At 47.7% G+C, this 53,026-nt stretch carries 71 protein-coding genes and 3 pseudogenes (2 of these 74 only partly in view); 41 read left to right on the top strand and 33 right to left on the bottom strand.

Annotated elements, in window-relative coordinates; all coding sequences use genetic code 11:
* Positions 1 to 834 carry the 3' portion of a hypothetical protein gene (locus KNQ07_RS03520; RefSeq protein ID WP_214764836.1) on the top strand. Its footprint begins 153 nt before the window's first position, so the window shows 834 of its 987 coding nt (coding positions 154-987); the start codon falls outside the window, past its left edge; its stop codon occupies positions 832 to 834.
* 24 nt (positions 835 to 858) lie between these two features.
* Positions 859 to 1,848 (top strand): hypothetical protein, encoded by a 990-nt coding sequence (locus KNQ07_RS03515; RefSeq protein WP_214764835.1) that lies wholly within the window; start codon positions 859 to 861, stop codon positions 1,846 to 1,848.
* A 140-nt stretch (positions 1,849 to 1,988) separates the two neighbouring features.
* On the opposite strand, the gene KNQ07_RS03510 is transcribed toward KNQ07_RS03515, so the two are convergent.
* The gene (locus tag KNQ07_RS03510) at positions 1,989 to 2,756 is read right to left on the bottom strand and encodes an SDR family NAD(P)-dependent oxidoreductase (protein WP_214764834.1); all 768 of its coding nucleotides are present in this window, start codon (positions 2,754 to 2,756) and stop codon (positions 1,989 to 1,991) included.
* Positions 2,757 to 2,877: 121 nt separating this feature from the next.
* Here KNQ07_RS03510 and KNQ07_RS03505 point away from each other — a divergent pair, with 121 nt between their 5' ends.
* Positions 2,878 to 3,510, top strand: coding sequence for a hypothetical protein (locus KNQ07_RS03505; protein WP_214764833.1), 633 nt, complete (start codon positions 2,878 to 2,880; stop codon positions 3,508 to 3,510).
* On the opposite strand, the gene KNQ07_RS03500 is transcribed toward KNQ07_RS03505, so the two are convergent.
* Positions 3,492 to 4,358 carry a LysR family transcriptional regulator gene (locus tag KNQ07_RS03500; protein WP_214764832.1) on the bottom strand — a complete coding sequence of 289 codons (867 nt, stop codon included), beginning with the start codon at positions 4,356 to 4,358 and terminating at the stop codon, positions 3,492 to 3,494. The genes KNQ07_RS03505 and KNQ07_RS03500 overlap by 19 nt on opposite strands.
* A gap of 143 nt (positions 4,359 to 4,501) precedes the next feature.
* Between KNQ07_RS03500 and KNQ07_RS03495 the strand changes: the two genes are divergently transcribed.
* The 4 genes from KNQ07_RS03495 to KNQ07_RS03480 all read left to right on the top strand — a co-directional run bounded on the left by KNQ07_RS03495 (position 4,502) and on the right by KNQ07_RS03480 (position 7,279).
* Positions 4,502 to 4,840, top strand: coding sequence for an ArsR/SmtB family transcription factor (locus KNQ07_RS03495; RefSeq protein ID WP_214764831.1), 339 nt, complete (start codon positions 4,502 to 4,504; stop codon positions 4,838 to 4,840).
* 6 nt (positions 4,841 to 4,846) lie between these two features.
* Complete coding sequence (locus tag KNQ07_RS03490) at positions 4,847 to 5,362, top strand: SRPBCC family protein (RefSeq protein ID WP_214764830.1); 516 nt, start codon at positions 4,847 to 4,849, stop codon at positions 5,360 to 5,362.
* Positions 5,363 to 5,532: 170 nt separating this feature from the next.
* Positions 5,533 to 6,825 (top strand): globin-coupled sensor protein, encoded by a 1,293-nt coding sequence (locus KNQ07_RS03485; protein WP_214764829.1) that lies wholly within the window; start codon positions 5,533 to 5,535, stop codon positions 6,823 to 6,825.
* A 13-nt stretch (positions 6,826 to 6,838) separates the two neighbouring features.
* A complete protein-coding gene (locus tag KNQ07_RS03480; RefSeq protein ID WP_214764828.1) occupies positions 6,839 to 7,279 on the top strand; it encodes a DUF4362 domain-containing protein in 441 nt (146 codons plus the stop codon).
* A 25-nt stretch (positions 7,280 to 7,304) separates the two neighbouring features.
* Here the strand turns inward: KNQ07_RS03480 and KNQ07_RS03475 are convergent, their stop codons facing one another.
* The 4 genes from KNQ07_RS03475 to KNQ07_RS03460 form a co-directional block, all read right to left on the bottom strand.
* Positions 7,305 to 7,958 (bottom strand): homing endonuclease associated repeat-containing protein, encoded by a 654-nt coding sequence (locus KNQ07_RS03475; RefSeq protein WP_214764827.1) that lies wholly within the window; start codon positions 7,956 to 7,958, stop codon positions 7,305 to 7,307.
* Positions 7,959 to 8,069: 111 nt separating this feature from the next.
* Positions 8,070 to 8,441 carry a hypothetical protein gene (locus KNQ07_RS03470; protein WP_214764826.1) on the bottom strand — a complete coding sequence of 124 codons (372 nt, stop codon included), beginning with the start codon at positions 8,439 to 8,441 and terminating at the stop codon, positions 8,070 to 8,072.
* A gap of 40 nt (positions 8,442 to 8,481) precedes the next feature.
* Entirely contained in the window at positions 8,482 to 9,135 is a 654-nt protein-coding gene (locus KNQ07_RS03465) for an NAD-dependent epimerase/dehydratase family protein (protein WP_214764825.1), read from the bottom strand.
* A gap of 21 nt (positions 9,136 to 9,156) precedes the next feature.
* Entirely contained in the window at positions 9,157 to 9,450 is a 294-nt protein-coding gene (locus KNQ07_RS03460) for a hypothetical protein (protein ID WP_214764824.1), read from the bottom strand.
* A gap of 149 nt (positions 9,451 to 9,599) precedes the next feature.
* Here KNQ07_RS03460 and KNQ07_RS03455 point away from each other — a divergent pair, with 149 nt between their 5' ends.
* Positions 9,600 to 10,247: a hypothetical protein gene (locus tag KNQ07_RS03455; RefSeq protein ID WP_214764823.1), complete on the top strand. Its 648-nt coding sequence runs from the start codon at positions 9,600 to 9,602 to the stop codon at positions 10,245 to 10,247.
* A gap of 43 nt (positions 10,248 to 10,290) precedes the next feature.
* Here KNQ07_RS03455 and KNQ07_RS03450 read toward each other — a convergent pair whose 3' ends face one another.
* Entirely contained in the window at positions 10,291 to 10,779 is a 489-nt protein-coding gene (locus tag KNQ07_RS03450; RefSeq protein ID WP_214764822.1) for a hypothetical protein, read from the bottom strand.
* Entirely contained in the window at positions 10,776 to 12,002 is a 1,227-nt protein-coding gene (locus KNQ07_RS03445; RefSeq protein ID WP_214764821.1) for an MFS transporter, read from the bottom strand. Before KNQ07_RS03445 ends, KNQ07_RS03450 begins: the two co-directional genes overlap by 4 nt.
* A gap of 115 nt (positions 12,003 to 12,117) precedes the next feature.
* Between KNQ07_RS03445 and KNQ07_RS03440 the strand changes: the two genes are divergently transcribed.
* Positions 12,118 to 12,753, top strand: coding sequence for a GNAT family N-acetyltransferase (locus tag KNQ07_RS03440; RefSeq protein ID WP_214764820.1), 636 nt, complete (start codon positions 12,118 to 12,120; stop codon positions 12,751 to 12,753).
* Between the two features lie 296 nt (positions 12,754 to 13,049).
* Here KNQ07_RS03440 and KNQ07_RS03435 read toward each other — a convergent pair whose 3' ends face one another.
* The 6 genes from KNQ07_RS03435 to KNQ07_RS03410 all read right to left on the bottom strand — a co-directional run bounded on the left by KNQ07_RS03435 (position 13,050) and on the right by KNQ07_RS03410 (position 15,868).
* Positions 13,050 to 13,211: a hypothetical protein gene (locus KNQ07_RS03435; RefSeq protein WP_214764819.1), complete on the bottom strand. Its 162-nt coding sequence runs from the start codon at positions 13,209 to 13,211 to the stop codon at positions 13,050 to 13,052.
* A 17-nt stretch (positions 13,212 to 13,228) separates the two neighbouring features.
* Positions 13,229 to 13,924, bottom strand: coding sequence for a DUF3169 family protein (locus tag KNQ07_RS03430; protein ID WP_214764818.1), 696 nt, complete (start codon positions 13,922 to 13,924; stop codon positions 13,229 to 13,231).
* Complete coding sequence (locus tag KNQ07_RS03425; protein ID WP_131504147.1) at positions 13,921 to 14,127, bottom strand: helix-turn-helix transcriptional regulator; 207 nt, start codon at positions 14,125 to 14,127, stop codon at positions 13,921 to 13,923. The genes KNQ07_RS03430 and KNQ07_RS03425 overlap by 4 nt, the downstream gene beginning before the upstream one ends.
* A gap of 215 nt (positions 14,128 to 14,342) precedes the next feature.
* Positions 14,343 to 14,726 (bottom strand): hypothetical protein, encoded by a 384-nt coding sequence (locus KNQ07_RS03420; protein ID WP_214764817.1) that lies wholly within the window; start codon positions 14,724 to 14,726, stop codon positions 14,343 to 14,345.
* A gap of 80 nt (positions 14,727 to 14,806) precedes the next feature.
* Positions 14,807 to 15,373 (bottom strand): hypothetical protein, encoded by a 567-nt coding sequence (locus KNQ07_RS03415; protein WP_214764816.1) that lies wholly within the window; start codon positions 15,371 to 15,373, stop codon positions 14,807 to 14,809.
* Positions 15,374 to 15,397: 24 nt separating this feature from the next.
* The gene (locus KNQ07_RS03410; RefSeq protein ID WP_214764815.1) at positions 15,398 to 15,868 is read right to left on the bottom strand and encodes a GNAT family N-acetyltransferase; all 471 of its coding nucleotides are present in this window, start codon (positions 15,866 to 15,868) and stop codon (positions 15,398 to 15,400) included.
* Positions 15,869 to 16,029: 161 nt separating this feature from the next.
* On the opposite strand from KNQ07_RS03410, the gene KNQ07_RS03405 reads away from it, so the two are divergent.
* The 6 genes from KNQ07_RS03405 (at position 16,030) to KNQ07_RS03380 (ending at position 19,688) form a co-directional block, all read left to right on the top strand.
* Entirely contained in the window at positions 16,030 to 16,467 is a 438-nt protein-coding gene (locus tag KNQ07_RS03405; RefSeq protein WP_012370370.1) for an NUDIX domain-containing protein, read from the top strand.
* A gap of 14 nt (positions 16,468 to 16,481) precedes the next feature.
* Positions 16,482 to 16,946: a GNAT family N-acetyltransferase gene (locus tag KNQ07_RS03400; protein WP_214764814.1), complete on the top strand. Its 465-nt coding sequence runs from the start codon at positions 16,482 to 16,484 to the stop codon at positions 16,944 to 16,946.
* 248 nt (positions 16,947 to 17,194) lie between these two features.
* Complete coding sequence (locus tag KNQ07_RS03395) at positions 17,195 to 17,569, top strand: YciI family protein (RefSeq protein ID WP_012370373.1); 375 nt, start codon at positions 17,195 to 17,197, stop codon at positions 17,567 to 17,569.
* A 109-nt stretch (positions 17,570 to 17,678) separates the two neighbouring features.
* Positions 17,679 to 18,383, top strand: coding sequence for an ABC transporter ATP-binding protein (locus KNQ07_RS03390; RefSeq protein WP_214764813.1), 705 nt, complete (start codon positions 17,679 to 17,681; stop codon positions 18,381 to 18,383).
* Entirely contained in the window at positions 18,380 to 19,153 is a 774-nt protein-coding gene (locus KNQ07_RS03385; protein ID WP_012370375.1) for an ABC transporter permease, read from the top strand. The genes KNQ07_RS03390 and KNQ07_RS03385 overlap by 4 nt, the downstream gene beginning before the upstream one ends.
* Before the next feature lie 214 nt (positions 19,154 to 19,367).
* Positions 19,368 to 19,688: a hypothetical protein gene (locus tag KNQ07_RS03380; RefSeq protein WP_012370376.1), complete on the top strand. Its 321-nt coding sequence runs from the start codon at positions 19,368 to 19,370 to the stop codon at positions 19,686 to 19,688.
* 10 nt (positions 19,689 to 19,698) lie between these two features.
* Here KNQ07_RS03380 and KNQ07_RS03375 read toward each other — a convergent pair whose 3' ends face one another.
* Positions 19,699 to 20,046 (bottom strand): hypothetical protein, encoded by a 348-nt coding sequence (locus tag KNQ07_RS03375; RefSeq protein WP_012370377.1) that lies wholly within the window; start codon positions 20,044 to 20,046, stop codon positions 19,699 to 19,701.
* Between the two features lie 119 nt (positions 20,047 to 20,165).
* On the opposite strand from KNQ07_RS03375, the gene KNQ07_RS03370 reads away from it, so the two are divergent.
* The 3 genes from KNQ07_RS03370 to KNQ07_RS03360 all read left to right on the top strand — a co-directional run bounded on the left by KNQ07_RS03370 (position 20,166) and on the right by KNQ07_RS03360 (position 22,034).
* Positions 20,166 to 20,468 (top strand): putative quinol monooxygenase, encoded by a 303-nt coding sequence (locus KNQ07_RS03370; RefSeq protein ID WP_214764812.1) that lies wholly within the window; start codon positions 20,166 to 20,168, stop codon positions 20,466 to 20,468.
* A 61-nt stretch (positions 20,469 to 20,529) separates the two neighbouring features.
* Entirely contained in the window at positions 20,530 to 20,967 is a 438-nt protein-coding gene (locus KNQ07_RS03365; RefSeq protein ID WP_214764811.1) for a hypothetical protein, read from the top strand.
* 104 nt (positions 20,968 to 21,071) lie between these two features.
* Positions 21,072 to 22,034 (top strand): DMT family transporter, encoded by a 963-nt coding sequence (locus tag KNQ07_RS03360; RefSeq protein ID WP_012370380.1) that lies wholly within the window; start codon positions 21,072 to 21,074, stop codon positions 22,032 to 22,034.
* A 39-nt stretch (positions 22,035 to 22,073) separates the two neighbouring features.
* On the opposite strand, the gene KNQ07_RS03355 is transcribed toward KNQ07_RS03360, so the two are convergent.
* On the bottom strand, positions 22,074 to 25,784 hold the full coding sequence (locus tag KNQ07_RS03355) for an FtsX-like permease family protein (RefSeq protein WP_214764810.1): 3,711 nt from the start codon (positions 25,782 to 25,784) through the stop codon (positions 22,074 to 22,076).
* A gap of 342 nt (positions 25,785 to 26,126) precedes the next feature.
* Between KNQ07_RS03355 and KNQ07_RS03350 the strand changes: the two genes are divergently transcribed.
* The 4 genes from KNQ07_RS03350 to KNQ07_RS03335 are packed head-to-tail and all read left to right on the top strand — an operon-like array spanning position 26,127 to position 27,732.
* Complete coding sequence (locus tag KNQ07_RS03350; protein ID WP_214764809.1) at positions 26,127 to 26,282, top strand: hypothetical protein; 156 nt, start codon at positions 26,127 to 26,129, stop codon at positions 26,280 to 26,282.
* A 16-nt stretch (positions 26,283 to 26,298) separates the two neighbouring features.
* Positions 26,299 to 26,775 (top strand): hypothetical protein, encoded by a 477-nt coding sequence (locus KNQ07_RS03345; RefSeq protein ID WP_214764808.1) that lies wholly within the window; start codon positions 26,299 to 26,301, stop codon positions 26,773 to 26,775.
* A gap of 15 nt (positions 26,776 to 26,790) precedes the next feature.
* On the top strand, positions 26,791 to 27,333 hold the full coding sequence (locus tag KNQ07_RS03340; protein ID WP_214764807.1) for a nucleotidyltransferase family protein: 543 nt from the start codon (positions 26,791 to 26,793) through the stop codon (positions 27,331 to 27,333).
* A gap of 33 nt (positions 27,334 to 27,366) precedes the next feature.
* The gene (locus KNQ07_RS03335; protein WP_214764806.1) at positions 27,367 to 27,732 is read left to right on the top strand and encodes a hypothetical protein; all 366 of its coding nucleotides are present in this window, start codon (positions 27,367 to 27,369) and stop codon (positions 27,730 to 27,732) included.
* Between the two features lie 68 nt (positions 27,733 to 27,800).
* On the opposite strand, the gene KNQ07_RS03330 is transcribed toward KNQ07_RS03335, so the two are convergent.
* The 3 genes from KNQ07_RS03330 to KNQ07_RS03320 all read right to left on the bottom strand — a co-directional run bounded on the left by KNQ07_RS03330 (position 27,801) and on the right by KNQ07_RS03320 (position 30,859).
* The gene (locus tag KNQ07_RS03330) at positions 27,801 to 28,571 is read right to left on the bottom strand and encodes a hypothetical protein (RefSeq protein WP_261966320.1); all 771 of its coding nucleotides are present in this window, start codon (positions 28,569 to 28,571) and stop codon (positions 27,801 to 27,803) included.
* 45 nt (positions 28,572 to 28,616) lie between these two features.
* Positions 28,617 to 29,018 (bottom strand): VOC family protein, encoded by a 402-nt coding sequence (locus tag KNQ07_RS03325; protein WP_214764805.1) that lies wholly within the window; start codon positions 29,016 to 29,018, stop codon positions 28,617 to 28,619.
* 92 nt (positions 29,019 to 29,110) lie between these two features.
* Complete coding sequence (locus KNQ07_RS03320; protein ID WP_214764804.1) at positions 29,111 to 30,859, bottom strand: methyl-accepting chemotaxis protein; 1,749 nt, start codon at positions 30,857 to 30,859, stop codon at positions 29,111 to 29,113.
* A gap of 198 nt (positions 30,860 to 31,057) precedes the next feature.
* Between KNQ07_RS03320 and KNQ07_RS03315 the strand changes: the two genes are divergently transcribed.
* Positions 31,058 to 31,291 carry a hypothetical protein gene (locus tag KNQ07_RS03315; RefSeq protein WP_251139449.1) on the top strand — a complete coding sequence of 78 codons (234 nt, stop codon included), beginning with the start codon at positions 31,058 to 31,060 and terminating at the stop codon, positions 31,289 to 31,291.
* 46 nt (positions 31,292 to 31,337) lie between these two features.
* On the opposite strand, the gene tnpB is transcribed toward KNQ07_RS03315, so the two are convergent.
* Positions 31,338 to 32,510, bottom strand: a complete 1,173-nt coding sequence (tnpB, locus tag KNQ07_RS03310) for an IS200/IS605 family element RNA-guided endonuclease TnpB (RefSeq protein ID WP_214764803.1) — start codon at positions 32,508 to 32,510, stop codon at positions 31,338 to 31,340.
* A 142-nt stretch (positions 32,511 to 32,652) separates the two neighbouring features.
* Between tnpB and KNQ07_RS03305 the strand changes: the two genes are divergently transcribed.
* Both KNQ07_RS03305 and KNQ07_RS03300 read left to right on the top strand, forming a co-directional pair.
* Entirely contained in the window at positions 32,653 to 33,588 is a 936-nt protein-coding gene (locus KNQ07_RS03305; RefSeq protein WP_251139447.1) for a hypothetical protein, read from the top strand.
* A gap of 20 nt (positions 33,589 to 33,608) precedes the next feature.
* Positions 33,609 to 34,112: a DUF1572 family protein gene (locus KNQ07_RS03300; protein WP_012370390.1), complete on the top strand. Its 504-nt coding sequence runs from the start codon at positions 33,609 to 33,611 to the stop codon at positions 34,110 to 34,112.
* A gap of 44 nt (positions 34,113 to 34,156) precedes the next feature.
* On the opposite strand, the gene KNQ07_RS03295 is transcribed toward KNQ07_RS03300, so the two are convergent.
* Positions 34,157 to 34,771 carry a hypothetical protein gene (locus KNQ07_RS03295; protein WP_012370391.1) on the bottom strand — a complete coding sequence of 205 codons (615 nt, stop codon included), beginning with the start codon at positions 34,769 to 34,771 and terminating at the stop codon, positions 34,157 to 34,159.
* Between the two features lie 93 nt (positions 34,772 to 34,864).
* Between KNQ07_RS03295 and KNQ07_RS03290 the strand changes: the two genes are divergently transcribed.
* Positions 34,865 to 36,175 carry a right-handed parallel beta-helix repeat-containing protein gene (locus KNQ07_RS03290; RefSeq protein ID WP_214764802.1) on the top strand — a complete coding sequence of 437 codons (1,311 nt, stop codon included), beginning with the start codon at positions 34,865 to 34,867 and terminating at the stop codon, positions 36,173 to 36,175.
* A 68-nt stretch (positions 36,176 to 36,243) separates the two neighbouring features.
* Here KNQ07_RS03290 and KNQ07_RS03285 read toward each other — a convergent pair whose 3' ends face one another.
* On the bottom strand, positions 36,244 to 36,459 hold the full coding sequence (locus KNQ07_RS03285) for a hypothetical protein (protein WP_214764801.1): 216 nt from the start codon (positions 36,457 to 36,459) through the stop codon (positions 36,244 to 36,246).
* Between the two features lie 136 nt (positions 36,460 to 36,595).
* Between KNQ07_RS03285 and KNQ07_RS03280 the strand changes: the two genes are divergently transcribed.
* From KNQ07_RS03280 to KNQ07_RS03245, 9 genes and pseudogenes are all read left to right on the top strand, one after another.
* Positions 36,596 to 36,784 (top strand): PspC domain-containing protein, encoded by a 189-nt coding sequence (locus KNQ07_RS03280; RefSeq protein WP_214764800.1) that lies wholly within the window; start codon positions 36,596 to 36,598, stop codon positions 36,782 to 36,784.
* A gap of 28 nt (positions 36,785 to 36,812) precedes the next feature.
* Positions 36,813 to 36,992, top strand: coding sequence for a hypothetical protein (locus KNQ07_RS03275; protein ID WP_214764799.1), 180 nt, complete (start codon positions 36,813 to 36,815; stop codon positions 36,990 to 36,992).
* Positions 36,974 to 37,645: pseudogene (locus KNQ07_RS03270) on the top strand (MBL fold metallo-hydrolase); the annotation flags it as partial. The gene KNQ07_RS03275 and the pseudogene KNQ07_RS03270, both read left to right, overlap by 19 nt.
* Positions 37,642 to 37,782, top strand: a pseudogene (locus tag KNQ07_RS03265) (VOC family protein); the annotation flags it as partial. The pseudogenes KNQ07_RS03270 and KNQ07_RS03265, both read left to right, overlap by 4 nt.
* 279 nt (positions 37,783 to 38,061) lie before the next feature.
* Positions 38,062 to 38,310 carry a hypothetical protein gene (locus KNQ07_RS03260; protein ID WP_214764797.1) on the top strand — a complete coding sequence of 83 codons (249 nt, stop codon included), beginning with the start codon at positions 38,062 to 38,064 and terminating at the stop codon, positions 38,308 to 38,310.
* A gap of 143 nt (positions 38,311 to 38,453) precedes the next feature.
* Positions 38,454 to 39,173, top strand: coding sequence for a DUF4145 domain-containing protein (locus tag KNQ07_RS03255; protein ID WP_214764796.1), 720 nt, complete (start codon positions 38,454 to 38,456; stop codon positions 39,171 to 39,173).
* A 252-nt stretch (positions 39,174 to 39,425) separates the two neighbouring features.
* On the top strand, positions 39,426 to 40,133 hold the full coding sequence (locus KNQ07_RS03250) for a hypothetical protein (RefSeq protein ID WP_214764795.1): 708 nt from the start codon (positions 39,426 to 39,428) through the stop codon (positions 40,131 to 40,133).
* Between the two features lie 36 nt (positions 40,134 to 40,169).
* Positions 40,170 to 40,298: pseudogene (locus tag KNQ07_RS16080) on the top strand (VOC family protein); the annotation flags it as partial.
* Positions 40,299 to 40,597: 299 nt separating this feature from the next.
* A complete protein-coding gene (locus KNQ07_RS03245; RefSeq protein WP_214764794.1) occupies positions 40,598 to 41,509 on the top strand; it encodes a methyl-accepting chemotaxis protein in 912 nt (303 codons plus the stop codon).
* A gap of 197 nt (positions 41,510 to 41,706) precedes the next feature.
* Here KNQ07_RS03245 and KNQ07_RS03240 read toward each other — a convergent pair whose 3' ends face one another.
* From KNQ07_RS03240 to KNQ07_RS03230, 3 genes are all read right to left on the bottom strand, one after another.
* Complete coding sequence (locus KNQ07_RS03240; protein ID WP_214765131.1) at positions 41,707 to 42,159, bottom strand: GNAT family N-acetyltransferase; 453 nt, start codon at positions 42,157 to 42,159, stop codon at positions 41,707 to 41,709.
* Between the two features lie 288 nt (positions 42,160 to 42,447).
* Positions 42,448 to 43,491: an MFS transporter gene (locus KNQ07_RS03235; RefSeq protein ID WP_214764793.1), complete on the bottom strand. Its 1,044-nt coding sequence runs from the start codon at positions 43,489 to 43,491 to the stop codon at positions 42,448 to 42,450.
* Positions 43,478 to 44,092, bottom strand: a complete 615-nt coding sequence (locus KNQ07_RS03230) for an ArsR/SmtB family transcription factor (RefSeq protein ID WP_214764792.1) — start codon at positions 44,090 to 44,092, stop codon at positions 43,478 to 43,480. Before KNQ07_RS03230 ends, KNQ07_RS03235 begins: the two co-directional genes overlap by 14 nt.
* Positions 44,093 to 44,253: 161 nt before the next feature.
* On the opposite strand from KNQ07_RS03230, the gene KNQ07_RS03225 reads away from it, so the two are divergent.
* A complete protein-coding gene (locus tag KNQ07_RS03225; RefSeq protein WP_214764791.1) occupies positions 44,254 to 44,673 on the top strand; it encodes an SRPBCC domain-containing protein in 420 nt (139 codons plus the stop codon).
* A 53-nt stretch (positions 44,674 to 44,726) separates the two neighbouring features.
* On the opposite strand, the gene KNQ07_RS03220 is transcribed toward KNQ07_RS03225, so the two are convergent.
* Positions 44,727 to 45,812, bottom strand: coding sequence for a hypothetical protein (locus KNQ07_RS03220; protein ID WP_214764790.1), 1,086 nt, complete (start codon positions 45,810 to 45,812; stop codon positions 44,727 to 44,729).
* 204 nt (positions 45,813 to 46,016) lie between these two features.
* Between KNQ07_RS03220 and KNQ07_RS03215 the strand changes: the two genes are divergently transcribed.
* Positions 46,017 to 46,562 (top strand): PadR family transcriptional regulator, encoded by a 546-nt coding sequence (locus tag KNQ07_RS03215; protein ID WP_214764789.1) that lies wholly within the window; start codon positions 46,017 to 46,019, stop codon positions 46,560 to 46,562.
* Complete coding sequence (locus tag KNQ07_RS03210; protein WP_214764788.1) at positions 46,559 to 47,023, top strand: DUF4188 domain-containing protein; 465 nt, start codon at positions 46,559 to 46,561, stop codon at positions 47,021 to 47,023. Before KNQ07_RS03215 ends, KNQ07_RS03210 begins: the two co-directional genes overlap by 4 nt.
* A gap of 47 nt (positions 47,024 to 47,070) precedes the next feature.
* Here the strand turns inward: KNQ07_RS03210 and KNQ07_RS03205 are convergent, their stop codons facing one another.
* Entirely contained in the window at positions 47,071 to 47,229 is a 159-nt protein-coding gene (locus tag KNQ07_RS03205) for a DUF1272 domain-containing protein (RefSeq protein WP_012370403.1), read from the bottom strand.
* Between the two features lie 149 nt (positions 47,230 to 47,378).
* Between KNQ07_RS03205 and KNQ07_RS03200 the strand changes: the two genes are divergently transcribed.
* Complete coding sequence (locus tag KNQ07_RS03200; RefSeq protein ID WP_214764787.1) at positions 47,379 to 47,822, top strand: Lrp/AsnC family transcriptional regulator; 444 nt, start codon at positions 47,379 to 47,381, stop codon at positions 47,820 to 47,822.
* Positions 47,819 to 48,583 (top strand): phosphotransferase, encoded by a 765-nt coding sequence (locus KNQ07_RS03195; protein WP_214764786.1) that lies wholly within the window; start codon positions 47,819 to 47,821, stop codon positions 48,581 to 48,583. Before KNQ07_RS03200 ends, KNQ07_RS03195 begins: the two co-directional genes overlap by 4 nt.
* A gap of 70 nt (positions 48,584 to 48,653) precedes the next feature.
* Here KNQ07_RS03195 and KNQ07_RS03190 read toward each other — a convergent pair whose 3' ends face one another.
* Complete coding sequence (locus tag KNQ07_RS03190; protein WP_114595793.1) at positions 48,654 to 48,854, bottom strand: hypothetical protein; 201 nt, start codon at positions 48,852 to 48,854, stop codon at positions 48,654 to 48,656.
* A gap of 14 nt (positions 48,855 to 48,868) precedes the next feature.
* Positions 48,869 to 49,339: a site-2 protease family protein gene (locus tag KNQ07_RS03185; protein WP_214764785.1), complete on the bottom strand. Its 471-nt coding sequence runs from the start codon at positions 49,337 to 49,339 to the stop codon at positions 48,869 to 48,871.
* A 97-nt stretch (positions 49,340 to 49,436) separates the two neighbouring features.
* Here KNQ07_RS03185 and KNQ07_RS03180 point away from each other — a divergent pair, with 97 nt between their 5' ends.
* On the top strand, positions 49,437 to 50,141 hold the full coding sequence (locus KNQ07_RS03180; protein WP_251135918.1) for an alpha/beta hydrolase: 705 nt from the start codon (positions 49,437 to 49,439) through the stop codon (positions 50,139 to 50,141).
* A gap of 142 nt (positions 50,142 to 50,283) precedes the next feature.
* Here KNQ07_RS03180 and KNQ07_RS03175 read toward each other — a convergent pair whose 3' ends face one another.
* The 4 genes from KNQ07_RS03175 to KNQ07_RS03160 form a co-directional block, all read right to left on the bottom strand.
* Positions 50,284 to 50,631, bottom strand: a complete 348-nt coding sequence (locus KNQ07_RS03175) for a DUF2200 domain-containing protein (protein ID WP_214764783.1) — start codon at positions 50,629 to 50,631, stop codon at positions 50,284 to 50,286.
* Positions 50,632 to 50,750: 119 nt separating this feature from the next.
* Positions 50,751 to 51,908 carry a hypothetical protein gene (locus KNQ07_RS03170; RefSeq protein ID WP_214764782.1) on the bottom strand — a complete coding sequence of 386 codons (1,158 nt, stop codon included), beginning with the start codon at positions 51,906 to 51,908 and terminating at the stop codon, positions 50,751 to 50,753.
* Between the two features lie 43 nt (positions 51,909 to 51,951).
* Positions 51,952 to 52,191, bottom strand: a complete 240-nt coding sequence (locus KNQ07_RS03165; RefSeq protein ID WP_214764781.1) for a hypothetical protein — start codon at positions 52,189 to 52,191, stop codon at positions 51,952 to 51,954.
* A gap of 160 nt (positions 52,192 to 52,351) precedes the next feature.
* Positions 52,352 to 53,026 carry the 3' portion of an NADP-dependent oxidoreductase gene (locus tag KNQ07_RS03160; RefSeq protein WP_214764780.1) on the bottom strand. It continues 324 nt past the right edge of the window, so the window shows 675 of its 999 coding nt (coding positions 325-999); its start codon lies beyond the right edge, outside the window — the gene reads right to left on this strand; the stop codon is at positions 52,352 to 52,354.

Genomic DNA, 53,026 nt, shown 5'->3' with positions numbered 1-53,026 from the left:
AAGAAAGTGGAAACGGTACGTTACACGTTAGGCAGTGTCGATCGTCTGCATGACGGTTTGTTATACAGTTCTTACGGTGACCAGGTGATCAATCTGAAAAACAGCAAGACGACACTCCAAAAAGTCGCCGACTCGCCACTGCGGATTACAAAGTATAAAAATGCTTACTATGTCTTAACTATATCTGCACTCAATGAATTTTCGCTGACGAAATACACACTCGACTTCAAAAAAATCGGTCAGACAAAAAGATTTGTCGGTCACGGACGGGACATGATCGTAACCGGGGATAAAGTGTATGTCCTCGCCAATAACATGAAAACGGAAACGAATTCGGTTGAAATACATACGTTTGATACTAAACACTTTACGTCGCTCCACCTTGAGAAAATCAAGCCGATGATTTTTGCTTTTCATTTCCGGCATACCGGTAACGAGTTGAAAATTTACGGCAATCAAACGGAAGCAGGGGAAGAGCTGTCGATTGCGTCGTATAACTTAAAAAAACAACAGGGCAAAATCGTTTTGACGTCCAAGCAATCCGTCATGTGGGTCAACGAGACAAAAGCCTTGTCACCGACAAAAGATTTAGTCTTCAATATGTATTCGATGCTCGAAGTCGATCAAAAAACGAAACAGGTCCGGGTTCTGTACAGCAGTAAACAGGCACTGATTGACTATGCGTACGACAGTAAAACCAAAACGTATCACGTGCTCGAAGGAAATTATGAAACAAGTAACTACCGGGTCAAGACGCTGAACAGCCACTTTAAGCCGGTTGCCGATTATAAGTTTCAGCCGACCGGCCGTTTAATGCCGTTTCAGGTGTTGTGACAAATTCAGGAAGGAGTGTAACTTATGCAAAAAGCTTACAAGCTGCTGATGGCAGCAACAGTTGTCAGTATGACTGTTGGATTTAATCACGCTGTAGCGGCGCAAAAAGATACGTATCAAGTCGTTTCAACAAGTTACGAACAGCCGCTCACGACATTCGAGACTTATATCGGCAATAAAAAGATTGAAACGGTGCGCTATACGCTGAAAGGCGCTGATCGTCTGCATGACGGACTGTTGTACAGCTCGTATCATAACCGTGTCATCAACTTGAAAAATAGTAAGACGACCATCAAGCAGATTGAGCCGGCACCGATGCGAATCAAGAAGTATAAAAATGCCTATTATATGATGAGTTTATCGGCAATCAATCAATTTTCGCTGACGAAATATACATTGGATTTCAAGAAAATCGGGGCAACGAAACGTTATACCGGCTTCGGAAAAGATTTGATCGTGACCGGTGATAAATTGTATGTACTGGCAGATCATATGAAAGGAATCGATTACTCAATCAAACTCCATACCTTTGATCCAACATCATTGAAGCCTCTCCAGCATGAGACCATCAAAGAATTAATTTATGCCGATTACATTCGCCTGGCCGGTTCACAACTCAAAATTTACGGCAACCGTTCGGAAAAAAATGAAAAATTGACGGTCTTGTCGTATGACGTTAAAAAACAGCGTAGTACGAAAATGATGACAACGGATCGATATGTAAAAGGCGGGGTCGAGAAAACACAAACCCTTACAAAAGAAACCGAACTGATCTTTAATCAAGACCGGATGTATGAAATCAATCATAAGACGAAACAAGTCCGTGTCTTATATGATAGTAAAGCTGATTTGATCGATTATGTGTATGATGCGAAAACGAAAACGTATCACGTCCTCGAAGAAATCACTGAAACGGCCGAATTCCGGGTCAAGACGCTGAACAGCCACTTTAAACCGATTGCTACATATCACTTAAAACCATCCGACAGCGTCAGTCCGTTCCGTGTGTTGTGAAGAAACAAGTCGCGCGACTTGTTTCTTGTTTTATGTATACATACTTAATCGTTTTGATGAAAAAGAAAGTTGTTCTCATCAAGCACAAACAGGGACTCTCGATAAAAATCGGAAGTCCCTGTTACTTTGTCCTGATTAAATCAAAACCCTTTAATCGTCATCCCGCCGTCAACGAATAACGTTTGACCGGTGACGTATGCTCCGGCATCCGACGAAAGAAAAACAGCCGGTCCAACGAGTTCCGTCAGTTCACCGACCCGGCCGAGCGGTGTGACGTCGACGATCTCCTGTAAGTAGGTTGGATCGGCGAGCAACGGTTCCGTCAGCGGCGTCTTGAAATACCACGGTCCGATTGCATTGACGCGGATGTTTTTCGGTCCCCATTCCAGCGCGAGAACTTTGGTCATCTGAATCAAAGCGGCTTTTGTCGTCGCATAAACGACACCGGTCCGCAGCGCAACGTGTCCCGCAACCGAAGCAATGTTCAAGATACTGCCGCCCGTGTCCTGCATCCGGCGACCGATTTCCTGTGAGAACAGGAAGGCAGACTTTAAGTTCGTCTGCTGGATTGTTTCCCACTCGTCCTCGGTGACATCCAGTGCTTTCGAGCGGATGTTCATTCCGGCGTTGTTGACAAGGACATCAATCCGGTCGACATATGTATAGGCACGGTCGACTGTCGCCTGGACCTGCGTCCGGTCGGTGACGTCGCACGTCAAAACAAAGGCCCGTCGTCCAAGCTGTTCGACCTGTTTTGCGGTTTCCTGTAAATCGGATTCCGTCCGGGCGACCAGTAAGACATCTGCGCCAGCTTCCGCCATTCCGATTGCCAGGGCACGGCCGATGCCACGACCTGCACCGGTCACAAGAACGGTTTTCTGATCCAGTTGAAACGAAGGTAAGTACATACGATCACATCCTATTCTGACAGTGTAATTTTACTGTACGCTCAAATTGACTGAAAAGAAAGAAAAATGCTGATGGACTGAAAACGATATGTTATTATTTGGTAAAAAAAGGAGGGGCGATATGAAACGGAAGCTCGGACTGATGATTCTCTCCGTTTTAGTACTGGCAGCATCTTTGGTTGCTTTTGAACGTTATGCCTACACGACTTACATTTACAAACCGGCGGATTATACCTTCCATTATAAAATCAAACCGCGTAAAGGACTGAAGGCGGCGGCGATAAAAATCAAACGTTTTCCGAGCGGTCCGATGATCAAAGGTGCCTCCTTGTTCTTGCCGGATATGCTGCTGCCGGTCGGAGCACTGGTCACAGCCTTCTTATCAGTGTTTGTGTTCCGCCGGTTACTCGGATACCGCCGGCGTAAACAGTTGCTTGAGCCGACGGAAGAGGGGGATCCGCAAATCTTGCGTCCGAAGATAGCACCGCTTGACTGGCATCCGGAGCAACAACGACAACAAACGGACTCCGTTTCCGAAGTCCGTCAATTGATTGCTTCTTTTGACCGGCAGCTGCCGGACGGATCAAAACGCCGGCCGGAAGAAACGGTCCAGGACTGGCTCGACCGGATCAAGTTGACGATTGATCCGATGCTCTATCATGTGGTCCGTTACGGGGAAATCGACGATCAGACGATCGACCGTTCCGAAATCGACGCTCTGCGGAACCGACTGAATCAACGGCTACGCGGATGACCAATCAAACGGAGTAACGTCTGATGGTGTTCCGCATCCCGTGTTACGAGAGATAGTTCCCGTGTCACGTCAAAACCGGTGATCGGCAATGTCCGGACTTCCGGCGGGAGACCATCCTGAAAGATTGCCGGTAAAATCGCGATCCCGAGTTTTGCCCGGATGAAGCCAAGGACGCTTGAACCAAATTCCATTTCCGAGGCGACGGTATAGGTCGCCCCGCGTTCCGCAAACGCGGCTTTCAGGATATTCGTCGAGTCACAGTCGATCGGCAAGGACAGGAACGACGAGGCTTCGATTTGATCGAACCGGACATCGACACAGCCTTCGAACCGTTCGTCGGCTTCATGGAAGTAGAGTAAAAACGGTTCCGTATACAGGTTTGTTGACGGATACGGATGCTCGATTTGCCGATCGTCGAGCAATACGGCATCGTACTGATGCTGCTCCAAACCGGCCATCAGTTCGATGTACGTATGGGCCGTCTTGATCTTCAGTTCCGGTCCGCCCACTGTTGGATGGTTGGCGAAGTGTTGCGGCAGGTAAGACATGGCGACACTCGGCCATGAACCGAGTGTAAACGACGTCTGTCCCTGCAACTGATCAATTTTTCGTTGCATGTCATCGAGCTGTTCGAGAATTTTTTGTCCGTCTTTGAAGACGATTTCTCCTGCCGGCGTCAACGAGACGCCGCTCGTCGTCCGTGTGAACAGCGGAGCGCCGACCGCTTGTTCGAGATTTTTGATTTGTTTGCTAAGCGCCGGTTGCGTCATATGCAAAAGTTCGCTCGCTTTCGTCAGGCTAGATGTTTCCGCCGTAACGTGAAAGGCTTCGAGCCATTCGGTTTTCATCAGACTTCACTCTCTCTTTACATGCGTGTGCTTTGACGATACTGTACGTCAGCTCGAAAAGACAACTTTTCCGCTCAATTTTATATATTCTTTGTTTGGAATATTCCTTTAAGGGTATATATAAATAAGAAGAGGTGGAAATCATGTCAGAGAGGCTTGCACGTACGTTATTTGCTTTATCCGATACCAATCGCCTGAACATCGTCGAACTGTTAAAGACAGGTCCGTTGCCGGTCGGTGAGATTGCCGCACAGTTAGGTCTTAACCAACCGCAGACATCAAAACACCTAAAGGTTTTGCTCGAAGCAGATCTCGTCCGCATCGAACCGGCCGCGAACCGCCGGATTTATCATTTGCGAACAGAGCCGTTCCAAGGTCTCACTGCGTGGAGCCAATCGTTTGAACAGCAGATGGTCAGCCGGATGACACGACTTGAAGGATATTTGGAACAGATACAGGACACAGTCAACCCAAAGGAGTGAATGAAGATGCAGGAAAAATTAAAAACGAAAGTCGAAGGTTCCGTTCTTCAAATGGAATGGACGTTCAACGCTCCACGTGAGCTGGTATTTGCCGCATTTACGGAAAAAGAGCATCTCGAAGCCTGGTGGGGACCGGAAGGCTGGCAAACGGAAATCACGACCTTTGATTTCGTCGAAGGCGGCATTTGGCATTACTGTATGCGCTGCAAGGATCCCGCACAAGGGGAATTCTACGGAATGGAGTCGTGGGGAAAAGCGATCTTCCGACAAATCGATGCTCCGCAAAGTTACGCCCACGCCGATTATTTTTCGGATGCTTCCGGAACAATTTCCGAAGAATTGCCGGGCAGTGAAAACGTGACGACGTTCGAAGCCGTCGGTGACCGGACCCGGGTAGTGTTCCGGTCGGACTTTAAGACCGAGGAAGCGGTAAAACAAGTCCTTGAGATGGGGATGAAAGAAGGGTTTACGTCACAACTGCATCGTCTCGATCAATGGCTTCTTCAACGAACCGTATCCTAAAAGATCTGACAATCCGTCACGGACAGGTTGTTTTTTCGAATATTCGGTCATATCTGTCACTCTTTTGGAAAAAAGGTCTTCCATATTGGGAATTCAAAGGAAAATACTTCATCTTTGGCAGTATGGAGCCGTTATACAAGATGAGATGATTGAAAAAGGGGATCGATAGTGTGAAATGGTGGGCAAAACAACAAGAGATGACGTTTTCAGAACGGATGCAACAAGAACAGGTACATGTTCGCTTAGAAGCGGGTTCAGCATTTGCGCAACAACTCCAGCTGATTGATTTGACGGTCGAGGATTTACAAATCGTTCGTTTGATCCGTCACGATGTCGCGGAGTGGATGCCGCAGATGGTCGATGCGTTTTATGCGGAGTTGGTCCGGGTGCCGGAGCTGAAACAACTGATTGAACGGCATTCGACACTTGAACGGTTAAAAGGAACGCTTGCCAAGCATATCCTCCAGATGTTTGACGGACAGGTTACACCGGACTACATCAATGTCCGAAAACGGATCGCCGACCGTCATGTCCGGATTGGTCTGCAAAACAAGTGGTACATCGCCGCGTTCCAAAAGGTATTAAACGTCTTAAGCCGGCAAATCGAGGACAGTACGTTACCGGAGTCGGAACAGGTCCGGATCGTCCGCTCCGCCGGAAAACTGTTTAATCTCGAACAACAGATTGTTTTGACGATGTATGAGGAAATGGTCGAAGCCGAGCGGCAGACGGTGACGGATGCGAAACAGCGTGTCGGACAGACCGTTCAAAAGTCGACAGAGGAACTGGCCGCGATGAGTCAACAATCGTCCGCCAGTTTTCAGGAAATGGAGCGACATGCCCAACAGGTTTCGTTGACGACGGGAACGATTGCGATGCAATTAAGCCAAGCCGCGAAAGAAGCAGAGGATGGCGTCGATTTGGTCGAGGCGGAAACGAAACGGTTCGAGCACGTCGTCTCCGAGATGACGCAGACGACGGAACAGATGACGCAACTTGCTTTTTTATCGCAAGAAATCGAACGAATTGCCGGAATGGTGACGGCGATTTCCGATCAGACGAACCTGTTGAGTCTCAACGCCTCGATCGAGGCCGCACGGGCCGGCGAGATGGGACGTGGCTTTACCGTCGTCGCCCAGGAAATCCGGAAACTGGCGGAAGAAAGTAAACGTTCCGCGTCAGAAGCATCAAGCATCGCGCAGGAAATCACCTCGAAAATGGGACAAGTCTCACGGCGGATGAACGGAACAGAACAATCGGTCGTGCAAACGACGGAGGAGCTGGGGCGCGTCGTCACCGCCTTTACGACGATTTCCCGCCAAACGGTCGATGTCTCGAAACAGATCATTACGCTGTCGCAGGATACGGAACAGGTTGCCGGAACGATTGAAGGGATGCGCCATATCGCGGAATCGATTGCCGAGACGGCTGACGATTTACAAACCGTTGCGACGACACTCTGAAGGAGGGATGGGGATGAGAAAACGAATCTATCTGTTGTTTGGAGTTGGAATTCTGATGCTTGCCGGTTGTGCAAGTAACGATTACCCGTCAGAGGAAGCCATCAAAAACGGCGATATCGTCACGACACCGGAACGGGCGAACGTTGACCAGTTTGAAACGTTTTTACAGCGGGTGGAGGCGAATAAAAAAGACACAATTCGGATCACGAACTATACGACGGAAGGAGATGCAATTCTGGAAGACATCACCTACGACGGAAAACAGTTCGTCTATTCACTGGATTCATCGCGCGACGAATACGGTTCCCAGGCCGACGACCGGGAAAAAGAAGTCTGTCGAAACATGCAGAAGAAAGCTGAAAACGAAGGATATGTCTTTACATTGACCGATTGTCAGGAAGGTCAGGATCATATTGTTTTTACTGCACGTCCAGGTGAATTATCTGACAGATGACAAAAGGTTGATCCTCAGACGGGGATCAACCTTTTGTGTCCAGTGTCTCCTCGAGCAGTCGCAGGGCTTCCCGCCAGCTGGAAAAGCGTTCAATCAATAACGTTAAGGAAGGAGCTTGATGTGTCCGGGAGTACCGGACATATTCCTGGCTCGTGATAGTCGGACCAATCGCGTCATAGGCTTCGCGTAAGGCATTTAAGCAGTCTTCATTTGAGTAGAGGCCGCTTGACGATAATTGAAAATGAGCCAACGCCTGTTTCCAGGTTCCGTGATGGCGGATAATGGTATTCGCACTCATCATTTGCGGATAATTGGCCCGCAGTTCGGAATAGGACCGGATGGTCACCCGGGAGCCGCATGTTTTGACATAAAAGGCGATGCTGTCATCAACACTCCAGCGGTCACTGTTTGCCGAATCGGTTTTCGAGCGGTCGAGCACCGCCCGTTTTTCAGTCGATAGTTCGGAAGTCCGGATGATTCCCGCCTGTTCGAGCAAACGAGTCCAGGAGCCGAATCGCCGTTCGATTTCCGTCAGAGACGGATACGGTAAATAGCGGGCTAACTTTTGATAGTGGGCAGCTTTCATCGGAGCTGTGTGCAATTGGTGCAATCCTTGGATCAAGCGGATGATTTTTTCATTGGTCGTAATAGAAGTGGATGTAGGCGTGGTTTCTTTCATAGGAAGTCTCCCTTAGCGGATGGCTGTTCATAATGCCGCTAGTGTACCATCTAGCCTTAAGAGATTTAACTAACAAAATCGTAAGGTTCGGACTGATGTCCTGAAACGGGTTCAACCCTCTGCAATGGCTTCGTACCGAAACGCGACAGTCCCTTGAAACACGTACAATTCGCCCGTTGAATTTTTTGACTGGTACAACTTCGTTCCTTTCGGCCAGTCGGTTGCTGTCCGGTCGGCAAGTGCTTCTTTTCCAGATAACTGTTTTTGGACGGTCGTAATGGAAACCAGATATTTTTTCACGATGGTCATATTTTTGCCGCTCCGTTTATAGACACGATCATGGATCCGGATTAAATCCGCTGATTGATCCTGGCGGGCTTCCTTCGCAATGATGTCGGTCGTTGAGATCGTTTCGGTTTCCCGCGCACAGCCGGCAGTCAGACAAATGCTGCTCAGCAGGATGAAAATCAACTGTTTTTTCATTTCAGTCCTCCGTTTCGTTAGTCAGGCAGAAGAAGCTCTTTTATTTGGCGTTCGGTTGCAGTGAGAACAACTGGAGCAACCGCTCTATTGTCTCGTCAAACGATCGAACCGGTTCGTAACCGAGTGTCTTGATTTTGTCTGTTGCATAGGTCGGACGTTCCGCGACACGATCAGGGATTTGGTACGGTTTGCCGGAGGCTTCAACCAGCCGCATTCGGAAGTCCGTTTCCGGAATGTTGGTATCGACGGCGTGAAACACATCACCTGGTTTTCCACGTGTCAGGACGAGGAAAACCATCTCGGCAATGTTATCGGCATGGACCCAGTTGACGAGATCGTCCGGGTGGACCCAGGTCACACAATCCGCTTCCTGCATCCGTCTGACTTGCCGGTCGCCCCAGTGGGAATCCTGTTCGGCGCAAATGGCACCGGGGCGGAGAATCCGGACGTCCAAGCCGCGGGCGGCGCAATGGACAACCCAGTCAATTTGTTCCATTGCTTGTCGAAGCGACGTTTGATCGGTCAAGTCCCCGATCGCCGGTGTAATCCCGAGTGATTCGAATTCAGTGAAGCGCTCCGTCTGTCGTATCAATCCCCGGACTTCCAGTGCCTCCGGCAATAATCGTTTTGCGACACGTAGGCCAAGCGTCCCGGTGATACCAGTGACGAGAATCCGTTTTCCGGACAGTTCCATCTGATCAACCTTCTTTCTAGATTATTTCACCCGCTCAATCGTTGCGACGAGCGGTTTTTTGCTGTTCCGATATGCAAAGCGGATACGATCACCTTTTTGCAGGCAGGATAATTGGTTGGTTTGACCGTTAACTTTCGTTTGGTCGTCAACCGTGACTTCGATCAATGCATAGGAAGCTTCCGGATTTTGCTCGTCCGGACCGAGCGAAAGCTGATTGCCGTTCCGTTCTTCAATCACGTATGACTGATCAGAACAACCGGTTAAAATGGCTACGATGACTAGACTCAACAGCATCAACTGAATGATTCGGCACATGTTTCCACCACACTTTCATTGGTAGGATCCAGAGAACAAGGGATTATATTCATTGTAGGGATAGGAAACGAAATGCGAAAGTGAAATATGGATGGATTTAGTCAATTTGATAAAAAGGATGGTAATATTAAGAAAAAAGGAGGGGCTTCATGAATACTTTTGCTAAAAAAGTACTAATCCTTTTCGGCGTCATAATCGTGATGTCCGGTCTGGTGATTTTCCTGTATGTCCAGTCGATGGAACCGGACCAACCGGAAGCGGATCGTGTCGTACGCGAGACAAAATCGTATATCACAAAACACTTCAAACAGGCAGAGCTGGAAGGCGTCTTTTACGACGCTGCGGGGAAATACTCTGAGTTTGATTATGCCGTACAATTGAAGGAGCCAAAAACCAATACGGAATTTTTCGTCTACATCGATCAGCAGTCGAAGCAGGTCACGGATACATACTTGTCGGAACAGTGGTCAGAGGAACTGACGGAACAGATTCGTCCGCTTGTCGAAAAGATCTTCGGTTCAGGGACGGCGTACATGGCTGTTTATTATCCGGACGATGTCCAACAGTTGAAGTTGGATCCGGCATCGTCAAGCGAGTATCAGAAATCGAAAATTCCGCCGTTCATTACGATTACACTGCAACGGGACCGGTTACCGACGGAAGAGAAAAATCTGATGCGTCTGGCAACGGCTATAAAAAAACAGAAATTACTTCGGCACGGAAATCTGACCACGGAATACATCAATGAAAAAGGTGTTCTGCGGGAAGATGAAATCGGATTTAATACATACTTTTAACAAAAGAGCGGACGACCTGGAATGTCAGGTGATCCGCTCTTGTTCAGTTTCCAGTTACCAGGCTTTGAAGGTAAACGATTCCCATGAACAGAATCCAGACGCCGATCGGAATTTCTAGACTCATCAAAGCTTGCGTCAGCCGGTACGAAGTTCGTTTGTTTTGTAAGTAACGATCCGTCACGAAAAACAGGAGAGCGGCAGCCAGGCTGAGAATACCCGCGTAAGGATTCAGGAGCAGGAAAACCCCGGCTCCGAATGCCAGGTGCAGCACACCCGACACAACGAATTCCGCTTTTGGATGGTTGGTGATCCGTCGGCTGATGATTTCACTAATCAGTGACGTCATCCCGCCGTAAATCAGGATGAACGGAAAACTATACATCAGGTAAGCCGGAATACTGATGACAACACTTGATATATACTGCCCCATCGAATTATCAGGCAAGCTGGTCGGACCCGGAACAAACAGACCGAATAACATGGCGAAGATAGCGCCGGAGATGGAAGCCGCAATGATTTTCCGATAAATCATACGATCGGTCTCCCTTCTTGCTCCTGTACATGCTTCGCTTCCCGGACCGGAAACAACAAGCCGATTCCAATGATTAAAGCACAGCCGATAAAGATGGCTGGTAATCCGAGGGTCGCGACAAACGACATCGTTCCGAGAATGATTAAATCGAACGCGGAATCAACAAGATTAAGCAGCGAGAGTGTCGTCGCCCGGCTACCGGACGGGATGTGTTCGTTGATGATACCGGAGTAAAGCGGTTGTCGGATCGACCGCAGCATCCGCAGGACAAAAAACAGTACTAAGGCGATCCATAAGCTGTTAAACAGGAAACTCGCCAGTGAGACGGCAAGCAGTGTGATAATACCCGACAGTTGCATCAGTGTCGTCCGTTTGAAGCGGAGCAACAGCCAGGCGAGGTGCCGGGTGATCAGCATGCTGAGTAGAGCGGCGCTTGCGTACAAAACACCGAGCCATGCAACTGGAAGTCCGGCTCCCGTCACATACGGTTGCTCAAACTTTCCGAAAATGACGACAGATGGAATCAACACAATCGTGAAGTTGAGAAAAACTTTAATCAGATCCGGTGATCGGCGGATGATCTGCCAACCATTTTTGACATGGGTATACGGGTTGTCCCGGAACTGATCAAACGATTTAGGATTGATCAGACTGAAAATCAACAAGAATTCGATGATTTTAAAGAGAATTCCAATGAGGATCAGAAATTGGAACTGGCTTTCCGCTAAATCGCGGACGAGGTAGGCGCCGATCAGGCTGGTAAAAATCGTGACGGAGAACATAACGGACGAGATTTTCGCCATGACCTGACTCATCGCCTTTTCCTGTCCGCTTTCCTTTAATGATTCAAAAATCAAGGCATCGTCTGAACCGGAAAAGAAGGACGTTGATAATCCCCACAGCAGTCCCTGAATCGAAAACCACCAAATGTCATCCGCAATCAGCAACAGACTGGTTGAGAAAATACTGATCAAGCTGCCGGTTAAAAACGACGCTTTTGGTCCGAAGCGGTCGGCAAAGGCACCGGTCGGGATTTCCGATACTAATGTGGCGGCACAATACATGAAGAGAATGATTAAAATGTCAGATGCCGACAAGCCGCGCTGAAAATAAAATAGGGTGATGACCGGATCAAGGAGGTTGATCGTGCCGAACAAGGTGATGAAATAAAAGACACGGACATTATGGGTAGCCAGATTATGATGATTTCGTTTGATGAACATGGTATGTCCTAACTTGAACTGTAATGGAGACGCTTTGATAAAACGTATCGTATATGATTATAATGATAATATATGGAATTCGAAAGGGATAATTAGGAATTTTAGGAGGGGTGGTATGAAAATACAGCTGGAAGCCTGTACGGCACTGGACGCAGAAGAGTTATATGCATTTGAACTCGAGAACCGTCTGTATTTCGAACAGTCGATTCCTTCGCGAGGCGAAGACTATTACCTGCCTGAGATTTTTAAGCAACGGCATGCGTCACTCTTACAGGAACAGCGAGATGGCACTTCGTTCTTTTACCTGATCAAAGGTGAAGGCGGAGAAATTATGGGTCGGATCAATCTCGTCGATCGGGATGTAACTACGAAACTGGCAGAACTTGGGTACCGAATCGGACAAAATCATACGGGTAAGGGGATTGCCAAAGAGGCCGTCCGGTTGCTAATCAAACAATGTACGAAACTTGATATTGAGGAAATTCAAGCGGAGACGACGGACGGAAATATCGCTTCGCAAAAAGTCCTGACAGGTAACGGATTCCGACAGGAGAACACAGCAGTAGAAGTCGAACTGAACGGTCAACGGATGATGCTCATTCAGTTCAAACAGACGATCTCGATGGACGTCAAAAATGACTCCGGTAGTTTTAACCGCGAGTCATTTTTTAGGATTATTATACGATTTTTTAGGATTATTATACGATTTTTTGAGAATCCTATGCGAAATCCAAAAATACAGAATCGCTGATGCGCCGCAAAGCATCAGGAAAGGCAGCAAGAACAACAGTTCACTGAACCGAACGGCTCCGTTATGATTTAGTAAAACAATAACCAGGGCGATTGTACTGCCTGACACACCATACAACAAAGGGACTGTCTTCCGGCGCTTAGGGAAGAATGAAACAAATCGTTTCTTCAGCCAATCAACGAGGATTCCTGAAATGAAGATGACGGGAAACGAATAGAACGTTTGAACTACCTCCACCTACGCTTTGGCCGAAGACGATTCATCTCCCACTTGCACTAGGGCTTCGCCCTGAACGTTTAGAAGGGGGAGTATTCTCGGCTGATTTTGATAAAGATGCCGCTCGCTGATGAATACATCGTATGGCTTGCCCGTTCCGACATTGGTGTAGAGGACCAGCAGGTTAAAACACCGGAAATCAAAACGGAGGTGAACATACCGGCAATAATGCTTCGAAGCATGCTGATTTCTCCTGTTCTTAACGATTACGAATCGTCAGATAATATTTTGCGTTACTGACCATCAAGATGGAGGTAATGACGAAAATGCTGAATAGCTGAGAGCTCGATGTCGACAGTGAGTAGAAGAGCAGCAAGATGATTCCAACAATCAGCATCATATTAACAAGAGAATGTGTTTTGTACAGTCCTTCGAGCATGACGTGTTTTTCCCCGTCATCCGATGCCGCGAGGAGTTTCATGGCATAATCCGTTTCACTGATGTCCGGAAGCTTCCGTTCCGGATACATGTGCTGGACCAGCGCCTGAAACCGGATCGAACCAATCAGTCCGACACCCATTACGACGAAGCCAGTCACGACCAATGAAAGCTGTTGATCGAGTACTAAATTCACACTGATCACTGCAAGACTAAGCGGAAGTACTAAATTTAAACTCAGTGTGCCGTCGCTGAACCAACGATACATCTGTTGATCGGCCAAATCTTCCGCGTCTCCTGTCAACGGTTGGTTGAGAAGGCGATGAATTTTCCGGTATCGAATGAACGATAATAGAAGTAATCCGATTAGAACAACAAGTAAAAATCCATTGACCCACAAGCTGTACTCCGAAAAGGCAATCCCTTCAAGCGGACTACTTAATACCCAGTACATCAAGAAAAATCCAATGGTACCGCCGACAAGCATCCGTAAAACCAGGTTCAGACTTTTACTCACAGTAACTCCTCCTCGTTAAATTGAAAGATGTCCTCGATCGTTGTTTCAAAGACCCGGGCGATTTTAGCTGCAATCAGGAGCGACGGCATGAATTCTCCTCGCTCAATCAAACTGACAGTCTGTCGGGAAATGTTAGCACGTTTTGCCAGTTCAGTCTGATTCCATCCATGACGTGCGCGCAGTTCCTTCACTTTTGACTTCATATCCTTCACCTCACTTAAATTGTAAACGATGTTAGTCGTAATGACAATGATATTAGTCAAAATGATTATGAAAAATGTCATTATTTCGATGTTTATTTGCAATTAATCACAGGGTTAAAATAGGTTTTATTTATATGAAAAAATCCTTGAAGCAACAAATGAATCATCTGTTGCTTCAAGGATTTAGCGAAAACGCTTCGGTTCTGATTAAAGAGTTAGATACGCGTAGTAGAAAGTGCATTGCTTTTTCCGACTGCCGTCACCGTACTGAAGATGCTGATGACTGTTCCAATCACCGCAGTCAGCACAATCACAAGTGAGCCATCGGGTGTCATGAATCCCATGGGAATCAGTCCGATGAAGGACAAAGAAATGATTGATTGATAGGCCGCATTCATCACTTTCATGATAGTGTTCTCAAAAAACGACAGAAAAAGAGGTGGTAGGAATAATAAAACAACGATTGCGATTGAAAGGCTGAGAGCTTTGGGCTGGTCAAATGAAATGACGCTCTGACCGACGGCATACCGCGCGGCAAGCAGCAGGGTGGCAACAGCCAGTGTCATGGAAAGAAGAACAAACGATACTCTTTTAATCATGGACAACCCTCCTTAGATGTTCAGAGTACCACAAATGGTCTTTATATGTAAAATAATGGTTTTTAGATGTTACCTATTCTTCAACTGATTTCACCGTTCCGTCCGCAATGGAATTCAATCGTCGGAATATGTCCCGTGACGATTCCGTCCTTCGTATAGTACCCGCCGAGACTGATTTCATACGTTTGGTTGGCATCGATACGCGTCGCGGTATAGCCTTTTTGAACCCATGTCCCTTTTGTCCGGGATTCGGACGTGACGGAAACCGTCTCCGAGCAGGGATGGCGTCCGGCACTTTGACTGTAGACGGTTGTAATATCCGGCCGGACGTTGATGTCACTTGCTGACTCCTCTTTGACCGCCTGTTTCTCGTTTGATGTCAAAGCGATTTTGAAGGTACTCCGCTTCTTGGCGATTTTTCTGAATTCCTCGACCGGACGCCAGTCTTCATCCTGAAAGGAATAGATCGGGGCCAACTCCAGCTCACCGTCCGGATTGCTTTGATTGACGGATTCAATCACGATCTCATATTGCTGATACCATTCATTTTTTTGCTCCGTCGTCGGTCCGTTTGTCTCGGCGATCGCGTCCGGGGATAACGGAATCAGTAACGTAAGAGCCGTTAACGCCGTACATATAGTTTTCATCATCGACATCCTCATTCTCCTTTTTCAGACCATGATTTTCTGATAGTGAATCAGCGTTGCTCTGTCGTTCAATGGCTTACGGATACCGGTTTCAACGTAACCCATCTTTTCGTATAACTGACACGTTTTCGTTTCTTCGAATAGACTCGACAGTTCCCACGTCTTGGCCTGCGGATAACGGGCTTCCGCGAGCAGCATGGCTTGTTTGGCAAATCCTTTGCCTTGCGCATCCGGTGCCAGAAACAACGGACTGATCCGGAAATAAACGTCTTCGTTCCAGCGAATACAGATCGCGCCGACGAGCTGTCCGTCCGCGATGATCTTTAAAAAACAGCCTGTCGGATGATGAATGCGCGCGTAGACCCGGTCAATCGTTTCATTTGCCGGATTCGTCTCGTAATCTTGATACTTTTTAAGCAATGGACTGAACGCCGCGACTTGCAGCTCGAATAAAGCAAGCGCGTCTTCAGCTGTTGCTTTTTCCAAATGAATCATCCTGATCCTCCTTTTTTGACGTATTGGAATTATTTTGCCATAAGGTCATTCATATGGAATTATTTTTCCTATTTTATAGAGGGCTCTCCCTGTCTGAAAAAGACTATGGTATAGTAGATAAGTTAAAAAATACCATCTACCGATTTGAGGGGGGAATGAGCATGACACGTCAAAAAAATATCGTCTATAACGTCTTATTGAACGAGGAACGGGATCAAGTGTTAATGGTCAAAAACATCGGACCGTCTTATTCGTATTACACGTTGCCCGGGGGAACAGTCGAAGCGGGGGAGACGTTACCGGAAGCAGCCGTCCGGGAAGCGAAGGAAGAAACCGGATATGACGTTGCGGTCGGGGAACTGTTACACGTCAGCGAAGCGTTTTTTCCGCAAGTCGATGAACATTGTCTGTTCTTCTTTTTCCAGTCGGAGATTCGCGGGGGCGAAATTGGCACGATTTTTCCGGATGAAATCGAAGAGATATCGTGGGTGACGATTGCCGACGCCGTTCAGTTCATGAATCTGTCGAAAGAATACGAACAGATTCTGACGACGCAACAGACGGTCCCGTACGTCTTCAATGGACAAATCACACACTGAGCGGAGGGGTACACATGCAGATTGTCGAGACAACGGACCTGGATACATTAGCTAGGCTGAATCGCTACGTCCATGAGCCGCATGTCGTGCAACAGCCCGACTTCTTTAAACCGTTTGACTTTACGACAGTCCGGGCGTTTTTTGCGAAAATCGTCGGAACCGGAACCCATCAGTTTTTGCTGGCGGAACTCGACGGGGAAGCGATCGGATACGTCTGGATTGAATATCTCCGGCGCCCGGAAAGTGCCTTTCAGTTTGCCCATTCGAAAGCCCGCGTCCACCATCTCTGTATTGTCGATGACAAACAGCAGCAAGGGTTCGGCCGTCAGTTGTTGGTTGAAGTCGAGCGCCGGGCACTCGAACAAGACATACATAAAATTGATCTCGACTACTGGATGAGCAACGACGGGGTCGATGTCTTCTACGAGCGGCTTGGCTTTGAAAAGATGCGCCAAGTCGTCGCCAAATCGTTACATTAAGAAAGAGGGAAGTGCGAATGGATTACACGGATTTGAATTTCATTTTTGGTTTGCTGCGCATAGCAGTCCTCGTCATGGCGATTCCGTCAATGCTATACGCTCTGTATCTGTTACGCAAAATCGCCAATAAATAAGCGGCACCTTGTTTCCTCGACGGAGACAAGGTGTTTTGTATTACATCGATTGAAAACAGGGTACTTAAATAATGAACGACGTCTCAGGAAAGCCTTGGAACTAGGAGGGATCAGATGTTATTTCTATTCATCGGTTATTACGATGCAGAAAAGATGAATCAGTCCTCGCAACAAGAGCTCGATGCCGTCATGGAACGGTGTAATCCACCGCTCGAAACGTTTTTTACGAAGCTCAACGTTCTGTATGAATGGCATCCGGGAGCCGAAACGAAACGGGCCCGGCTTCTCGACGGTCAGATTCAGCATCAGGACGGACCGGATCCGGACAAAACGGAACAGATCGGCAGTCTGATCGTGTTTGAAGCGGATGATTTGGAACGGGCGGTCGACTTGGCGTTACTTCATCCGACGACCCAGTTACCGGAAGCACAGAAGTACGGCTGGCGGATGGAAGTGCGGCCGCTGATTGACCCAAAAGAAGCCAAATAAACGGTTTTTTGAACATACAGCGCGTCGAGGCGTTGTATGTTTTTGTGATTTTCGGGTATACCTGTTTCATAGCGGATTAATTGAAACCAGAAAGTCAGGTGAAGCAGACGTGTCGATCATTACCTTTGAAGACGTGCAGTACAAACACATACTCCGTGGCATCTCAGGTGCTTTTACGGAAGGAAAAATCACGACGCTCGTCGGACCAAGCGGTGCCGGTAAATCGACGTGCTTAAAACAAATCAACGGATTGATTTCCCCGGACAGCGGTCGGATTCGTTACCGTGGCGAGGACTTGGAACAGATGAACCTCGTCGAACTGCGGAAACAGATCGGAATGGCGTTTCAAAGTGCGCCGATGCTGCCGGGGTCCGTCATGGATAATCTCAGTTTGCCGAAAACAATTTTTCACGAGACATTGGCACCGGATGAAGCGAAGCGGCTGCTCGAACAAGTCGACCTCCATGTCGACTTGAAGCAACCGGTCAAAGAGTTGTCGGGCGGTGAACGAAGCCGGCTCGCGATTGCCCGGACGCTTGTCAATCGACCGGATGTCTTGTTGCTTGACGAAATCACGGCCAGTCTTGATTTTCGGATGGTTAAGGAAATCGAACAGCTGATTCAGCGTCTGCAACGCGAGCTTCAGGTGACCGTCATCTGGATCACGCATGATCTTGATCAGGCACGGCGTGTCAGTGAAGAGGTCTGGTTCTTAAAGGACGGCCAATTGCTTGAGCACGGGGACGTTTCGCTGCTTGAACCGGACGGAACACGCCCGGACATCGAAGCCTTCTTGAAGGGGGAATCGTTATGAGTTACGTCCAACTGGCGACGTCGCTGATTTTCATTGCGATTCCGCTGATTCTTGCCTTTACGCTGAAGCTCGGTCTCGAAAAAGATATCCTGATTGCGACCGTCCGTTCCATCATTCAATTGCTGATCATCGGCTATATTCTGACGTTTGTTTTCGAGAGCGACAGTCCGATCTATATCCTGTTGATGATTCTGCTGATGATCGGAGCGGCGACGCTCAACGTCATCCGCAAGGGCGACGGGATTCCCGGGATCCAGTGGATTGTTCTTGCGACGCTGATTTCGGTCGAAGTGCTGACGATGGGGCTGATGCTCGGTCTAAACATCATTCCGTTTGAAGCCCAGCAAGTCATTCCAATCAGCGGGATGGTGATCGGGAACTGTATGATTCTGTCGCTGTTATTCTTGAACAAGTTTAAGGACGAGGTCGAACGCAGTGACGAAGTGATCGAATTGATTTTATCCCTCGGCGGTGATACGAAAACGGCGATTGATACCAGTCTAAAAAGTGCCATCCGGACGAGTATGATTCCGACGATCGAAGCGCAGAAGACGATGGGTTTGGTTCAACTGCCGGGCATGATGAGCGGTCTGATCATCGGCGGGGCCAATCCGATGGAAGCCGTCCTGTACCAATTGCTGATCTTATTCCTGTTGCTGACGACGGCAGCGACGTCGGCTGTCCTCGTTGGTTACATGTCGTACCGGAAATTGTTTAATCAGAAATCACAGTTCATCGGTCTGACGTACCGGAAGGACAAACAGAACTGATTTGAATTTTGAAACAGCCCCTGAGACGCTTAGCGGGTTGAAGAATTAAAGCAGTAACAAACAAGCCGTGCAACCACTCTCTTTTCGGGAATCGGTTGCACGGCTTGTTTTTGAAGGATTCCTTTCCATCGCGGTCTTTCTTTAAAAAGCAGGAAATCTTTAATGAACAGCGAATTCTGTCTACAGAGAACAAAACGGAAACGGGGCGTTCGAAATGCGAAAGACGGTACTGGCACTACTCTTATTAGGAATGATCGGCGGCATCGGTTGGTTTTTTCTTGAGCAGGAACAGGATGAGACGTTTGAACAAATCGTACGGGCCCGGGTGACGACACATGTCGCCGCGCAATATGGCAAAGAGACGATCATTGCGGTCAGGTCTGCCTATGACAAGACAGCTTCTTCGAAAGAAGCCCGGCATCAGGTCGCCGTTCAATTGAACACCGATCCGCGCGGTGAATACCAGGTCTTTCGACTGGTGAAACAACAGGTCGTTTTCGTCGGCCGGACCCGCTCGTTACCGGAACGGGAATAAGCTGAACGCGTCAGTTTTTCTGTGTTCGTAACCGGACGTAGGAGACAAGCGTCGGGACAGCGAGCGCCAAAGCGACAACCGTTGCGAGCAGGAGCGGCACGGAATCAAGCATTATGTACGAGACGAAGGCTGCTACAATCAAGCCGGTTCGAAGGACATTCAATCGAAATGGTGCAGTAGGAAGATCCTGATCAGGTACAATGTATGCCATCCGGTACTGGAAGTAGAAGTGGACCAACAGTCCGAGTTGAATGATCAGCAGAAAAGTCGAATCGGATTGTTCGAAAAAGATGGCGTAAATCGTCATCATCATGACGAGCAGATACAAACCAGTCGTGACAAGCAGACGTTTTTTCAATAGAGGATCCTCCTTTTTCTTATGTAAGCTGTTACTTTCTATACGTTCGTATTACCCAAGTGTTCCCAGGAATTTTCATTCAAATAAGTAATCATCCAATCATGAAGGGGGAAATCAAGATGTTTTACGGATTATGGACAAAGTTCACGACCCAACCCGGTGAGGGACACCGATTGGTGGAGGTACTGTTAGAAGCAGCAACGTCCTTACAAGATGTCTCAGATTGTGAGCAGTATATCGTCAGTACGACCGAAGAAGCTGATACCGTAATGGTCCGGGAAATTTGGACGGATCAAGCGGCGCATGCTGCGTCTTTACAGTTGCCAGCGACCCGGCAGTTGATTGAACAGGTGAGACCGATTTTGTTGCAAGTTGAGCGGTTGCTGGAAGATCAGCCGCACGGAGGCAAAGGACTGGCATAATTTTTACAAAAAGAGGGAATCATTATAGCCAGAACACGTATGATCGTCATGAGGTGAGAAGATGAACAAACAAGAACGGATCCAAACCATTCAAACCATCCGCAAGAGAACGAAGCCGGCCCGGATTCTATCGGCCGTCGTTACCGGCGGCGCCTTTTTAGCGGCTCATTTTTTTGACCAATCCATTTGGTCGATGCTGGTACTGATCTGTGCACTCGCGGTTTCCGGCGTGATGTTAGGTCGCGAAAGTTTCGAAATCAGCCGGCTGTCAGATTCGACACGTGCCAAGTGGTTGGTTCAACTCCGGTCCATCATGGGTTTTGGTATTATTTCACTCATGTTGCTCCTGATCGTCACTACTGAACTTAGAGATGATACGGACATGGCACTGCTATACGTGGCAGGATTCATGCTGATTGGAATCGTCATCGAAATCGTCCTCGAGTACCGAATCCATCGAGCCGATCCGGAACAGCCGATGAGCAAAGAATACCGCTGACTACATCCATTTGTTGAAAAAGCATCTGTAGCATTCGGGTGCTTTTTCTTGTGTTCAACTGACGGTATAAGCAGGCAAATCGCTTTCCTGTCCGGCTCTGGCATATGATAGGAACGACTCGTACAAAAGGAGGGCTTCTTATTCTTGCCATTATCATCGGATTAATCATCGGGATCCTCGTTCCCGTTCAAACGAGTGTCAACACACGCTTACGCGGCATCGTCGGCTCGCCGTTCCTTGCCTCTCTGCTCTCTTTCAGCATCGGGACGGTTTTTTTGATCGTCCTGACGCTGTTCGTGGAACAGAATTTCCGTCTGAATCCGGGTGTCTGGTCGGAACCCGCCTGGATTTGGATCGGCGGTGTGCTCGGTGTCATCTTTTTAACCGGAAACATTCTACTGTTCCCGCGAATCGGCGGTGTTCAGACCGTCATCATGCCGATTTTTGGACAGGTCTTGATGGGTCTGTTGATTGATAATTTCGGTTGGTTTTCGACCGCCGTCACTCCGGTTTCCCCAAGTCGTCTGCTCGGCGCCGGATTTGTCCTGCTCGGTGTCGTCGGTACCGTTGCGCTCGGTGACTGGCTCGCAAAACGCCGGCATCCGGAACAAGCGAAGCCTGTCGATCCGACGATTTACGGGTGGCGGATCATGGGTGTCGTCATGGGAATGATGAGTGCCGCCCAAGCCGCGATCAACGGGCATCTCGGAGTGGTGCTTGATTCCGCCATTAAAGCAGCGTTGATTTCCTTTGTCGTCGGAACGGTGACCCTGTTGCTTGTCAATCTGATTGTCCGGACGAAGTGGCAGTTCGATCGGTCGCTCCCGACACCATGGTGGATTTGGATCGGCGGCTTGATCGGTGCTTTGTTCATCGCCGGCAATGCCGTCATCGTGCCGCTTGTCGGAGCGGGTGCTGCTGTCGTCATCGTCACCATCGGTCTGTTGACCGGCAGTCTGCTAATTGACCGGTTCGGTTTGTTTGGCGCAGCGAAAACGCCGGTCACCGGTGTTCAACTGGTCAGCCTCGGGCTGATGATTGTCGGTATCGTGCTGATCCGGCTCTAACTAAAAATGCTCCCTTCCGTCAGTGGAAGGGAGCATTTTTTAATCCAGTTCAATTTTGACGGTCGTCGGTTTCGGAAACGCTTCACTTGACGCATACATGACGAAAACAGACTGATCGTCCGGCACTTCATAAACAAAATCGATTTGCGAACGAAACGGAGGATAATACTGGAATCCATTTTTCCATGCTTTTTCGTTTCGGTTGACGTAATCGATTTGTTCATACTCGGTTCCGTCCGGTGCTTGCAGCGTGAACGTATTCGGCCGGTAATTCACGGAACTTCCGTCATAATCGTAATACGTATCCTGAAAAATCAACGGCAACGTGACCAATTGGTAACCGCTCCGCGGTTTTAATTTCAACTCTTTCGGCGGATTCGGCAACATAGCGTCCACATGAAACACTGCTTTTTTCTGAAGCGGATCACCCGGATAGGTCTTGACGACACCTTTATTCATCATCTGTTTTACCGCTTGTTCTTCTTGATCCGTCAAAGCCTTTGCTACCGGAGGCAACTCGATTTTGACGGTGACCGTTCTCGGGAACGCATCATCCGATGCATACAGGACCAATACTTTTTCGTCTTCCGGTACTTGATAGACGAGATCAACACGTGATTTTTCGCCTGAAACATACTGATAACTGAACTTCCAGGCTTTTTCATTATGATTGACATAATCAACCGGCAAGTATTCTTTCCCGTCAGGAGCGGTCATCGCATAGGTACTTGGCCGATAATTGGCTACCAAACCTTTTGAGCGGGGATCCTGATTATCCTGCATGGTCACCGGAAGCGTCACAAAACGGTAACCCGGTTTTTCTTGTAAATCGAGCTCTTTTGGTGTTTCGATCAGCGGAGCGACATAAAAGAACTGATTGTTGATCTGTTCACCGCCCGGAGTCGTCTGCACCATACCTTTTTTCATCAGCTTCTTGATTTTTTTATCGGTTTCCGTCTGCGAAACCGCCGTCTTTTTCTTCGAATCGGTCTGGTTTAAATCGGCCATTTTCGCACCGGTCGTTTGAACGGCAGGCGGTTTATCCTGCGCCTGTTTTGGTGCTTGCGTGATATCTTCGTTTGCTGCAAACAGGAACAGGCTGGAGACGCCGGCGACTAAGACGACACCGATCGTGCCGAGCGCCAGTTTAAAGCGGCGTTCCGTCGCCTGTGTATTGACGGCGACACTGCCGATTGCCGCATTCGGCGTAATCCGGACGGCCCGCTGTGCCGGCAACAGGGCACCGAGGACCCCGGTCACGACCGGGATGAACAGCATCACACTGAGGAAAAACAGCTCATTAACCGGGAATTGGTTGTAGACGTATCCGATCATCGCGAGCGCAAGCAAGAGACCGATCAGACCGGCGAACAACCCGGTCAGCATGCCTTCTGTCAGGACGAGCAGCCGGATCCAACCGTCGCGCCAACCGGTTGCTTTTAAGACGGCCAGTTGCGGTTTTCGCTCATTGACGTTTTGCCACATGATTTCCGTTGTTGTCAGAATCGCAATCAAGAGGGCGACCGCCATCGCGACGTAATGCATCGTTCCGACTTCAAGCGCGACATATTCACCGAGCCAGGTCGCATATAAGACGCCTTTCAGTCGGAACGTCACGAACAGGAAGAAGATAAACAGACTGGTCGGCAGGGCAATTGCGACGATTGACAGCAATGTCCGTTGCCAGTAGGTGAACAGTTGATTGAGACTCATCCCGAAAATCGATTGCGACCGGACAAACCGGCGGCCTTTTGAGACTTCACCGGACCGCATGCTTTCAAACGGCCGGATGCGGCGGATCAGAGCCATCGGGACGAGCGTGCCGCCCCAATAAATCAACAGACCGGCGAGTCCGATCAAAAGGATCCGGCCGAGGGCGATCGGGTGATCCGTCGTCAGCCAGAACGAACCGAGAATCGTCCAGGAAATCAGGGCGACGAACGTTCCGAGCAGTGTCGCCTCTAAAAACAGCAGCTTCGACAGCTGACGCGGACGCCAGCCGAGTGACAGTAGAATCGCAAACTCTTTTTTACGGGCATAGAGCAAGATGACGTTTGAACTGAAGACATAAACGAGCGCGACCGCAATCACACTTGCGATGACGCCGCTCATCCCGACTTTTGCTTCCTGGAAAATCGCCATCGAGGAACCGAGTTTGATCCACGGTTGCTGGACCCATCCTAAAGCCGATTCATTTTTTAAGCCGGGCAGGTAGGTCAGGGCGAGCTGCGGCGAGGACCCGAGTGTAACATCAGTAATCAGTCCTGTCTTGTCTTCAATCTCTTGCGCGACCGCCTGTAATTTTTTTTCGCTCGTCGCATTCATGGCTTCGACCCCTTTGACGTTGACCCGGATGGCCGAGATGGCTTTGTCGCCACGGAGTTTGAACGCCGCATCGAGCGTCGTCAGCATCGACGGCGGTTTCGTCAGGAAGTCATACGGGTCATTCGTTGGCTTGACGTCACGGACGGGATTGACGGGCCGTTCGTCTTTGTCCATAACCCACTGGGCTTTCGCCGGGAAGTACGTTTCCATCGGCAGTTCCGTCAATGGATCCTTTGGAATGTTCAGCTTTTGTGGATCAAAGACACCGATGAAATTTAAAGTCATCTTCGGTACGGATTTAAAATTGATGGACGTATCTCCAAATGTCCGTGCTTTTCGGTACATCGTTCGTTTGGCCAATTGAATATCTTCCGGCACTTCCTGTGGTGTGATCTGATAGGCAAACGGCCATCGTGTAGCGAACGGACTCGCGAGCGCCTGGTATTCAACGGAGGAAGGCTTTAAGTACATCCAATCGAAGCTTCCGGTTGGTTTGGACGGAACCGTTCCTTTTAAGATGTCGTTGACCAGTTCTTCAGAGGTTTCGTTTGTCGTAATCTTGTAGACTTTCGCAGGTTGAAGCGGAAGCGTCTTCAGATACGATTTCCCGCCTTTTTTCATAATGTCCTGGACGGTCTCGGTCATCGAATCATTGACTAAGGACACATCGACTTTTTCGTAACGATACTTCCGGTAGGCATCGACGTATTCATGACTGTTTAAAATCAATGGGATCTTCCAGACATCGTTTCCGTTGTCTGTTGCGATATCGTCTTTTGTAAAGTAACGGCTATGTGTCGCTTTTTTCGTCGCTTGATCAAGACCGACAAGTTTTGCCTCTGCTTCCGGATCGATTCCGGCGAGCATCGTCGCACTGCCGAACTCCATCAGTGGTTGTTTTCCCAACTCTTGCGGCGAAAGATCCCGGTTTAAGCCATCACTTTCGGAAGGAGACCACCCGGCACCTAAAAAGTAGGAGTTTGTTTCCTTTTCCTGTTGTAAACCGGTATCCTGAACGTCTTGGATCGTAACTTTATAGATACCGGGCTCTTTGAAATCATACGTACCCAGTTGGGCATCTGCATAGTAATTCCCGATCATGGCAATCGGTGCCGCAACTTCAACATCCGTGATCTGTTTGATCGTTTCGTATTGTTTTCGCGTGATGCCGCCATCGAGCCCGCTCATGTAGTTCGGCTCAAGCAGTTTCAGGTCTTCCGTCACACTGCGGCTGCCGGGCGGCCGGACGACGATGTCGTAAGATGAGCCCCAACGTTTTTGCAACTCTTCGACGACGGTGCCGTTGTTTGCCTGCGTCGTCCCGATCAGGTAACTGAGGCCGGTGCTGACGATCAGGACGCCGACAAGGAGCAGGATAAACCGCTCCTTGTTACGCCACCAGGAATTCCAGATGAATTTAAGCATCGGCCGTTCCTCCGATCATCCTTTGGCTATAAAAAAACGAAACAACAGGTTCAATAAATGATGGTTCATTCATTCGGATGACGATTGGATTTTTACGTACATCGCTCATCACAGTTCCTCCCTCAAAAGTTGTATGACATATTTTTCATTTTAAAATGATTATTTTACCATTATATACAATTAAAGAACCTTTTTGGTTCAGAATGGAGATAATTATCTAAAAATTCCATCAATTTATTTTTGCGATTCGTCCAGAAGGACCGCTTAATCTGGTTAAAGGACATCCGGTAAATGGAAGCGAATAGGATATAAAGTAGAAGATTTCTAAAAGGAGGAATGGCGATGATCATGATTGGTATATTTGCCGTGATTGCTGTAGGAATGACGATTTTAGCGGCACGACGCGGTTACCGGGAACGGTTAATGGATGATCGTGCATATACGTCAAACGATCACGAACTGGATATCCATCATCGAAATGACCCGCCGTCCTGGTAAGGGGGAGGAAATATCCATGAAAAATAAACAGGAGCGGACCCGGTTCATTCAGGAGGCAAAACGGCGTCTGATGAAACAACGCATGTTGAGTGCACTGTTGTACGGAACAAGTATCGTCCTGATTGTCGCCAATCGGGGAGCTTACTGGCCGTTCGCCGTTCTCATCGTTGCGCTGGTCTTGATTGCCCGCCTGCACTCAAAAGAAGTCAACCGGGATATGGCGCTGACACCGAACCCGGCAATGAAGCGGATCATCCAAGTCCAGTACGTGATTGATTATTGTTTCATCGTCTTGGTCGGTCTTTTTTTGCCGGTCGTATTAAACCTGAGTCCGCCGTTCTTCACGAGCATCGGGGTTTATCTGTTGCTTGCCATTATGCTCTTGATGGCGGATACGATCCTTGAACGCCGTGGAAAACTACTCGACCCCGAACATCCGACAAAAAAAGAGTTGCGGACCTATCCGAAGACATGGAAAAAGATCAAGACATAATCGGGGGGAAGACAGATGCAAGACACAACCGGAATCTACAAGCAGTTACTTGAAAACGAAGCATTACAAGAACAGTTGGCTCTCGTCGACCACCTCGGAGTGCCGGATGCCTGGATTTGCGCCGGTTACATCCGGTCGTTGATTTGGGGACTGACTTTGACTGAGGAGCAGGACATCGATGTCGTCTATTACGACGCGGCCGATACATCGGAAGCGACGGAAAAACAGTATGAGGAACAGTTGAAATCATGGCAACCGTTGCCATGGTCGGTCAAAAACCAGGCGCGGATGCATCTGAAAAACGAGTTGCCGCCGTATCAATCGACGTGTGATGCGATCGCGCATTTTCCGGAAACGGTGACAGCGATTGCGGCAAAGTTAACGGACGGACAGTTGCAGTTGTATTTGGCATACGGCGCATCCGATTTACAGAGCCGGACGATCCGTCCGACACCGCTGTTCTCAAAAGGGTTACCACGTCATACGATTTTTCAAAAACGGGTCACCGATAAAGGATGGGACAAGCGGTCTGATTTACGGATCGTCGACCGGTTCTAAAAAATCAGGATCAACTGTCAAAGGAGGGTTCAGATGGATTTTCGGAAGATGCTTATTGCCGGCCTCGGTGCCCTACTGATTTTTTATCTGTTCCGGGAACCGCCGGCGCCTGACTATAAAAAGAAATTTAATACCTCCATCGAGACCGTGATTAAACTGGAAAACGAAGAACTCGTTCGGCAGAATCACGATCCGATTGTCCGAAAAGAAACGGGAATTGAAGTCAGTGATGACGGGGACTGGATTGAATTGTACTATGATACTCCTCTGCAGGGAGATCAAAGAAGTGTCTACAAAAAGCAGGGTGACCGGTACGTCCGGGTGACGGACATAGAGACGGTTTCCGATCAACTCGACAAATCGGATACGACGTATATCGAAAACTTAGGAATCAAGTGAAGGAACAGCTAAAGGAATCAGAAAAACGCTGATGCCAGAATTGACCGGCATCAGCGTTTGTTTATGTTTCATAATTCTTTATTGAATAAGATCTTATATTCTTGGCATAACTCCATTACTTTGTCAGAGTAAGGAGATTTTTCAATGAGAAAATATTCAAGAGATTCATATGTCCCTGTAACTTGTTCAATTGCCATATTGTTAATCAATTTTTTTACACTAGAAATAAAAGATAACTTATCGTTATCACTTACAGTTCCAATACAATCATTTTTAGATTCAGATTGATTTGTGCTTGCAAAGGAAATAATATCAGATGCTTTTTCATGTATATTAACTTTACGTTCGTTATGATGATTCATATATTTATAAATCATTTCGAAGTGATTCAAATCAAAATCATTAACATTCCCTAATATATCTAGCATTACAGCTGATTCAGGACTTTCAAGTAATTTTGTATTATTAATAACACGCCCACTATAAATTGCGAGCATTGCTTTTGCACGTGGCGAATTTGAACGGTCTGCAATATCAAGACATCTGCTTATGTAAAATTTAACGATTTCGTCATTTTGAAGTCGTTCCTTTAATTGCTCTATATTTTCTTCTGAGAAATTTCCTGAAATATATAATTGAGATATTAATGTGTCCAAATAATTTATTCGATACTCTTTTGAAAAATTCTGAAGACCTTGAATAATCCCTTTGATAGAACTAAAGGTTTCTAACGTCTCCAACATAAGATCGCTAATAATATTTTTCGAAAGTACTGTCTTAAAAAATACGTCAGATTCATTTTGCATTCTTTGAGAGATGTTAAATTCGTTTTTATCCACGTGCTCGACTCCTTAATTTTTTATGGAGATAACATAAATGTCTGTTTACTCTTTAATCGTCCATGTATCCCGCAGTTCAATGATCGTTCCTTCCGGTGCCTTCAGTTTACTGAGGTGACCGTCGACGACGAAATAGATGTTGCCGCCGTGTTTCGGTAAAAACGGAATCCCGAGCTGTTCGAGCCGGGCGACTTCTGCCTGTAAATCATCGACGTACAACGCGAAATGAACGGGACCTGCCGTATGTTTCGTATAGGACGTCAAGGTCTCGTCGACTTTGTTCGTCTGCAGTTCGATGTAGAAGTCACCGAGCTTCAGCCAGCTGTTAAACGCACGGCTGTGGAAATCAGGGGATTCCTGGACCAGTTCGAAGCCGAGGTGTTCGTAAAAGGTTTTCGACGCGGTGTAATTGGTCGTTTGGATACAGAGGTGATGGATTTGTTTCAATGGAAAAACTCCTTTCAAGTCGTGTTCAGCGCATTCGATTTAAATGTTAGCACAAACAAACGTCCGCTTCCCATCGAGGAAACGGACGTTTTTCAAGATTCCAGTTCAAACTTCTCTGTCTGATCTGTCAAGTAAGCCGATGTTTCATTCAACGTCTCGACCAGAACATGCAGTCCGGTAATCGTCGCAATCATCTGTTCGGAGGCGGCGGCGACTTCTTCGTTACCTGCCGTATGTTCTTCGGCGACAGCGGCGATTTCAGTCAAGGCACTGCGGATCCGTTCTTCCGTCCGGGCAACAGCCAGCATTTGTTGTCGCATCCCGGCAGCGGACGAGGCCACTAATCCGACTTGTGCCGCGATGTGCGAAAACGAGTTGTCCGTCGCCTGAATTTCCTGTTGACCGGATACCGTCTCCTGTAACGTCTCAGCAAACCGGACTTCCATTTGGGACGAATTGCCGGTGATGTTCTGAACGATTGCCGCAATTTGATCAACGCTGCTTGCGACATGTGTCGACAGTTTCTTCACTTCGGTTGCGACGACCGCAAATCCTTTGCCTTGTTCACCGGCACGCGCCGCTTCGATGGCGGCGTTCAAGGCAAGTAAATTCGTTTGCGCCGCGATGTCCCGGATGATCGTAACGAGCGCTTGGATATCACTTGACTGTTGTTTTAATTGCCGGACCTGTTCCGTAGCTTCCGCGACATGCGCATGAATCGTATTCATCCGGACAACGGACTGCTTCATCTGGGTTTGTCCGTCTTGCGTCGTGCTGCGCATCGTCTCGACCGTCTGTTCGATTTCTTGACTGTCAGCTGCGGTTTTTTGGACCAGCCTTGAGAAACCGGTCATCTCATCCGTCAAGGTGAGTGTCGTATGGGTCTGACTTTCCGTTCCGGTCGCGATTTCCGACATCGTCTCGGCAATCTGCGTCGAACCGTCCAAGACCTCCGTTGTTCCGGCATCAATCGCCTGACTCGTTTCCGTGACGAGTACCGTCGTCCGTTTGATGTCGACGATCATCGTTCGAAGTGTTTCATTCATCTGTTGAATCGAGCGGGCGAGTGCATAAATTTCATCTTTTGCCGGAATTTTTAAATGATGCATCGTTTGCTGTGCCTGATCGAGTTTTCCGTCGGCAATCATCTTAGCGACGGATTGCAGGGTCTCGAGCGGTTTTAATTTCCGTCCGAGTATGTAGTAGAGGAGCCCCAGTGTCATAGCCAGTAAACCGACCAATAGACCGATGAAGAGCGGCAACGATTGTTTGAGCATCGCAGACGTCAAGTTCTCGACATCTTTCGCGGCAATGTCGGTTCCTAAAATGCCGATGATGTCACCGGTCGGACTTTTTAAGGGGACGTAGACGCTGATATATTTTCCGTACTTTGGATCATCAATGACATCAGTTGCGTGGGTTTTTCCCTGTAAAACTTCTTTCATGTCAGAGGCGACGGCTCCTGTTGCCGGATCATTGATTTTCGCGGCGTCAGCAATCGGAAGACCGTCAATCAACAGTTTGACCTTACCTTGATCGATTTTTGCCGTATAGACATACAACAAGCCGTTTTGTTTGCGTAATTGATCAAGCGATTCGCGTAATTGGTCATACGTCGCGTCATTCGTCGGATTCGTTAAAAATGTTTGGTAGGCGTCGGAATCAACCGTTTTGGCAATCCGGAGCGCATCCTGTTCCGCTGTCTTTTTAAGCGTCGATAACGCCGTTTGTTTCGTCGTCAGGTAAAGCGAGACACTGCTGAAAACAAAGAACAGGATGAGAATCAAGCTGATGATGAGCAGTAAACGTGTTCTGATGGAATGAGTCCGAGTCGTGTTCATATAAACCTCCTGATGAGTAATTCGTGTTGCTTACTAATCTATCGGACAGTTTTTCAAAAAAATGAATGACACCTGAATAAAAAAAGTACTGGGTATTTATTCCGTAAATCCTTGGTCTTTCTCTATTTCAATTAGGGTCAATTTTCCAAATGACACCTATAATAAAGAGGATAACGATACAGAAAAAGGATGATGAAGATGCTTCAACCATGGAAAAAACGAATGCTGTACGGAACGGCGGGACTGGCCGTTTTTGTCAGTGCAGGTGCTTTATATCTCGGATTACGTCCGGAGGAACCAAAAGCCGTTTCCTACCCGGTCATTTCGAAGGATCTCACGACGATGACGTTTACACCGAAAGATGGTCAGGTCATGCTGCTGTATGGAAGCGATATTAACCGTCTTGAACTACCTCCACCTACGCTACGCTGAGAGGTGGAGGATTCCTGAGTTATCCGACCTATCGGTCGAAAAATGATCAGGCTAACCCCGTCGTCCCGACGGTTGAAGAAGCTAAGATACGTTCCGCTTCTCGTTTGAGATTTAGTCCTGCGTTCACATCCCGGTCATGGTGAATCCCGCAATTCGGGCATGTCCATTCTCGCAAGCTGAGATGTTTCACGTCCTTGTGTTGATGATCGCAACTCGAGCACAGTTGGCTCGAAGCAAAGGTCTTGCCGACCTTGACAACGGTTTTCCCGTACCAGCCCGCCTTGTATTCCAGCATACGGAAGAACTCTGACCAGCTGACATCCGAGATGGCCTTACTTAACTTACGATTCTTCTGCATGTTCTTCACCTGCAAGGTCTCGATCCCGATGACGTCGTGGTTTTGGACGATCTCGGTCGATACCTTATGCAGGAAATCAGTGCGCTTGTTGACGATCTTCTCGTGGATGCGGGCAACCTTTCGCTTCTGCTTCTGATAGTTCCTCGACTCGGACAGCTTGACTTTCTTGTTCAGGGCGATGCGTTGACGGCGGGAGAGCTTACGCTGTTCGCGCGCCAGTTTCTTCTCAAGTGTTCGGAAGTAACGGTCGTTTTGGTAGATTGTGCCATCCGAAAGGATGGCGAAGTTCTTGAGTCCGACGTCGACGCCGACGGATGAACCGGTCTTCGGCAGTTCGTGGATTTCCTGCTCGACGAGCAGGGAGACGAAGTATTTTCCTGAAGCGTTACGTCGGATCGTGGCGTTCAAGATACGGCCTGTGATCTGTTTTGAATGGGCGAAACGAACCCATTTCAGCTTCGGAAGTTTGAGCGTGTTTCCGACGATTGACACTTCAGGAAGCTGGTTTTTGCCTTGAATGTTGGTCTTGTACGACTGGACGGGATTACGCTTCGACTTGAATCGAGGACGTTCGTTCTGCTTGTTGAAGAAGCGGTCAAACGCATCGGCAAGATGTTTGACGCTGATCTGAACAGATGTGCTATCGACTTCCTTCAACCAGTCGAACTCCTGCTTCAACAAAGGAAGCTCTTTGGAACAAGAACCGTAGGACAGTCCTTTCCCAGTGGTCTTGTACAATTCCTCCCACTTCGCCAGGAAGTGGTTGAAGACGAAGCGCGAACAGCCGATCGTCTTCACAATCAGGATTTCCTGCTCTTTTGTGGGGTAGATTCTGAATTTGTAGGACTTGTGCTTCAACACCATTTTTCACCTCCCTTAAAGGAAATATACCCGAAAGGGAGGTTGGCGATTCATCTCCCGCTTTCACGTCGTTTAGAAGTGGGGGTATTCTCGCCAAATTTTTGATAAAGAAACACAGGATGATCCGCAGGAACCGGGATTGATGACGACACTATCGAAAACGGGGAAAGAGCTGAAGACAGAAGCAATTGCTGACCCGGATTTTTATCAGATGATGCTGTCACAAAAAGGAACGGATCCGCGGCACATCTATGCGCATCACCCGGACGGCATCGAAGCCGATCACTTTTTTACGTACGATTTAAAACGGGGCACGTTTACAAAACACGAAGTGCCGAATACAGCGATCACATCCGTTGCCCATTACGGGAAAGATGTTTGGCTGGAATCGAATGCCTCGAAGCCAAAGGAAAAAATTCAGTTGATCAACGTCCGGGCAGACAAACGGTATCCGATTGTAGACCGGCTGATGCCGGTCTTTGATTCACCGATCCTTGAACTGGATCAGACGATTGCTTATGCCAACAACGGGACCGAGGATGATCCAGAAGGGGCGGCCGGTATGGTCCTGCTCGACCAGACGACCGGAAAATCACGCGTCATTCGAAAAGTGGACGAACCGTATGCTTATACGGCGTTAAACGGCGCGAAAGAGACTGCGTATTTTGCAACGACCGACGGTGTGATGATCCGGCTGAAGACGGACGGAACGATGCAGCAAAAGTCATTTTCAGTATTGGATGATGTCAACTACTGGGCGACGGAACCGATGCGGATGATCAACAAACAGACCGGATATCAAATCATTGGCACCGGTGAAAACGATACGGATCAACGGCTCGTCAAGTGGACGTTCGGACAAGCCTTCCGGGTTGAACCGGTCCGACCTGATTTCTGGCAGGAGGGGAACTATTACCGTTACCTGTACCGGAATCCGTATAAGAAGACGTCATATTTCACGGAAAGTAAAACGTCATTTTCCGGAAAAGGCCGGTTGATCGTCACGGATGACAACTTAAAAACGTTACGGACGATACCGGTCGAAGGAGCAAATGGTGTGGACTTTGTGGTGGATTAACAGCAAAGGGAGGGAATGAAATGGCTTTTGAAGAGGTATATTTGACGGCAATTCAAGCGAGGTTCCGGGCCGTCCGCGAACCGGCGGAGCAGGCACTCGGTTGGCTGAACGAGGAACAGTTCCATCAGACACTGGCACCGGATACGAACAGCGTGGCACTGTTGATCCAGCATATGACAAACAATATGACGTCACGCTGGACCGACTTTTTGACGACAGACGGGGAAAAGCCGGATCGTAACCGGGACGCCGAGTTTGTCGACCAGGGGCATGATAAAGAGACCTTGCTGACACTATGGAACGACGGCTGGAAACTCGTCGAATCAACGCTTGTTTCCTTGACACCGGACGATCTGGAACGGACCGTCTTGATCCGCGGCGAACCGCATCTCGTCGTCGACGCGATTGAACGGCAACTCGCGCATTATGCCTATCACACCGGACAGCTGATTTTTTTAATGAAGATCCTGCTCGGACCGGACTTTAAACCATTGACGATTCCCTTGCCGCATCAGCGGCACTGAACGAAACAGACCTGCCTCTTTTCGATAAAGAGACAGGTCTGTTTTCATAGTGTACGTGCACTTGGTGTACCGAAGGATTTGGTCGATAATGAAATCGTAAAAGCATGCTCGCCTTTTTTGAGTTTGATGCCTGCAGGAGAATCGATAGCAGCTAATGATCTTCCCATCATGGACTCATGGACGGTCGACTTTTCTAACATCAACAGGTCATATTCAGATGCGTGGAATGATTGGTTCTGAAACTCGACACCCGTCATCAAGAATTTTTTTAAATCATTTGATTCTTCGGACCACTCATTCATCGTATCCTCAAGCTCATATCTGTAGGACCGGTAGCCTTTTGCGCGATCAGACTGTTGACTGAGTTTCAGTGATTTTCCGTCATATTGACCGGGTTTGATGGTCTCGGAAAACCAGATTTTCTGCTTACCCGACGCAAAATATTCGATTCCGGTCAGGTAAAGGGGGCGATCCGTTTGACCGGTCATGACATAGGTCGCGCTATTTACAAAGGCATCTTCCGGTTCTTTGGACTCAACGAATTTAAGTGTCAACGGCAGTTCCGTTGGTTTGATGACTTTTTTCGGACCGGTTTCTTCTGCGGTGCAACCGGCAAGTAAAAGTGCCGATAGTGAACAGACAAGCAGTTGTTTCAACATCCACGTCACGTCCTTCATCTGTAAGTATATTCAGTGTAAGGGGAATGGATGATATTTACAATCTGATTAGGTATCACAGGAAGGACGGATTACATGAAAAAATGTTTTATTCTCTTATTGTCGCTCGGACTGTTTGGCTGTTCGGCGACGTGGCAACAAGAACCGGCGGAGTCGACAGCTGCGAAACACGTTCTGTATGTCGCGCCGACCGGCAAGGATACGAATGCCGGTTCAATCAAACAACCGCTGAAAACGCTGAAACGGGCCGGTCAGCTCGCGAAAGCCGGCACGACGGTGTACCTTCGCAAAGGAACGTACACGGAAGCGTTGATGGTCAAGCACAGCGGGACGAAACAGGCACCGGTCGTCTTCCGGAATTACCAACAGGAGAAAGTGGTCTTAAGTGGTAAGACGCTGAAACCGAAGGACGGAGACACGGCACTCATTCGGATTGAAAATCGACAGTATGTGACGATTCAAGGACTGATTGTCGCCGATATCAAAACGACACGAACCAACGAAACACCAATCGGAATTTTTGTTAAGGGTACCGGACGGAACATTCAATTGATTGACAACCAGGTCCGGCGAATTCAAACCCATGCGAAAGACGGCAACGCTCACGGGATTGCAATCTACGGCACCGGTCGCTTAAAGCAGATCACCGTTCGGGGGAACCGGGTCGAAGATAATCGGCTCGGGGCCAGTGAAGCTTTGGTTCTGAACGGTAATATCAACGGTTTCTCCGTCACGAACAATATCGTTCGGCGCAACGATAACATCGGGATCGACTTGATCGGTTATGAGGGGGTTGCGACAAAACCGACCGAGGATTATGTCCAAAACGGAACGATTTCCGGCAATGTTGTTTCCGACAGTTCAAGTTACGGCAATCCGGTCTACGGCAAAGAGTACAATGCAGCCGGAATTTACGTCGACGGTGGAAAGCAGCTGACAATCGAAAACAATACCGTCGAGCGGAATGATATCGGCATCGAAGTGACGAGTGAACATGCGGGAAAATACGCGGAACAAGTCACGGTCCGCGGCAATCTGGTCAAACAAAACCGGTTCACCGGTATTTCAATCGGCGGATACGACAGGAAGCGCGGCGGAACGAAGCAGGTCCGGATTACACGAAATCAGGTCACCGGCAATGATACGAAAGGACTGGAAGGGGGACAACTGCTGGTCCAACATGATGTCCGCGATAACCGGATTGACCGCAATACGTTTACGACGGGTCCGGATAATTTGTTTGTCGCCCATTTTTTTAAGACAAGCTCAGGGAATCAGTTCGAACAGAACGCGTACCACTTGGCGAAAGGAACAGCGAAGCGTTGGATTTGGCAGGATCAAGAATACCGCACTCAATCTGCTTTTGAGCGGGCAGTCACGCAATGAATGAAAAACAGACGTCATTCTCCTCCTTGAGGAAAAGTGACGTCTGTTTGTTTAACGGACTTGTACTTTTAGGCATTGTAGCCGACGAACAGTGTGAAAAGCATCAAACCGGCTGAACCGATGATGCAGGTCAGGCAGACGACAGTCGTAAAAATACGCAGCGGCAACGGTAAGCTGACCTGTCTTTTCCAGACGACATACACGACGACGGCACTCGCCATCATCAGTAAAGCCAAAATCGAGAACGGTAACGCCCGTTCCTGAATCAAATAAAAAATATCCAACGTCTCACGTCCTTTCTGTCAGATTCCGAATCAAAGGGGTTGTCCCCTGCAAAATTGAACCTCGTTACGTTATACTAATTATTGTAACATATGGATTAATCACCCAACATGGAATCAGAGAAAGAAGGGGAGACGATTGGCACAATCATTACGCAGATCAGCGACAGATCGTTCGATCCAGGGAGTGTGCGGCGGACTCGCGGAACACTTCGGTATTTCGTCACTGGCCGTCCGGCTGATTTTTATTGTCATTCCGCTTCCGATCAATTTAATCATTTACATGATTCTCGCTAACGCGATGGTGGATGCACCAAGAACATTGTAAAAACAAACGAACAAAAGGAGGCATGACGATGACAAACGGAAAGATTGCACTTCGTGTGTTAGGTGTTCTGATTGGTGCGATCGTCGGTTTACTGATTGTTTACGAAGCGAAAGGGACCTTTGACGTCAGTGTCCTGCTCGGATTCGTAGTCGGGGCTCTGATTTTTGCCCTGATCAACATCATCTGGGTACGTATCAAACGACCGTAACAGAGGAACAACCGGGACTTTCGAGTCTCGTCACGACACCAAAGTTCGGCATCGGACAGACGGCTTATCTCGTCGCCGGGACAAAACGGATTCTTTGGGACTGCATTACCTATCTCGATCAGGCGGTCATCGAGGAAGTGGGACAACTCGACGCAATGGCCTTGTCGCATCCGCACTATTACGCGACTCAGGTCGAGTGGGCGGAAACATTTGAAATTCCGCTGTACATTCATGAAGCAGACAAGGAATGGGTGACGCGGCCGAGTGAGCGGATTGTCTTTTGGTCCGGTGACCGTTTGGAGTTGGCTGACGATGTAGTGTTACACCGGATCGGCGGTCATTTTGACAGGGCGACCGTGCTCGAATGGACGACAGGAAACGACGGTCGCGGGATTTTATTGACCGGAGACATCATTCGGGTCGTTGCCGACCGGGCGTGGGTCAGCTTCATGTACAGTTATCCGAACTTGATTCCGTTACCGGCGGCGACTGTCGCTGAGATGGCGTCCGCCCTAACAGACGTCCGCTTTAATCAAATCTACGATGCATTCCATAAAATCGTCGTGACGGATGCGAACGCAGCCGTCGCCCGTTCGGCAAGCCGCTATATCGAGGCGTTGAACGGACACGTCAAGGCACGTGAACGGCGATGATTCTTGGCCTATATGAAGCACATCTGCCCGTCCGCGACTTACAGCGGTCCATCGCGTTTTATACAGGACTCGGACTGCCACTCGATTATACGGTTGACGGGAAGATTGCCTTTCTTTGGATTGTCGAGGAGCACAGCTAGTAGGTAGTAACAGTCTTTGTGAAGCGATGAAATCTTCTAAAGCGACGTTTAATCAACAGACGAAGTGTTGTCAGCTTCAAAAGGAGTATACGAACAGAAAGAAAAGAGTGAAAGATTATTCGTAAGAAAGTCTCGCTTGATCTTGATGTAGTTTTACATAAGCGTTTGAAGCATATTGCGCTCGAGAATGACGCGAAATTGTATGAATGGGTTGAAGGTGTGCTGCAGGATTACGTAAGAAGACAAAAATAATGATGAGGGACAAGAGGTGGTCACATGAAATGGATTGAAGATAGCCGACTTCGAGGAATCGTCTATTTTATTTTGTTCGACATCGCTCTATTCCTATTTCTTTTTTACCTTGATCGAGAAGATGGTAGTGGTAGAGCTAAAGGGTTTTTGATTGCCTCGTTCGTTTCTTTATTCGGAATGTTAATGCTGTTTCTTTGGACAAATCGCCAAAATGGTTGGCTAGTGGCAGTTGCGATTTTATTTTATTTTTTTCTTGGTTCTTACTGGATCTGACCCAAAAACCACAAGTTTGCGTGAAATGACAATTCCTCGCAACGATGGCCTTGCTGCAGAGCCAAGCACGAAAAAAACGGTCGAAATCGACCGTTTTCACAAATTTTTTTACTGATTTCTAATCGTAATTAGGAGGTTCTTTTATGGATTTATATGGTGAGGAAGCATTTGTTTGCCCTAATTGTTCAATTCATGCGCAGCAAGTTTGGCATCAAGTTTTATTCAAAAGAGAAAATTTTGTTGATGATCTTGGTTACAGTAAACTCCACGAATATTACAAGGTTGAAGAAGGTTCAGGTGTGTTTTTCCAAGATGGAGATTACTTGAGACAGACAAATACTTTAGCATTTTGTATGTGTCAGTCTTGTAAAAAACCTTCATTGTGGTATGAACATGAGTTGGTTTACCCCCTTAAAAGTATAATTGAAGATCCGAATCCATTTATGCCAACTGAAGTAGTAGCACTCTACGATGAAGCAAGAGCAGTTTTAAATCTTTCTCCGCGCTCTTCGGCAGCGCTTTTGCGTCTAGCATTAGAAATTCTACTCCCTCATCTAGGGGCGGAAAAAGCAAAAATCAATACAATGATCCAGCAATTAGTCGCTGAAAGAAAAGTAATAGGAAAGCTACAACAAGCGATGGACGGGCTTCGAGTCATTGGGAATGATGCAGTCCATCCGGGATTGATAGACAGTGAAGGTAAAGATGATAGAGAGGTGAGTCTGACTTTGTTTAAGGTTATAAATTTCATTGTGGCTGAGACTTTGGAAAGCGATCAAATGATTGGGGAATTATATTCGTTACTTCCCGAAAGAGTGAGAAAAGGAATAGAAGATCGAGGGAACTCTCCGAAAAACAAATGATTTTATGTAACAATAAAAGTACATTTCAAGAGTGCTTACTGAAAAAACTGAAAAAAGAGCATTAGGGGGAAACTGCTATCACTCAGTGTAATAGCCTAGGCGGAGGCTAGTGTTTTCCTGATATCATTAAAATCGAGAAAAGATTACACCCTGTGTCGCGAAAATCGTCAATTTGGAAAGATGTGTTCCACAAAAAAAGAGGATTGAAATTCACATAAATAGGATACAATCCAAAGAGGAAGGGATGCTCTTGTGATTAAAAAAACATCAATTATCTTTATTTTATTCTTTATTTTTTTAGCGTCCTTAGGAACTGGGGTTGTCGAAGCTAAAAGTGAAAAAATTCTTCAGTATGAAAAATTCAAAGACTTAAAAATGAATTCTTCTGTGGAAAGTGTCGCTAAAGTCATTTACGGAAAGAAGTATAAGAAAGAACTTTGTGAAGAAGAAAAGGATATAGATTTACTTTGTTACGACTACATGGAAGCTCATAACAAGCGATACAAAAACAAAAAAATTCGTTATTACAATTACACATTTAAATTCTTCCCAGGCTATGATTCTGTATCGGAAAAATTAGAGTATCGAATGAATCTTAGATTTAAAACTAAGGATGATAGTAAAGTACTTAAGTTAGTCGAAAAGAAATGGGAAGACTTTGATATTTTAAATACGCACGATGTATACAACAATAAAAAAATTAAAACAGGAATGACGGCTACCCAATTGGACAAAATAATGGAAGACAAAGGTATAGGGCCTTACGAAGCTGTTCGGTATAAAGACTATTCCAAAGTAGGCTATCAAACAGGAGACAAAAAACCGGTCTTCTATGAACAATACAAAACATTGTATTATACAGTCATGAGTCAAGATTGGTCCACGTTGTACAAATTTAGAATGGAATATGATTATAAGAAAAAGGCATATGATGTTGTATATGTTCTGAGATTTGGTTGATTTTTATAATATGGAGATGCTTTTTCATATTTTTTATTTAACGATCCGGACGGCAACAGTCTCGAGTTCATCACGAAGCTCGATAATCCGCTCGGCGCGCAGGATTACATGTACTTAAGCGAATGGGAAATTTTTTTGAACGAGCGGGGTTTTGTCTTAAAATAATCAAGTCCTCCTCGATTCCTTGTGAGTCAGAGGGGGATTTTTTTGAGATCACATTCTTGTAGGCTCTCTCTCATGCTATGAATATACGATTGGAATTAAGTTGTAAAGATGGAGATTATCATTCCTAAAAAAGACCTGTTTTGAGAAAGGGGTCAATGTTTTTCTGAATCTGAGCAGATTGATGTAAAGCGGAAATGGGACTTGTTATGATAAGTGGCAGATAAAATCGTTTTTCCACAAAATAGTTTCGAAACTAAATGGATGGAATTTGAAATGATGACCTGAAGGAGATTAACCACATGACGACACCCCAACTAACAAACCCAACCCTCGCTTCTCCTGATATTCTGGAGGCTCTGACCCACAATGTCGCAATGATTCGTTTTGATACACAACGCCGGGTCGTTGATGTCAACGACTTGTTTGCGAAGACGATGAAGTATAAACGCGATGAGATGATTGGCATGCACCACCACCTGTTTTGCCGAGCGGATTTTGTAAACAGTGAGGCGTATCAAAAATTATGGAGCAAACTACTGGCCGGTTTCAGCTCGGCTGATAAAATCGAACGGATTGATGCCCGCGGCGATTCGATATGGCTCGAAGCAACTTATATGCCGATTTACGAAGCAAACGAAGTTGTCGGCGTCGTTAAAATCGCTTCTGATATCACGGACCGGCAAGAAACCATCCAAGAATATGCGACGTCCTTTGCCGGCATCGCAACCGATCTTGATGACCGCTCCATGCAAGGCAAACAGGAGAACCGTCAACTGAAACAAACGATTGAGAAGATGGCGGACGATGCCAAAGAAAATTTGCGGACACTAGCGAATCTTCAGGAACAGTCTTCCGAGATTACAAAGATCACCGGAACGATCAAAGAGATTGCCGCACAGACGAACTTACTGTCGCTGAACGCCTCGATTGAAGCAGCACGCGCCGGTGAGCACGGCAGCGGATTTAACGTCGTCGCGACAGAAGTCCGTAATCTCTCGAAACTCGTTGAACTTGCTGTCGTCAATGTCCGTAACACGACGGAACAGATGAACAAGGAACTGGAGCGGATTCAACAGGGGATTACGCGGGCAAACGCCGATGCGTCGTCGAGTGTTTCCGTCATGGAAGAGACGTTGCAACGGTTCGAGACCGTCAGCGAATCGGCGCATGAACTGAATGAAACGGCAAAAAAATTCACGACAGTTATTTAAACGCAAAAGTCATGCCCTAAGCTCGGACATGACTTAATACTGAAGACAAAATGGTGGTTATTCTCTTTATTGAGAAGGGCCACTTTTTTGTCGCTTCGAATCGTTTTTCTGGGACAAACTTCATTGCACCAATTACTCCTTCTGTGTTTCCATTCATGATAGACGACGAGTTGTTCTAGGGGCGTACGGAGAGACTCTTATATGTCTTGAGATAACCGAATCATATCTGTGCACCGGATACCGTTTTCTATGATGTCCTCTTCGTAATGCCGCAAGAAGAAGTTTAAATCGACTCCAACAATACGAAATCCACATTTTTGATAAAGTGCCAACTGGCCAATGCTTGAATTGCCTGTCCCGATTTCAATGGTTGTGTAGCCCATCGCTTGCGCGGTTTGGATGGCATGTTTTAAGAGATATTTTCCGACGCCGCTGCCTTGATACTTCTCGTCTACTGCAATATTTACGATTTCGATCGTTTGCGGTCTCGTGGGTAGGAGCACATGCACCCCAATCAGTTGATTCCTTATTTCAGCTACGAAACAACGACCTCTTTTCAAATATTCTTCGACTAGTTTCTGAGACGGGTCCGCTAATAGCAAAAGCTCCATCGGAGGATTCTCATGAGCTGACAGTTGACGGATGTTTATATTCATACAGGCAATCCTCCTCACGGATTAGTTTTGTTTCAATGGCTCATGATTCTTCGTTCCTGTTTATTCATTTCGACAAGTTAAAGTCATATCCCCCTGAAACGGACGGGACATGACTTTTTTGACGCGTTCACCGAATTCGAACGAAGGCAGCACACACCACAAAAGCGATACCGCAGCCGCATAACAAGAGAATCTGTTCGAGACGGACATCAAATGACAGCGAAAGAGACAAGGCCGCATAAGACAATGGAACCAAACCGTTTGACGAAGCGTTGACAAGGCTCACATCATCTGTGGCCGTGTCGTCGTTTGAATCGTCGTCAATATCAGAACATTGATGATGGAGGAGATGCCTCCCATTGTCAGCAGCAGCAGAACGCCTTGCCAGACGTGTCCGATTTGTCCGAGTAACCCAAGACCGACTCCAAGCAGACCAATCAACGACAGCAACAGGCGAAACGACTGGTTGATTGAGTGGGTGAAGCCGATCCAGGCAGCCCCAAGCAGCATGCCAAGCTGATACGCACCTTGGAGATAACTCGGATCAAGGGCTTTACCCAATAAAACCCGGTCGACCAACAGGGGAATCCCCATCAGCAAAGGACCAAAAAAGAAGAAGTTGATGATAATCAGCAGGAAGAGGATCCGTCTTAAGTATGGGTCGGCAAACACATAATGAAATCCTTGCACGAGCTCAAGCCAAGCGGAGGTCCGAGTCGGATTGTCGACAGGATGTTCGCGAATGAAAAAGGTACCGAGCGATGCGAGCAAAAGAAACAGTGCAATCGTCAAAAATATGAAGTGAAACGAAGAGAAGGTCAGCAGTACGCCGCCAAGCAACGGTCCGGAGAACAAGGCCATCTGATTGGAGGTTTGAAGAATTGAGTTGGCCCGCGTCAGATCTTCTTTTGAAACGAGAAGGGGCAACAGGGACGCACTGGCAGGGGAGAAAAAGGCATCGATGCAACCGAACGTAAACGCAAATAATGCAAGCGGAACAATCGTCAACAGCTCGAAGTGATAGACGGACAGCAACAGCAGAACAAAGGTAAATCGCAGCAGACTGGAATAGCGTAAAATAATCGATTTGTTGAACCGATCAGCAATGACACCGCCAAACACCATTAAAAAAATCCGCGGCAACAACGTCAGCATTAAGACGAGACCTAAATAAGCATCAAGTTTCAAGACGCGAAGGATATACCATTGCTCGGCAAACAGGTAGGTCGACAGGGCGAGAAAGGAACAGTTACTGGCGAGCCAAAGTGCTCGAAACGAACGATTCCGCAAGAGCGGTTGATGCGTTTTTTGCTCAGTCGCCTGCATGTCCTCCCTCCTCGTCCGCTTGAACTAACGGTGCATCAATCTCAAACGCCGTCGCCATCACGTAATATAACTTCTTGTCCGCTTCGGATGAAGGATCCTGTTCGATGTCCTGCAACAGTTCCCGGTACCGTTTCGTAAACGCCAAGAATTGTTCAGGTGAAAGCCGGAGTTCTTGTTGGAACGACAGGCTTTCCCAGTTCTCGACGTCAGAGGAACCCGGGGTAAACGACCGGTCGGGTGCCGTCAAGACCCGTGTCTTCGCCCGGTCGAGCACTTCAATGTACGACTGGCGTGTCGCCTGTTTTGTCTCGACAAGGTTGAGCAGATGGTCGGCCGGAATAAATCCGCGGGCGACTGCCTGATAATACTTCAGGACGTTTCCGCCCCGGACTTCTTCCTCGACAAGCCGAATCAACTGATACTTTTCAAGCTCCCGCAGATGATATAGAATCTTGGCCCGTGAGACATCAAGTTTTTGTGCCAATTGTTGGCCGGTATGCGGCTGTTCAATCAGATGCATCAGCATTTTCGTCCGCATTGGATCGCTGATGACTTTCAATTGTTCGTACTGTTCCAAAATTAAAATCGCTTGTTGTTTCATTTATATCACTCCTTTTATTAACCGGTTAACTTTTATTAACTGTAATCTTAGTATACCTGAATAGTTGACAAAATAAACCATTTTAAAAAAGCAGGATTTGTTTCATTCGAACCGAACGTTAAACAAAGAACAGATTTTCTACTGACAAAGGAGTGATTCAAATGGAGCAATCGCAAACACTTGAAATCAACGCCGTCATTCAACGTCCGGTTGCAGACGTCTGGATGTACTGGACGGAAACGGACCACATTAAAGCCTGGAACGCGGCTTCTGACGATTGGCATACGACGGAAGCGACGAATGATGTTCAGGCGGGGGGCCGTTTTTCGAGCCACATGGCAGCCAAAGACGGCAGTATGGAGTTTGACTTCTCCGGTGTCTACCAGGAAGTCATTCTGTATGAAAAACTTGCCTATACGCTCGACGACGGACGGCATGTAACGGTACAGTTTACGGCGAACGGGGAGGAAACGGAAGTCGTGGAAACCTTCGAGGCGGAGTCGTTAAATCCTCCGGAGATGCAACAGGCCGGTTGGCAGGCCATCCTTGACCGGTTCAAGGTTTACGCGGAACAACAGTGAATACGATCAGACAGCAAAAAGCCCGTCCAATCTGGAGCGGGCTTTTCTCGTGTTCAGTTGTTGACTTGAATGATGCGGAAAGACACGGTTCCATCATCCCGGACGACGCTGTAACCAAGTCGACCGTTCGTGAAGACCGGTTTTGAATATTCGCCTTCCTGGTCCGTCAACGGGACGACGGTTCCATTCGACAGGTCCGCATACAGAAGTTGATTGTGTTCTTCCCGAAAGACGATATGATCCGGCGTCAGAAAACAAAACCCGTCAATCAGGTAATACGGTTCGGGGGTCTTGTAACGATAGGAGATATGGTTAGACACGTGAGCTTGAAATCCCGCATAACCTTCCGCTCCCGTCGCCAGATAATGCTGTCCATAAGCGAAATCAAACGGCATCGTCGTCTTTTTGACGGCTTTTCCGGAAAGCGTCGTATAGGCGGTCGTCTTTTCGTCCGCTTTGTATGTTGTTTGATCGAGAAGAATTCCCGCATCACCGTCCCGTAAGTACTGGGCGTAGTCGCCGCTCCGGGGTGCTGCTTCCTTCACTGTCAGTGTTTTTTGTGTCGTGACGTATCCGGTCGCCGCATCATATTTTTGGACGAGTGAACGGGTCTGATCTTTCTGACTGATGTGCTTGATCCAAGAGACATGTGCCGTCGTGACTTGGAGATCCGGATAAAAACGAGACGATTCTCTTCCATGATCAAGTTGTTGAAGCGAACCGGTTGCTAGGTCCATCACCTCGAGTGTCCAGTTGCTGTCCTTCCCGTTGTCCTGATAACGGATCCAGAACAGTTGTCGTCCGACACCAACCAGCTTATAGATGGTTTGGCTCGTCGAATAAAGTTTTTCCAGGTGTCGATCCGTCAGCGAGTAACGGAAAATCGAACTGTCTTTTTCGCTTGAGGCATAAAAGTACACAGCTGCTTCATCGATATAGCTCGGACCGGACAGGTAAGGGTAACGTTGATAGACATCTGTTAAGTCGTAATTCGTACTTGGTCCAAGTGTCGAAAAGGTCTCACTGCGGATTAATTCTGTTGGTGCCGGCACCGGTTGAAGTGGTTCCGTCTTCGGTTGACCACATCCGGAAATAAGTAAGATAAGGCTGAATAAGCCCAATTTCATAAAAGTGGACATACACACAAAACTCCCATTCTGGTTTAAGGAAATGAAACTCTATCAGTGTAGAGGGAAAAACGTGCATTGCCCTAAAAAAGAAGGGAAGCTTACAGGAATGTAAGCTGATGTTTTCTTCGCAAATATTCTGAATATTCGTTTAGTAACCGAATGACCGGGAATATATATCTAAAAGATACTATCTAAAAGATATAGGAGAATCTGATGCCAAAAGAAAACATGACCCGCTATGCGATTTTAGGATTGTTGGCAAGCGGTTGTACGTCAGGCTATGAAATGAAGCATACGATTGATACGAGTCTCAATCACTTTTGGAAGATCAGCTTCGGTCAGGTTTATCCGATGCTGAAGACGTTAGCGCAGGAAGGGTTAATCGTCGAAGAGACCGGAGAAGGGGATGACCGGAAGACGTTTGTTCTGACACCGGACGGCGAGGCGGAACTCGGACGCTGGGTCGAGGAGCCGACGACCGAACTTCCGGTCCAGCGGAATGAACTGTTGCTGAAACTCTATTTTGCCCGTCATGAATCGAAGGACACGACGATTCAAAAAATCAATCAGCATGCCGCTCTGCTCCGGGAACGATTAGAGACGTACCAGATGATTGAACAATCGATTTTGGCCTACAAAGAAGCGGAGGATGCCATGTATTGGCTGCTGACGCTTGATTACGGCAAACGGAAAACACAAGCTTTGCTCGAATGGTGTGAAGCGTCTGTTCAGACACTTGAAGGAGGAAACTCATCATGAAACGCGTGATCGCGACACCAAATGAAGACATCGTCGTATTCATCATCGGCTTACGGATCAACCGTCTGCGATCGGTCCGGAAATGGTGGCCGACCGTCCAGGCGATGACACCGATGATTGAGGAATGTTATGAGCAGCAGGTTGGTTTATTGTCGCATGAGATGCTCGTCGGTTGGCGGTCGGTTACGTTGATTCAGTATTGGCGTTCCTCCGACGCTCTGATTGCCTATTCGCACGGTAACTGTCACCTGACAGCGTGGAAAAAGTTTAATCAGTCGTCGCGGGCGAGTAACGCCGTCGGGATTTTCCATGAGACGTTTGAAATCAGCAACTACGAGACGATGTATGTCAATCTGCCGACGCGGGGACTGGCGAAAGCGGTCGGAGAAAGTACGATCCAGAAACACCAGGAACAGGCGAAGGACCGGCTGGCAGAACGCAAAGTGTCGACACGTGAATAACGAACGAAGGGAGCGGATTCCAATGATCCGCTCCCTTGCTGTATGTATTACTGTTCTACCCGGACTAATGTTTCTCCGCAATTTTGACAAATCGAATTCATTGTCTCGGTACACTCTTTGCAAAAGGTACAGTTGTGCGAACAGTGGTACGTTTCCTGACCTTCTTCAAATGTCTCCGCACAGCGGGTACAGTTTGTTGCCTGCATGTCGTTCACCTCACTTATATTTGATCTGTCTTCATTGTACGAAAGTAGAACAGAACCGGACAGACGATTTTCCTTGTAATTCAGTAGCTTCACCTGAAAATGAATGGTAATTTTAAGATATGTCTTCATAATATTAGGAGGGTTGAAAAATGGACGAAATTGATTATGCCATCATTCATGCACTGCAAGAGGACGGACGGATGTCCTGGACGGAACTCGGCAAAACGGTGGGTCTGTCGACGCCTGCCGTCAACGAGCGAGTCAAGAAACTGGAGGACCGCGGTGTCATCGAAGGGTACCGCGCCGTCATCAATCCTGTTGCGCTTGAAAAAACCATCATGGCGATTTTGATGTTCGAAGATACAAGATGCGACGTGTTTATCGCGTTTTGCAAGGATCATCCGGATGTCGTCGAGTGCCACCGGCTCGCCGGAACGTTTAACTTCATGGTCAAATTGTATACGCCGTCCGTCGAGACACTGGAAACGTTTATCGATGCTTCGATGAAATACGGTAAGCCGTCGACCTGGATCCGCTTGTCGTCACCTGTCGCGTTTAAGGCGTTTACGGTAGGAGATGGAGTACTGATATGAAAAGTGTTATCAGGCAACGAATCGAACAACAAGTCGGTTCGATCGATTCGATCCGTCCCGTTGCCGAGCAGGGGGGAACAGCCATCGTCTACTATGTGAAAACGTTAGATGGCACCTATATCCTCAAGCAGGCAAGCTTACCCCGTTACCGCGAGTGGTTGGCGCAGGAAGCGACAGTAATGCAGACGTTTAAGTCACAACAACATATCACCATCCCGACATATATTGATTATATGAAAGACGAGCAACAGGATTATTTACTGATGTCCTACATAGCAGGTGAGACGTTGACAACGACACTCGAGAATGCTTCCGAACGGCAGCGTCTTGAGTTGATTCGAGGATTTGGACGGTTTCTCCGACAGCTCCATACGAAGGAGATTAGCTCTGCCCATTCTTCACAAGATTGGCTGGATAAACAATTGCTGCAAGCCGATCACTACATGAAACAGGGATGGACAAGTGGTTCAAGCGAGTTGCTTCACGCGTTATCCACCAAGCATCCGGAACCTGTTCCGGCGACGTGGATACACGGGGATTGCACGACGGATAATCTGTTGGTCCGAGACAACGCAATTGTTGCGTTTATTGATCTAGCCGGAATGACGGTCGGTGATCGCCGCTACGATGAAGCTTTGGCGACACGATCTTTTGGGACGGATATCAAGATGCTCGATGCCTTCTACTCAGGATATGGATTTTCACCAATCTCAGAAGAAACATTCCGCTTTTTCGATGACGGATTGTATGAATTTTATTGAAAAAATTGAAAATGATAAACGGCTACCCCCTGAACTTTTAAAGGAAATAACCGCATGATTATGTTTTAAGTTAAGTACAACACTTCGTTGCTTCTTCGACCTGGTTTTCCGGAATCAGGACTTGGCCGTCTTTGACCGTAAACTCAATATCATGAGCTTTCAGACGCTCGATTTGAGCCGGTGTCTCTTCACCCCATGGAACGGTTTTCGGTTGCTCGGCAGCACATCCGGCGAGCAGTAGGCTACTTGCGAACAGCAATGGTTTTAACATGAATTCCACTCCTGTCAGGATATCCGTTGATTTTTGTTGAAAAACAGTTGTTTCAACTGCAGGCCGTCGCTAGCAAGACCACTGGATAAGCGAATCGGAAGAAGGTTAAGCAGGATAAAGATGACTGAAACTTGAATGAAAGGCTGAGCAAAAAAATGCATGGTCGGACTCGGAAACAGCAGACTCAGGATCAAAATAATTATACCACCTATCAAGTTGGCACCAACTCCGCCGAGTAATACAATAGCTCGTTGTCCGCGGCTGACCGGAATCTCTGACGGTTCAGATTGATGCAGTCCTTCCCAAAATTGCTTTCGAGCGATGGAAAAATGACCGATTCGCAGAAACGGTTCACCTTTCCCAATTGAAATTGATTTTAAGCGCAAACCGACTAACCGGGCGGCAAACGCATGCCCGTATTCGTGCAGAATCAGACTCGGAAAGTAAAAGGCAAGCATGATTAAATTAAATAAAAGAAAATGCATCATCTTCCTCCTCTCATTCACAAACATAACAAAAATGGTTAATTAAGGCAAATGAACTTCTTGTTATTCAGATAAAATCCAGAAAAGAGTGATATTGATGGAATTCATAAAACTACCTAACTTCCCCATAGAAATCTTTCCGTCGAAACACTCTGTATCCCGCAAAATCATCTGTTTGTACCATGGATGGGGATCAAGCGTGACAAAATATGAAGATTTCGCCCGGATGCTTTCGGAACAAGGATTTACGGTCATCGTGCCGGAACTCCACCTGCATGACAGTCGCGATCGGCTGGAGGCATACTTTGACCACGGTGTCGTCGAACGACATTTCTGGCAGATCGTTTTTCAGAGCATTGAGGAGTCCGTTACGCTCGTGAAGCAGTTGAACGTAACACAAGCAGACACCATCTGGCTCGGTGTTTCGATGGGGGGATTCATCGCGAGCGGTATCGCTGCGAAACAACAGGGAAGTGCCGGGGTAATCAATATCAACGGCTCCGGATCCTTTTTGTTTTCGGAACAGCTTTTTCGACAGCGCGATAACAGAGCTGATTTAACAATGGAAGAAGAACAACGTTTGCAGGCATATGATCCTGTCCTGCAAGCAACGTCCGCACCGACGTTATTCGTACACGGTCAGTGCGATACGGTCATTCCGATCGAGACGCAGGAACACTGCGTGCAACAATCAACGGAACTGAATCGTGATTTGACGTTTCTTAAATATCCGTCCATCAATCATACGGTATCGGATCAGATGATTTCGGATGTCCTGGATTGGTTAAATCAGCGCTTTTAATGTTAGACGGAAGAACCGGACACCTGCCTGAGGTGCCCGGTTTTTTAGTGCGGAGTGATCCATACAAAACGCTCATCATCAGTGTCGCGATAGCGAAACATGATGCAATCCTTATCAGCATACTGGTTGTCTTCCTTGTTTTCTACCGCAGGATTTTATCAAGCGCTTTCCCTTTTGCCAGTTCATCAATCAACTTGTCGAGATAGCGGATTTCCCGCATCAACGGATCTTCGACGTTTTCGACCCGGACGCCACAGACGACACCTTTGATTAACAATCGACGTTCCTGCATGTCCGGCGCCTCCGCAAAAAAGGCTTCGAATGTCGTCTGATCTGTTGCCAGCGTTGCGAGTTGTTGCTCCGAGTAACCGGTCAGCCAGCAAATGATCGTATCGACTTCCTGTTTCGTTCGACCCTTGCGTTCCGCTTTTGTCACGTAAAGCGGATAGACACTCGAAAACGCTGTCGTGTACAACCGATGTTTCGTCATCGTATTTCCTCCTCATGACTAATTATTACCAAAAGTGTAGCATACCGAACGCTCGAAATGGACCCCTCCAGATAAAACAAAGACCGTCCTTTTCGCACGAAAGGAACGGTCTTCACCAATCATTTTTTTAAATCGATGACATGGAATTCAATCTGTTCGTCGTCCGATACCCCGTATGCGAGCTTCCCGTTGACATAAATCGGTTTGGACGTCGTATCAGCCATATCCTTTAAAGGAGCAACGGTGCCGCGCGCAAGATCGGCGTACCAGAGTCGCGTCATACTCTCCCGGAAAATGACGCGGTCAGCCGACAAAAAGCGGAACGCGTCAACTGTCAGCCGGTTATCGGCCGGTTTGAACTGGTAACCTGTTTTTTGCGCCTTCTTGTTCAGGAAGAGGGCTGATCCTTCTTCACCGGCCGCGACATACTTTTTGCTGTGCTCAAAATCAATCAGCCCGTTCATCCGTCGTTTGAACGTGCCGTCAAACGTCTCGAGTGTCGGTGTTTGATGACCGTTCTTAATATGCAAAATCAGTCCGGCATCGCTCCGGCGGAAGTCAAACGGGTACTGCCCCTCCCGCTTTTTGCCTTCCTTTAAAACATACTGCTGATGGATGATGATGGCGTCTTCCGCCACATCAAACGACTTGAGGAGCGTTTTCGTTCGCGTCGGTGTCGCTTCCTGCGTCATCCAGGAGATCCGTTTTGAGGAGGCATCGAGATAAGGAATCGCCGTATCATGACGGCTGATACCCTGATCCAGCGTATTGATGTTTCCCGTCTTTAAGTCCATCGAACGAATCGTCCATTTTTGTCCCGACTGGGTCGGGTTGGATTCGACCCAAAACAGGTAATGCGATACCCCGGTCATCATACCGATCGTCCGGTTGACCGTATGCAATACTTGATTATCGTTCGACCCTTGGCTGTACCGGTAAATGTAGCTTTTACTGGCGGTGTCACTCGTTTGTTTCACATGCGTATAGTAGATCGATTGCTGATACAGATAGTCCGGCGCAATGAGGACGGTTTGTCCGGTAAAGAACGGGCTCAGGTTGTATTTCTGATGGCTTCCAAGCGTAACCATTTCCGATTGTCGCTTCAGCGGCATGTATTTTCCATAGTTGGACAACGGAGCAACGACCGGTTCAACGGTTGGCGCAGCTTGAGCCTTCGTATCGTTCGGGTGCTGCTTCGTAACCGTCGAATCAGTGCATCCTGCCGTGGCGACAAGCGTCAACGTCAACGCCGCCGTAAAGAAAGTCTTCCGGGACATAGTATGTGGTCTCCTTTAACTAACGTAAAGTGGGGAATCAGGCTCAACGGCGGTTTTGTTTCATTCGCCAACGCATCGAGACTAAAAAAGCGGAAATACCGGACAAGGTGACTAAATAGAAACAGACGGCGAAAGCAAACTCGCCATAATCCTCCAGACTGGCGAACGGATTCCCCATAATAAACGGGTTGGGTAACGCACCAATCAAAAACAGCGGAATGAACAGCAGGAGAAACCGTTTCCAAAAATAATACTTATACGAAGTACCGCTACTGACGTCCATCAGTGTACTCCTTTCCAAATTCAGAATTTAATATCCTATATTTAACATATTATATCATTTATAGTTTGGTCAGATAAAAAGATTTAAAGAAGTCATCAATGAAAAAAAACGGTCAGGAAGTTACCAGCTGGGCTGTCGTCTTCCTGACCGTTTGACCGGCTTATTTCATTTGTAAGACGACTTTTCCTTTGGCCCGACCGGACTCGGAATACTCGAGCGCAGCCTGTGCCTCTTCAAACGGATAGATGCGGTCGATGACCGGTTTGATTTGTCCGGTCTCAATCCATTCTGTAATGTGTTCCAGTTGGCGTCCGCTCGGTCGCATGAATAAAAACGTGTACGTGACCCGGTGTTTCCGTTCAAGCCATGTTTCGCGGAGCGTCAGCAGGCGGAACAGGTTGGTCTTCAGAAAACCGGACCGGTAGGATTTCCCGAACCGGCCGTTAGGCAGTCCGGAAATCGAGACGATGTGTCCGCCCGGACGGACGATTTTAAACGAACGCCGGAGCGTCTCACCGCCGATCGTATCGTAGACACCGTCATAATCATGCAGGACTTCGTCAAACGCTTCCGTCCGGTAATCGATGATTTCATCAGCGCCAAGTGACGCAACCAAATCATGTCCGGCGGGACTCGCCGTCGTTGCGACGTACAAGCCCATTGCTTTCGCTAGTTGGATGGCAAACGTGCCGACGCCGCCCGCACCGGCCTGGATCAGGATCTTTTGTCCCGGCGTCGCCTGCAAGACGTCGTGTAATGCCTGATAGGACGTCAAGCCGACGAGCGGGATGGAGGCTGCTTCCTCAAAGGAGAGCGACGCCGGTTTTAGGGCAAG

Source organism: Exiguobacterium sp. s145 (genome assembly GCF_018618835.1).
GTDB lineage: Bacteria > Bacillota > Bacilli > Exiguobacteriales > Exiguobacteriaceae > Exiguobacterium_A > Exiguobacterium_A artemiae.
The sequence above is the reverse complement of the archived record's forward strand: the minus strand, read 5'-3'. Positions and strand labels throughout refer to the sequence as shown.

Bases quoted from the DNA above. Each gene is read 5' to 3' on its own strand.
- KNQ07_RS03515 (WP_214764835.1), top strand. From the start codon at position 859: ATGCAAAAAGCTTACAAGCTGCTGATGGCAGCAACAGTTGTCAGTATG.
- KNQ07_RS03510 (WP_214764834.1), bottom strand. From the start codon at position 2,756: ATGTACTTACCTTCGTTTCAACTGGATCAGAAAACCGTTCTTGTGACC.
- KNQ07_RS03505 (WP_214764833.1), top strand. From the start codon at position 2,878: ATGAAACGGAAGCTCGGACTGATGATTCTCTCCGTTTTAGTACTGGCA.
- KNQ07_RS03500 (WP_214764832.1), bottom strand. From the start codon at position 4,358: ATGAAAACCGAATGGCTCGAAGCCTTTCACGTTACGGCGGAAACATCT.
- KNQ07_RS03495 (WP_214764831.1), top strand. From the start codon at position 4,502: ATGTCAGAGAGGCTTGCACGTACGTTATTTGCTTTATCCGATACCAAT.
- KNQ07_RS03490 (WP_214764830.1), top strand. From the start codon at position 4,847: ATGCAGGAAAAATTAAAAACGAAAGTCGAAGGTTCCGTTCTTCAAATG.
- KNQ07_RS03480 (WP_214764828.1), top strand. From the start codon at position 6,839: ATGAGAAAACGAATCTATCTGTTGTTTGGAGTTGGAATTCTGATGCTT.
- KNQ07_RS03475 (WP_214764827.1), bottom strand. From the start codon at position 7,958: ATGAAAGAAACCACGCCTACATCCACTTCTATTACGACCAATGAAAAA.
- KNQ07_RS03470 (WP_214764826.1), bottom strand. From the start codon at position 8,441: ATGAAAAAACAGTTGATTTTCATCCTGCTGAGCAGCATTTGTCTGACT.
- KNQ07_RS03465 (WP_214764825.1), bottom strand. From the start codon at position 9,135: ATGGAACTGTCCGGAAAACGGATTCTCGTCACTGGTATCACCGGGACG.
- KNQ07_RS03460 (WP_214764824.1), bottom strand. From the start codon at position 9,450: ATGTGCCGAATCATTCAGTTGATGCTGTTGAGTCTAGTCATCGTAGCC.
- KNQ07_RS03455 (WP_214764823.1), top strand. From the start codon at position 9,600: ATGAATACTTTTGCTAAAAAAGTACTAATCCTTTTCGGCGTCATAATC.
- KNQ07_RS03450 (WP_214764822.1), bottom strand. From the start codon at position 10,779: ATGATTTATCGGAAAATCATTGCGGCTTCCATCTCCGGCGCTATCTTC.
- KNQ07_RS03445 (WP_214764821.1), bottom strand. From the start codon at position 12,002: ATGTTCATCAAACGAAATCATCATAATCTGGCTACCCATAATGTCCGT.
- KNQ07_RS03440 (WP_214764820.1), top strand. From the start codon at position 12,118: ATGAAAATACAGCTGGAAGCCTGTACGGCACTGGACGCAGAAGAGTTA.
- KNQ07_RS03435 (WP_214764819.1), bottom strand. From the start codon at position 13,211: ATGCTTCGAAGCATTATTGCCGGTATGTTCACCTCCGTTTTGATTTCC.
- KNQ07_RS03425 (WP_131504147.1), bottom strand. From the start codon at position 14,127: ATGAAGTCAAAAGTGAAGGAACTGCGCGCACGTCATGGATGGAATCAG.
- KNQ07_RS03420 (WP_214764817.1), bottom strand. From the start codon at position 14,726: ATGATTAAAAGAGTATCGTTTGTTCTTCTTTCCATGACACTGGCTGTT.
- KNQ07_RS03415 (WP_214764816.1), bottom strand. From the start codon at position 15,373: ATGAAAACTATATGTACGGCGTTAACGGCTCTTACGTTACTGATTCCG.
- KNQ07_RS03410 (WP_214764815.1), bottom strand. From the start codon at position 15,868: ATGATTCATTTGGAAAAAGCAACAGCTGAAGACGCGCTTGCTTTATTC.
- KNQ07_RS03405 (WP_012370370.1), top strand. From the start codon at position 16,030: ATGACACGTCAAAAAAATATCGTCTATAACGTCTTATTGAACGAGGAA.
- KNQ07_RS03400 (WP_214764814.1), top strand. From the start codon at position 16,482: ATGCAGATTGTCGAGACAACGGACCTGGATACATTAGCTAGGCTGAAT.
- KNQ07_RS03395 (WP_012370373.1), top strand. From the start codon at position 17,195: ATGTTATTTCTATTCATCGGTTATTACGATGCAGAAAAGATGAATCAG.
- KNQ07_RS03385 (WP_012370375.1), top strand. From the start codon at position 18,380: ATGAGTTACGTCCAACTGGCGACGTCGCTGATTTTCATTGCGATTCCG.
- KNQ07_RS03380 (WP_012370376.1), top strand. From the start codon at position 19,368: ATGCGAAAGACGGTACTGGCACTACTCTTATTAGGAATGATCGGCGGC.
- KNQ07_RS03370 (WP_214764812.1), top strand. From the start codon at position 20,166: ATGTTTTACGGATTATGGACAAAGTTCACGACCCAACCCGGTGAGGGA.
- KNQ07_RS03365 (WP_214764811.1), top strand. From the start codon at position 20,530: ATGAACAAACAAGAACGGATCCAAACCATTCAAACCATCCGCAAGAGA.
- KNQ07_RS03360 (WP_012370380.1), top strand. From the start codon at position 21,072: ATGATAGGAACGACTCGTACAAAAGGAGGGCTTCTTATTCTTGCCATT.
- KNQ07_RS03355 (WP_214764810.1), bottom strand. From the start codon at position 25,784: ATGCTTAAATTCATCTGGAATTCCTGGTGGCGTAACAAGGAGCGGTTT.
- KNQ07_RS03350 (WP_214764809.1), top strand. From the start codon at position 26,127: ATGATCATGATTGGTATATTTGCCGTGATTGCTGTAGGAATGACGATT.
- KNQ07_RS03345 (WP_214764808.1), top strand. From the start codon at position 26,299: ATGAAAAATAAACAGGAGCGGACCCGGTTCATTCAGGAGGCAAAACGG.
- KNQ07_RS03340 (WP_214764807.1), top strand. From the start codon at position 26,791: ATGCAAGACACAACCGGAATCTACAAGCAGTTACTTGAAAACGAAGCA.
- KNQ07_RS03335 (WP_214764806.1), top strand. From the start codon at position 27,367: ATGGATTTTCGGAAGATGCTTATTGCCGGCCTCGGTGCCCTACTGATT.
- KNQ07_RS03320 (WP_214764804.1), bottom strand. From the start codon at position 30,859: ATGAACACGACTCGGACTCATTCCATCAGAACACGTTTACTGCTCATC.
- KNQ07_RS03315 (WP_251139449.1), top strand. From the start codon at position 31,058: ATGCTTCAACCATGGAAAAAACGAATGCTGTACGGAACGGCGGGACTG.
- KNQ07_RS03305 (WP_251139447.1), top strand. From the start codon at position 32,653: ATGACGACACTATCGAAAACGGGGAAAGAGCTGAAGACAGAAGCAATT.
- KNQ07_RS03300 (WP_012370390.1), top strand. From the start codon at position 33,609: ATGGCTTTTGAAGAGGTATATTTGACGGCAATTCAAGCGAGGTTCCGG.
- KNQ07_RS03295 (WP_012370391.1), bottom strand. From the start codon at position 34,771: ATGTTGAAACAACTGCTTGTCTGTTCACTATCGGCACTTTTACTTGCC.
- KNQ07_RS03290 (WP_214764802.1), top strand. From the start codon at position 34,865: ATGAAAAAATGTTTTATTCTCTTATTGTCGCTCGGACTGTTTGGCTGT.
- KNQ07_RS03275 (WP_214764799.1), top strand. From the start codon at position 36,813: ATGACAAACGGAAAGATTGCACTTCGTGTGTTAGGTGTTCTGATTGGT.
- KNQ07_RS03260 (WP_214764797.1), top strand. From the start codon at position 38,062: ATGAAATGGATTGAAGATAGCCGACTTCGAGGAATCGTCTATTTTATT.
- KNQ07_RS03255 (WP_214764796.1), top strand. From the start codon at position 38,454: ATGGATTTATATGGTGAGGAAGCATTTGTTTGCCCTAATTGTTCAATT.
- KNQ07_RS03245 (WP_214764794.1), top strand. From the start codon at position 40,598: ATGACGACACCCCAACTAACAAACCCAACCCTCGCTTCTCCTGATATT.
- KNQ07_RS03235 (WP_214764793.1), bottom strand. From the start codon at position 43,491: ATGCAGGCGACTGAGCAAAAAACGCATCAACCGCTCTTGCGGAATCGT.
- KNQ07_RS03230 (WP_214764792.1), bottom strand. From the start codon at position 44,092: ATGAAACAACAAGCGATTTTAATTTTGGAACAGTACGAACAATTGAAA.
- KNQ07_RS03225 (WP_214764791.1), top strand. From the start codon at position 44,254: ATGGAGCAATCGCAAACACTTGAAATCAACGCCGTCATTCAACGTCCG.
- KNQ07_RS03220 (WP_214764790.1), bottom strand. From the start codon at position 45,812: ATGTCCACTTTTATGAAATTGGGCTTATTCAGCCTTATCTTACTTATT.
- KNQ07_RS03215 (WP_214764789.1), top strand. From the start codon at position 46,017: ATGCCAAAAGAAAACATGACCCGCTATGCGATTTTAGGATTGTTGGCA.
- KNQ07_RS03210 (WP_214764788.1), top strand. From the start codon at position 46,559: ATGAAACGCGTGATCGCGACACCAAATGAAGACATCGTCGTATTCATC.
- KNQ07_RS03205 (WP_012370403.1), bottom strand. From the start codon at position 47,229: ATGCAGGCAACAAACTGTACCCGCTGTGCGGAGACATTTGAAGAAGGT.
- KNQ07_RS03200 (WP_214764787.1), top strand. From the start codon at position 47,379: ATGGACGAAATTGATTATGCCATCATTCATGCACTGCAAGAGGACGGA.
- KNQ07_RS03195 (WP_214764786.1), top strand. From the start codon at position 47,819: ATGAAAAGTGTTATCAGGCAACGAATCGAACAACAAGTCGGTTCGATC.
- KNQ07_RS03190 (WP_114595793.1), bottom strand. From the start codon at position 48,854: ATGTTAAAACCATTGCTGTTCGCAAGTAGCCTACTGCTCGCCGGATGT.
- KNQ07_RS03185 (WP_214764785.1), bottom strand. From the start codon at position 49,339: ATGCATTTTCTTTTATTTAATTTAATCATGCTTGCCTTTTACTTTCCG.
- KNQ07_RS03180 (WP_251135918.1), top strand. From the start codon at position 49,437: ATGGAATTCATAAAACTACCTAACTTCCCCATAGAAATCTTTCCGTCG.
- KNQ07_RS03175 (WP_214764783.1), bottom strand. From the start codon at position 50,631: ATGACGAAACATCGGTTGTACACGACAGCGTTTTCGAGTGTCTATCCG.
- KNQ07_RS03170 (WP_214764782.1), bottom strand. From the start codon at position 51,908: ATGTCCCGGAAGACTTTCTTTACGGCGGCGTTGACGTTGACGCTTGTC.
- KNQ07_RS03165 (WP_214764781.1), bottom strand. From the start codon at position 52,191: ATGGACGTCAGTAGCGGTACTTCGTATAAGTATTATTTTTGGAAACGG.